Genomic DNA, 55,261 nt, shown 5'->3' with positions numbered 1-55,261 from the left:
TCTTCTGCGAGATGAATTTGACGGTCTCTTCCGACAGCCCCTTGGGGGCCTTGTCGGACTCGATCAGGGTCTCAAACCCATAACGATACTGATCGACGTCGATGCGCTTCACGCGCTCGACCGTCTCTTGCACGGCTGGCATTCTATCCTCCGCTCGTGGTTTCAAGGACCACGGTGGATCAAACTCGGACGAGTATTACGATGTTTTTTGGCAGAAAGCACGGGCTTAGAACCGTTCAAGCCGTGTTTCGTCGCTTAATGTCTAAGTAGGGTATTACCGAGCTTTCGCCAAGCCTCTAACGCCCTGTTGATGTCATCCGGTTCCGTGGACCAGCCCAGACTGAGACGCACCGCTCCCTGGGCCACCATCGGGTCAAAGCCCATGGCCGAAAGAACGTGCGACGGCTGGACCTTGCCCGAGGAACAGGCGGAGCCGGAGGAGACGGCAATGCCTTCGAGGTCGAAACCGATTACGGCGGTTTCGGCCTTGAGGCCCGGCGCCGTGAACAAAACGGTATTCGGCAACCGCTTCACCCCCTCTGAGAAGATCGTCGCGCCCGCGATCCCCCGAATGCCATTTTCGAAGTGATTTCTGAGGGTTGCCATCCACTCCACATCTTCCGGCAGAGCCTGAAGCGCAACCCTCACAGCCGCGCCAAAGCCGGCAATGCCGGCGACATTCTCGGTCCCGGCGCGGCGGCTCTGCTCCTGTCCCCCGCCCCGCAACACCGGCTCCAGTCCGGCGATCCCCTCGGCCACGACCAATGCGCCGACGCCTTTGGGGCCGCCGATCTTGTGCGCAGAAAAGGTCGCAAGGTCGGCGCCTACAGCCTTGATGTCGAACGGGATTTTGCCCAGCGCCTGGATCGCATCGACATGCAGCAGGCCGCCGGCCTCGTGAACAATCGTTGCCGCCTCGGCGACCGGTTGGAGCGCGCCGGTCTCATTGTTGGCGGCCATGATCGAAACCAGCGCCGGCGGACCGTCCTTGAGCTGGGCCCTTAGATGCTCGAGGTCGACCACCCCGGAGCGCGTGACCGGGATCAGACCGATCGCGGCGCCCGGGAACCGGCCTCCCGCCAGCACCGAGGCGTGCTCAACCGCCGAAACCAGCAGCCGTTCGACAGGTCGGCCGGACGGCCCCCGCAGCCCCGGCGACAGCGCCAGCGCATTGGCCTCGGTTCCGGCCGAGGTGAAGACGACGTTCCGGGCCACCGCACCGACTGCCAAGGCAACCTCGGCGCGGGCCTCCTCGACCAATCGCCGCGCCTCCCGCCCCTCGGCATGGACCGACGACGGATTGCCGATCAGGTCAAACGCCGCAACCATCGCCGCCCGCGCCTCGGGGCGCAGCGGCGTGGTCGCGTTCCAGTCGAGATAGACACGGGTCGGCATTTTGCCCTCTTAGCACCTTTTGCCGTCCGGCCAATCGGAGGGACGTGCGCATCAGGCCGGCTGATGCTGCTCCATCCTGGCAATCGTCCGCGGCACCGCGCGCAATCCGAACAGCGGCCGCAGCCAGGCGATGCGCCGGACGATTTCATAGGTCGCCACGCAAGTGAGCGCGGTCCCGATGATGACGATGGAGGCCTCGCTCCCGGCCGAAAGACCGCTGTCGCGCAGTTGATGCGCGATCACGATGATCCCTGTCTGATGCACGATGTAGTACGGGAAGATCGCGTCGGTGAGATAGCGACGCACCGGGCTGTCGGCCGTGAAGGTGCGCCGCGCAAAGCCGAGCACGGCGGCGATCGCGAGCCACTGGTAGCAACCATAGGCCGAGGCTGCGAACGACTTCAGCGCAGACGACGGCGCAAATAGACCGGCGCGAACCAGGATGAAGGCAGAGAAGCAGGCGGCCGCAGCCAGCATTGCCATCCAGCGCTGACGTTCGACCTCGCGCCAGATCCCCTCCTGCTTCGCCAGCAGGAAACCGATCAGGAAGGCCGTCGCGTGGTCCGCATGGTTGTACCAGTCGCCGAACAGCGCATGCGTCGATGGGAAAGCCGGAAACAGCACCAGGCGCCAGGCCGCAAACAGCAGGCAGGGCACGATCAGCAGCCGGGGCCCGGCGAGCACGCCAGCCAGCCTCCGGCCAAGCCAGTCGGCGCCGGCAGGCCATATCGCGAGCACGCCGATCAAGGCCATCGTGTAGACCCAGAGATAGACCACGAACCAGAGATGGTTCCAGGTCGGCAGCACGATGCAGGGATTCGGACAGAACTGCGCGCCGAAGGCAAAGTAGTGCCTGGCATAGAAATCCAGAAAGCCCGCGGGATAGCCGAGGCTTTCCACGATCTGGAGATAGGACTGCGGCGGCACGATCACGAGCATGCCGAAGATCAGCGGGATCAGCAGGCGTGCCGACCGCGCACCCGCGAGCGAGGCCGGGGTCGACTTGTCGAGCATGAAGCGGGTTGCGACCCCCGACACCAGGAACAGCAGCGACAGCCGCCAGGGGTTGAGGAACAGCATCACGGGTTCCAGCCAGGTCAGCCGGTGCGCGCTCTTGATGTGAAATCCCCAGGACACGTAGAGCATGCCGACGTGGTAGAAGATCAAGAGTCCGAAGGCTAAAATCCGCACCCAGTCCAGATCGAAACGCCTTTCCGAGCTTTGGAATTGCTGTGGTGTTGTCATGGTTTTCTGCTCCTTGAGGGGACGACGAACGCGGTTTTCGGGCCAGGTTGACAGTGAAAATGGCTGACACCGAAAATGCTCCGCCGGCGGCGCACGTCGAGCCGGTTTGGGATCAGAATCGGACGCGAGGGGACGAGCTGCCTGCGGCTGGGACGAGTCGCGGGCCTTCTGGGATCAGCGGCGGCGACCGGATGATGTTCGCTGCGATTGCGGCCGTCTCGCTCGCGATCGGAATCGTCAACGCGTTCTCGGGCGCTCAGGACGCCGCCTGGCGCGGCGACAGTTACGACATCGGTCGGCGGCTGTTCTGGGAGATGTCGAGCATCGCCGTCATCCTGCTGCTGCTGCCGATCCCAGTGCTGGCGGTCCGCCGCATGCGCCGGATGTCCGGCCTCGCCGCGCGGGTCGGAATCGGGACCATCGCCCTGCTCGGCTTCTCCGCCCTTCACATCGCCGGGATGGTCTGGGTGCGGAAGCTCGCGCTTTGGCTCGCCGGAGGCGCCTACGATTTCCGTTTCTCACTCGCGACGGTCCTTTATGAATTCCGCAAGGACGCCGTGGCCGTTGTCCTGATCGCCGGCACGATCTGGCTGCTCGAAAGCCGGCGTGAGCTGAAGACCGCCGCAGCCGCTCCCGCGGCGCCCGGCCCGCTGCCGCCGTCTCCCGACATGATCTGGCTGCGCGACGGCACCAGCCGCATTCGTGTGGTGCCGCGCGACATCCTCTGGGTCGCGTCCGCCGGCAACTACATCGAATACAGCCTCGCGGACGGCACCCAGCACCTGATCCGGGGTACGCTCGCAGCGGCGGAAAGCGAGCTGGCGCGCTTTTCCATCGTTCGCGTTCACCGGACCAGGCTTGCCAATCTCGACCGGGTGAGCGGCGTGGATCTCAGAGCTTCCGGGGATTTCGAGCTCGCCTTCGACAACGGGCAGACGCTCGGAGGCAGCCGGCGTTACCGGCCGGCGGTCGCCGCGCTCGGAAGCCGAACCGCCCCGGCGGGAATCGCCTCCGCCGATGCGACGTCCGTTCATAAACACTCGTGATTCCAATTGGTTGGTCGGGGCCTCGGCAGAACAGCCGGCTCTCACCGGCGCCCAGCTGTGGCGCGGCAGCCTCCCCATCCCCAGCGTCCGGCCGGACATGACGCCGCGATGACTGGCTAAGCTGTTGAGCCGATTGAGAGATGTCGAAGATGCTTGCTTTTTGACCCTTGCCTCGTGTTAGAAGCGCGCGTCAGTTCACCTGCGCGCCACTCGCGCATCATCCGAGGGCGCGCCTCTCCACCCTTCATCCGTGCTCTCGCCGGCGGCAACGCTGGGTGAGCCTCAATCGGACGATTGCGCAGGGATCACCTCCAAGGGACTCAATCAGAGATCATCCATGCCTGAAGTTATTTTCACCGGCCCTGCCGGCCGCCTCGAGGGTCGCTATCACCCGGCCAAGCAGAAGAACGCGCCGATCGCGATGATCCTGCATCCGCATCCGCAGTTCCACGGCACGATGAATCATCAGATCGTGTACCAGTGCTACTACGCCTTCGCGCATCGCGGTTTTTCGGTGCTGCGCTTCAACTTCCGCGGCGTCGGCCGCAGCCAGGGCTCATTCGACCATGGCACCGGCGAGTTGTCGGACGCGGCAGCCGCGCTCGACTGGGCACAGACCATCAATCCCGAAGCGCGCGCCTGCTGGGTCGCCGGCTTCTCGTTCGGCGCCTGGATCGGCATGCAGCTCTTGATGCGCCGTCCTGAGGTCGAGGGCTTCATCTCGATCGCGCCGCCGGCCAATCTCTACGACTTCTCGTTCCTCGCGCCCTGCCCGTCGTCGGGCCTGATCGTGCATGGCGAGAAGGACGCGGTGGTGCCGCCCAAGGACGTCAACACGCTGGTCGAGAAGCTGAAGACGCAGAAGGGCATCGTGATCGACCAGCAGATCATCCCCGGCGCCAACCACTTCTTCGACGCCAAGCTCGAGCCGCTGATGGAAACCATCACGGCGTATCTGGACATGCGTCTGGCGAACGTTCGCTGAGGCATTGGTCTTGTAGCCCGGATGGAGCGTAGCGAAATCCGGGAAACCTCTCGCTGCAGAGACACCGTCCCGGATTGCGCGGAGCCTGTCATCGGGCGGCGCCTTGCGCCGACCCGTTGGCTCCATCCGGGCTACGGCACTGAATTCGCCCGCTCAAGCCAGCTTCAGCGCCACGATCCCCGTCAAGACGAGCGCGATACCCGCAAGCTTCATCGCGCTCAAGGTCTCGCCGAACAGCACGACGCCCATCACGAAGGTGCCGGCAGCCCCAATGCCGGTCCACACCGAATAGGCGACGCCGACCTCGAGCACCTTCAAGGCGCGCCCGAGCAGGACAACGAAGGCCGCGAGCAGCACGAGCGACGCAATGCTCCAGCCCACGCGCGTGTAGCCTTCCGCGTATTTCATCGAGATCGCCCAGCCGACATCGAGCGCGCCGGCGGCCACCAGAATCAGCCAGGCCATGGATTGCGACATCAGCGTTCGCTCAGGCCGCGAGCTTGAGCAAATGCGCGTCGTGACGCACGAGGAAGGCGCGCAGCAACTGCGGATAGTCCGCGCCGACGGCCGTGCGGACGCTCGGGCGCTTGGCGAGCTCGGCACGCCATGCACGGACCTTTGGCACATCCGTGAAAATGCCGTGCGCGGTCAATTCGTCGAACAGATCGAAGTAACGGAAGATCGGTGCGAACACCGCATCGACCAGGCTGAACGCCTCGCCTGCGAAATACGGGCCCGCGCCGAGCGCCGCTTCCACGCGCGCGAATTTCGCGACGAGCGCCTGGCGCTTGCTCTCGAACGTCGCCGGATCCGTCGTCGTCTCGAGGCCCCAGAGATCACCCAGGATCGCCGAGCCGAACTCCATCCAGGCGCGGTGCTCGGCACGCTTCAAGGCATCCGCCGGGTGCAGCTTTGCGCCGCCTTGCGTCTCCTCGATGTACTCGCAGATCACGTTGCTCTCGAACAGCACGACCTCGCCCTTGTCAGTGGTCACCACCAGCACCGGCACCTTGCCGAGCGGAGAGAGCTTCAGAAACCAGTCGGGCTTGCTCGCGAGATCGATGTCGATCCGCTCGAACGGCACACCCTTCTCCTTCAGCGCGATCACCGCGCGCTGCACGTAGGGACAAAGCTTGTGGCTGATCAGTTTCAGTGAAGCGGTCATGGCTGGGATCCCGACGGTTATATGCAATTGCATCCAATCTAGATGCATCTGCATGTACCTGTCAAGATCGAGTCGCGACCACGTCCCTCACACCTGACGGACGAGCGGTCACCCGCCCTGCTTTTCGGTGACAGTGCCCGCCTGCGCCACCGCGCGTTTGGCCTTACTCCGTCGCAATGCCGGGCGTATTGGCAATCAAATCCATAGCCTGGTCATGAATGTCTTGATTGGTCCGTGGCCACAGTCCCTCACCCGCTTTTCGCGAGTTCGGGAAGATGATGTACTGGATCTTTCCCTTCGGCAATCCGGCGCCGGTCCGGGGGTTCGGACTCTGACCGCCAAGCGCAACGAACAGCGCAATCGATCCTTCCCCCAGTCGCGCCGCACTGCCTCCTCCGGCATCGCCGACAATGAATGTCGAGGTCACGCCAGTTGGCACGTGCGTTGCGAAACCGACATCACCAGCCCTCGCAACATGAGGAAGCCTCTCAAATCCCGTCGGAATGACAACATAAGGAAATCGGGTCGCATCGACATACGTCGCTGGATCAGTCCGAGCCCCGCTCGGCGCCCGCAAAGAAGTCATCGCGACGAAATAGCCCTCGTACTCGCCGCTCGGCTGGATGTACGCGCGGGCTGGATGGTCGGGATCCGGCACGAGAACATCCCGCCACCAGTTGGTGTGTGGATAACCGGCATTTGCCAGCGCATCCAAACCGATATCATCAGGATGGTAGGCGTTTGGCGCGCCATCGGCGTCTACCGCTGCATGATTGGTTTCGTAGGCGTAAGCCAGATTATTCGCTTGCCGCAAAATTCGTGTTCCGCGAAATGTCTCCGCCGGTGCAAAGTCGAGCTTCATTGGCCCCTCCCCCGAATTCGGTCAACGACGCGCAGTGGTGAAGCTTGCGAAAATCTCTTCTCTCTTTACTCTACCCCTGATTGTTAATTATTCAAGATGGTCAAAAATCAAATTGGAGGCCGAGATGGAATACACCTACAGGCTTTCTTACGGCGACGTCGGCGCGGACATTCGTCGCTTGCAGGAATTCCTCACTTCCAAGGGAGCTTCGCTCAGCCCGGACGGTCACTTTGGCCCGAAGACGCGCGATGCGGTGACCGCCTGGCAACATGATCACGGCCTCAATAAGACAGGTGCTGTCGACAAGGTCACCCGTGAATCGCTTGGAATTGGCGGCTTCGTCGTACGTGGGCTGCCTTCAGCCTCGGCGCAAACGGGCACCAACTGGCCGGCAAAGCCGGCATCGCCGCCACAGCCAAGTCCAAAGCTAACCGCGAGCTTGTTCGGCAGCTTCGACTTTGTGCACTCGCCGACCCCGGACAACCCGGAACGCATCGAAATTCGGAACAATTGGGTTGAAGACAACATCGTAACGCTCAAGATCCCTGAACTCGACAACTGTCTCTTCGCCGACGGCAACACTTACACCGTGCAACCCGTCGGGCGCATTCGATGCCACAGGCTGGCTGCACCCAAATTCGCGCAATTGTTCGCCCAATGGCGTGAAGCCGGCCTCATCGACCGCGTCATCACCTGCGCGGGAGCTTTCAGTCCTCGGTTGATCCGGGGTTCGACCACCGCAAGTCGAGCCAATCTGTCGAACCATGCATGGGGTACTGCGCTAGATATCAACGACGAGCAGAACCCTCGCAAACATATTCCGGTTGCGCTTGACGCGCGCGGCTGCGTGCGTGAGTTGGTCGGCATCGCAAACTCGCTCGGATTCTTCTGGGGCGGTCATTTCAAACCCTTCGATGGAATGCACTTCGAGCTCGCCGAACTCTAGGCCGAACACGCAGGACGCCTGGAGACCGGTCCGCAGGGCGCCGCTCCCCGAAGAAGAGGTCGTGTGTCTGCGGCGTGGCGGGCGCCGCGTCCCGTCGGGCAAAACACCCGGAACCCGTCAATCCCTCCCAGTGAAAATATATCGCTTTTCCGAATTTCGGATTTATGGCATACAGCCGCAATCCCGGCCCTGCCAGAGGGGCGCTTCGCGATCGTCACGAGATGCGGGCCGGGGTGCGGTGGACGCGGTAGCGCCGGCGCGGATGTGTGGCGACAGGGCGGGCAACCGTGAGTCTCACGCAGCGTGCATACGACACGGCGCGGTAACAGCGGTTTGGTCGATGGTCCGGGGCGGGCACACGCAAGCCCCGGATGCTGAGGCCAGGCCGTCCGCGGACGGAGAAGTCGTGTGGTCCCGACGCCCGCGGTTCTGGCGTCAAGCCTCGCGGTGATGCGGCGACCCGACCGGGTGCGCGCATCGATCAGCCGCAAGGCGACGGGGGCAATAGTGCAACGCTCCCCGAGGAGAGCACGAAGGACACCGTTAAAACCATCCGCGCAGGGAAGGCCGGGCGACCGGCATCACCTGTAGTCCACCCCGTGTGCGTTTTCATTGCACGCGGACCGCGGGTGCCGCCGGCGCCCGGCCTTCCCTGCGCCCTCTGGTCTTTCAGGGGCGCGAACGAACAGCAAAGCTCGGGCGAAAGAAGCCGCGGGAATGCGAAGTCGCGTCTGCGAGGAAGAGAGCTGATTGAGCGCAGGCCGTGCCCCATACGCTCGCAATGACGGCGAGAGAGAACGGCTCAATCTCCTCTCGTGCCCCGGACGCAGCGCAGCGCCCCGCGATGCGAAGCATCGTCGGGAGCGATGCGCTGCAGAGCCGGGGCCCATGCATCGACACGGCACGTGGCTGCTGGGTCCCGGCTCTGCGCTGCAGCGCTATAGAAGCGCTGCAGCGCGTCCGGGACACGGGCCGCTCGTCTTGCGGCACAACGGCCTACAAAGGAAAAGGCCCGGTCGCGATCGCGGCCGGGCCTTCGTGGTGAGATTTGATCGTGCGCGCTTTACGCCGCGGTCGAAGCCTTCTGCGCGGCCTTCGCGGCAGCGGCTTCGGCCTCGTCCTTGCGGATCTCCGACAGGCGCTTCTGCACTTCCGCCGAGAAGATGTACTGCGCCGGGCGCTGCTTGCTCATGTCGATCTCGGGCGCCATCGGGCCCGTGGTCCTGATGCCGCGCAGCGACACCCACATCGCCTTGAGCGGGTTGTTGAGGGCTGCGGTCGCAGCCGTCGGCTCGTAGCCGCAATGGGCCATGCAGTCGGCGCACTTCTCGTAACGGCCGGTGCCGTAGGAATCCCAGTCGGTGGTCTCCATCAGCTCCTTGAAGGTTTTTGCGTAGCCTTCACCGAGCAGATAGCAGGGCTTCTGCCAGCCGAAGATGTTGCGCGCGGGCATGCCCCAGGGCGTGCACTCGTATTCCTGGTTGCCGGCGAGGAAGTCCAGGAACAGGCCGGAATGCATGAAGTTCCACTTCTTGCCCTTGCCCATCGCGAAGACGTCGCGGAACAGCTTCTTGGTCTTGGTGCGGTTGAGGAAGTGCTCCTGGTCCGGCGCGCGCTCATAGGCGTAGCCGGGCGACATGGAGACGCCGACGCCGAGCTCGACGGTGAGGTCGAGGAATTTTGCGATCTCCTCGGCCGGATGGCCGTCGAAGATGGTGGCGTTGACGTTGACCGTGAAGCCGCGCGCCTTGGCCGCCTTGATCGCGGACACCGCGCGGTCGAACACGCCCTTCTGCGACACGGCCTTGTCGTGGTGGTCACGCAGGCCGTCGAGATGGACGGAGAAGAACAGGTAAGGGGAGGGCTCGAAAAGGTCGAGCTTCTTCTCGAGCAGCAGCGCGTTGGTGCAGAGCGAGACGAACTTCTTGCGCGCGACGAGGCCGCGCACGATCTCGCCGATCTCCTTGTGGATCAGCGGCTCGCCGCCGGGAATCGCGACCATCGGCGCGCCGCACTCGTCGGCCGCGTCCCAGCACTCCTGCGCGGTCATGCGGCGGTTGAGGATCGCGTCCGGATAATCGATCTTGCCGCAGCCGACGCAGGCGAGGTTGCAGCGGAACAGCGGCTCCAGCATCAGCACGAGCGGATAGCGTTTGCGGCCAAGCAGTTTCTGCTTGAGCAAATAGCCGCCGATACGCATTTCCTTGAAGAAGGGGATAGCCATTACAAAGTTTCTTTCTGGGCTTTGAATTCAGGTGGGTCAGCTCGCAGCCAATTGGGCCGGAAGCCGGAATTCGATGTTTTCCTCACGGCCCGGCAGTACCTGGACCTTGACCGGTCCGATCCGCCGCATCGCTTCGATCACGTCATCCACGAGTACCTCAGGCGCCGAAGCGCCGGCCGTAACACCGACCGTCCTCGCACTCTTCAACCACTCCGGATTGAGCTCGCTGCCGTCGGCAATCAAATAACTCGCGACGCCGGCCTCGGTGCCGATTTCGCGAAGCCGGTTCGAATTCGAGCTGTTGGCAGCGCCCACCACCAAGATCACGTCGACCAGCTTGCTCAAGTCCCTTACCGCAGATTGGCGGTTCTGTGTCGCATAGCAGATATCCCGGATATCCGGGCCTTGAATATCTGTAAAGCGGGCCTTGAGGGCAGCGATGATGTCCTTGGTGTCGTCGACCGACAGGGTGGTCTGGGTGATGTAGGCCACTGGCTGATCCGCGGGCAGGCTCAGGGCCTTAACCTCTTGAACGCTTTGGACAAGCAGCACGGGGCCGGGAACCTGGCCCATCGTGCCCTCGACCTCGGGGTGCCCGGCATGGCCGATCAGGATCAGCGTGCGGCCCGTGCCGACGTAGCGCTTCCCCTGATTGTGAACTTTCGTGACCAGGGGGCAGGTGGCATTGAGCACCGGAAGGTCGCGCGCAGCGGCCTCTTCCTCGACGCTGCGGGCGACGCCATGGGCGCTGAACACCGTGACCGCCCTCGGTGGAACCTCGGACAGTTCCTCGACGAAGATGGCACCTTTGGTTTTCAGGCTCTCGACGACGTATTTGTTGTGCACGATCTCGTGGCGCACGTAGACGGGCGGGCCGTACTTCTCCAGCGCCCGTTCCACGATCTCGATCGCACGCACCACGCCCGCGCAGAAGCCGCGCGGTTGCGCCAGATAAACTTCCATGGGACGCCCATCACGCAAGTTGCACCATTCCGCTTTTCAGTCCCCGGCGGCACCCGATACTGACCAATGAGTTGCAATATCCGCACCATTGGTTCGCGAGCGCGGTAGCCACCCACCCCCGTGGGGCTCCGGCGCATGGAGGCGCAATTCTTTGTGTCAAAAAATCGGCAGCAAGGAAAGGTCGAATGAAACCGCCAGGTCCCGACACGATTGATCTTTGGGTATTATAGTAGGGTGGCAGGCGCTAGCAAGATGGGCAACACGGGTGCTCAGTCTTTCGTCACTTTCCCGCCTCAACTCCCCGGCTATACCCGACCGCCCCGCATGATTTTGCCCGGCCTCCCGCCGTTTACTTCGAACCTTGTTCCGGGAGAGCCACCCAAAACAGCAATAGGTTTCGCCCGGGAACTCCGATAAACAGCGGGCGTTTCCGGCAAGCTGTTAACCGCAGAAAGAAAAGAAGTGCTGCAAAGCGTCGTCGTTGCCATCGTCAGGGCCTGCACCCGGTTTGCCTCCCTCGTCGTCGTTCTCGGGCTCCTGCTGGCGGTGGGCGCGGGCTATTACGCGTCCCGGCACTTTGCCATCAACACCGACATCAATTCGCTGATTTCTCAAAACCTTGACTGGCGCAAGCGCGACCAGCAGTTCGACAAGGCGTTCGACCAAAATGAGCTCATTCTTGCCGTGGTCGAAGCACGAACGCCCGAGATGGCGAGCGCAGCGTCGGACGCGCTCTATGCCAAGCTGAAAGGCGACAAGACCAACTTCCAGTCGATGCAGCAGCTCGGCAGCGGCGAGTTCTTCGAAAAGAACGGCCTGTTGTTCCTGCCGACCGAAGAGGTCGGCAAGATCACCGGCCAGTTCGAATCCGCCGCGCCCCTGATCGAGATCATGGCCGGCGATCCCTCGATTCGCGGCCTCACGGGCGCGCTGGAGACCGGACTTGCGGGCGTCAAGCGCGGCCAGGTCAAGCTCGACAGCACCGAGCGGCCCTTCAACCTGATCGCGCAGACGGTCGAGACAGTGCTCAACAAGGGCGATGCGAGCTTCTCCTGGCGCGAACTCGTCAGCGACGAGCCGCTCAAGGATTCGGACAAGCGCGCCTTCATCGAGTTCAAGCCGATCCTCGACTACAACGCGCTCGAGCCCGGCAAGGATGCCACCGACGCGATCCGGAAAGCGGCAGCCGACCTGGACTTCCCGACCAAGTACCAGGCGCGGGTGCGGTTGACCGGCCCGATTCCGATCGCCAACGAGGAATACGCCACCGTCCAGGAAGGTGCCGTCGTCAATGGTGTTGGCACGGTTCTCGTCGTGCTGCTCATCCTGTGGCTCGCGCTGCATTCGTCGAAGATCATCTTCGCCGTGTTCGTCAACCTCTTCGTCGGCCTCGCGCTGACGACCGCGGCCGGCCTGATGATGGTCGGGTCGTTCAATCTGCTGTCGATCGCGTTTGCGGTGCTGTTCGTCGGCCTCGGCGTCGATTTCGGCATCCAGTACAGCGTCCGCTACCGCTCCGAGCGCTTCAAGCACGACGACCTCACGGGCGCGCTGGTGCTGGCGGCCAAGCGCTCGGCGGTGCCGCTGTCGCTGGCGGCAATGGCGACGGCTGCCGGTTTCCTCTGCTTCATGCCGACCGATTACAAAGGCATCGCGGAGCTCGGCCAGATCGCAGGCGTCGGCATGCTGGTGGCGTTCATCTCGTCGATCACCGTTCTGCCGGCCATGCTGAAGCTCTTGAACCCGCCCGGCGAGAAGGAGCCGGTCGGCTATGCCTTCCTGGCGCCGCTCGATCACTTCCTGGAGCAGCACCGCGTGCTGGTCGTGGGCGGCACGCTGCTGCTCGCGCTCGCCGGGCTGCCGCTGCTCTATTTCATGAAGTTCGACTTCAACCCCATGAACCTGCGCAATCCGAAGGCCGAATCGATCGCGACCTTCCTCGACCTGCGCAAGGACCCCAACACCGGCGCCAATGCCATCAACGTGATGGTCACGTCCGAGGAGCAGGCAAGGCAGGTCGAGGCGAAGCTGGAGAAGGTGCCCGAGGTGCTCAGGGTGATGTCGCTCGACAGCTTCGTGCCGCAGGACCAGCCGCCGAAGCTGAAGCTGCTCGCGCAGGGCGCCAAGGTGCTCAATCCCGCGCTCAACCCCGATCAGATCGACGCGGCGCCGTCGGATCAGGAAAACGTCGAGTCGCTGAAATCCTCGGTCGACAATCTGCGCCGCACCGCAGGCGACGCGAAGGGCCCGGGCGCGGTCGCCTCGCGCCGTCTGGCCGACGCGCTCGAAAAGCTCGCCAATGGCGACGAGGCCACGCGCAACAAGGCGCAGGACGTGTTCGTCACGCCGATGAAGATCGTGTTCGACCAGCTCAGGAATGCGATGCAGGCCGAGCCGGTCACCCTGAAGTCATTGCCGCCCGACCTCGTCAGCGCCTGGAAGAGCAAGGACGGCATCATCCGCGTCGAGGCGCTGCCCAAGGGCGATCCCAACGACAACGACACGCTGCGCAAATTTGCGGCTGCGGTGCTCGTCGCCGAGCCAACCGCCATCGGCGGGCCGGTCTCGATCCTGAAATCCGGCGACACCGTGGTGCGGGCATTCATCCACGCCGGCATCTACGCGTTGCTGGTGATCGGCCTGCTGCTGTGGATCACGCTACGCCGCTTCGTCGACGTGCTGATGACGCTGGTGCCGCTCCTGGTTGCGGGCGCGGTGACGCTCGAGATCTGCGTGCTGATCGGCCTGCCGCTCAACTTCGCCAACATCGTCGCGTTTCCGCTGCTGCTCGGCGTCGGCGTCGCCTTCAAGATCTATTATGTCGTGGCCTGGCGCTCCGGCAGGACAAACCTGCTGCAGACCAGCCTGACGCGCGCGATCTTCTTCAGCGCGCTGACGACCGCGACCGCGTTCGGCAGCCTGTGGCTGTCGAGCCATCCCGGCACGTCCAGCATGGGCAAGCTGCTTGCCCTCTCGCTGGTGACGACGCTCGCGGCCGTGCTGCTGTTCCAGCCGGCCCTAATGGGCAAACCCCGCAATCTCAGGGAGTAGACAGATGTCGCCGACCGGGTCGGCGGCGCCCTTCTGACCGGGCTTGGCGGCGGCCGGGGCCGGGGCCTTCGGGGCTGCGGGCGCAGGCGCGGCGGCAACCGTCGTGCCTGTGGCTTTCGGCGCCGCGGCGGTGGGCTTCGGCGCGCCCTTGGCCATGGCGTTGGCGGTGCTCAAGGGGATCGGCGGGCCAACCCGGGTCCAGGTCTCGCCACCGCAGAGGAAGCCCATCACGCAGCCCTTGATTTCGAGCTGATCTGTGCCCGTTGGCGTGATGGTCGCGCTGTAGATCTGGCCGTCCTGGGCGTTGTAGACCTGTCCTTCCCACTGATCGGCACCGGGCTTCTTCTTCATGTCGATCAGTGTCACCATGCCCAGCGTGGGCCTGTTCTTTTTCGAGACATCCGGATTGTTCTCGTCGCGCCCGCCGGGCTTCTTTTCCCAGGCAACGGCGCCCCACATGCTGCCATTGCATTGCGCGACGCGGATGTTGGCGACGCCGTCGGCCACCCGCCAGTCGCCGGTGGGATCGGCGGCAAGCGCCGGCGTCAGGCAGGTGTAACCGCCAGCCAGTATTAGTCCGGTGTAAAGGGCTAAACGCATGATAGTTCCTCGGCAGTGCAACATGGTTTAAAGCTGTGCTTGCGAAGATGGTCCGAAAAAGGGCAAAAGGCCGCACAGACCGTTTTCAGTAACGGTCCCTTTTCAGTTGACGAGACGACCCTCAACCGAAGTATGTAACGGATGCACAGCCCAAATCCAGACATGTCTCAGCTATTCGCGGACCGTCAGGCCCAGCGCAGCACCCTGCATAATCGGTATCTGAACGAGCAGTTCGTTCGGGTCCTCAAGACCATCGGCTACGATGTCGGCTTCCAGAAGGGGCAGGGGCAGTATCTCTACGATCGCGACGGCGCGCGCTATCTCGACCTGTTGTCCGGCTTCGGCGTATTTGCGATCGGCCGCAATCATCCTGTCATGCGCGAGGCGCTCAAGAGCGTGCTCGATGCCGACCTGCCCAATCTCGTCCAGTTCGACGTCTCGGTGCTCGCCGGCGTGCTTGCCGAGCGGCTGCTGAAATACGTGCCCTATCTCGACAAGGCGTTCTTCGCCAATTCCGGCGCCGAATGCGTCGAAGCCGCGATCAAGTTCGCGCGTGGCGCGACGGGGCGTCCCGGCATCGTCTATTGCGCCCACGGCTATCACGGCCTGACCTATGGCGCGCTGTCGCTGACCGGCGATTCGAATTTCCGCACCGGCTTCGAGCCGCTGCTGCCGGGCTGCACCTCGATCCCGTTCAACGATCTGGCCGCGCTGGAAAAGGCGCTGGCCTCGCGCGAGGTCGCGGCCTTCGTGGTCGAGCCGATCCAGGGCAAGGGCGTCAACATGCCCACCGACGAGTTCCTGCCCGGCGCGGCCGCGCTCTGCAAGAAATACGGCACGCTGTTCGTCGCCGACGAGATCCAGACCGGCATGGGCCGCACCGGCCGCTTCCTCGCGGTCGAGCACTGGAACGTCGAGCCCGACATGGTGCTGCTGTCGAAGTCGCTGTCCGGCGGCCACGTGCCGGTCGGCGCGGTGCTGACGCGCAAGGCCATCTTCGACAAGATCTTCAATCAGATGGACCGCGCCGTGGTGCACGGTTCGACCTTCTCGAAGAACGACCTCGCCATGGCCGCGGGCATCGCCACGCTCGACGTCATGGAGTCCGAGAAGCTGATCGAGTCCGCCGCCAAGCGCGGCGCCGAGCTGCGCCTCGCGCTGACGCGCATGGTGCCCGGCTACGAGCTGCTCAAGGAAGTCCGCGGCAAGGGCCTGATGATCGGCATCGAGTTCGGCCCGCCGAAATCGCTGCGCCTGCGCGCCTCCTGGAACGTGCTGGAGACCGCCAACAAGGGCCTGTTCTGCCAGCTCATCACCGTGCCGCTGTTCAAGGATCACAAGATCCTGACGCAGGTCGCCGGCCACGGCAGCCACACCATCAAGCTGCTGCCGCCGCTCACCATCACGGAAGAAGACTGCACCTGGATCGAGAAGGCGTTCGACGACGTCATCGCCGGCAGCCACAAGGTCCCGGGCGCGATCTGGTCGCTCGGCAAGACGCTGGTGGACAACGCGGTGAGAAGGTCGGCGTAAACAATGCCGCAGCCCGGATGAAGCACAGCAAAATCCAGGCTTCCAGGCTGGCAGCATGTCGATACCAAGCAAGTTGCGCGATCTGCTAATTTCTGCCGCCCTCTCGTCGATCGTGGTGACGACTTCCAGTGCTGCGCCGTCCGACGATAGCGGTGTCACCATTTTCTCCGACCTCTGCTATCATGCGGAAGCGGGTGATCTTCTGGGGGCGCGCGTCATTCTGCTTCGCCTCAAGGGAGGAGATTACGTTGTCTATCAGATTGCCCGGGGAGAGCTTGCCGAACCCCAGATCGTATCGGCAACAGTCGGCCCGAAGAACGCAGAAATCTCCTTCAAGATTGCGCAGCCTGATGAGGCTGGCGCGACGTTCAGGGGAAAGATGACGGCTGAAGCGTTGACAGGCAGTTTCGATAACAAGAACTGGACAAACCGAAAAGGCGAGCAGATCTTTCGCCTGCCAAGGATCGTCGGTCGCCAGCAGTCTTATCCAGCCTGCAGCTAGTCTAGCTGCAGGGCCCGATTCACGAAGCAAACTCCGGGATCGGCAAGACAAGCGAGACCGCTCCCGATTGCGCAGCGCTCCATCCGGGCGACGCGTCATCGGCTCAGTGAGCAAAGACCGTATTGAACATCGGTAAGACGTCGCCGTTCTTTTCAACCGCGAGAATGGCGCGGCGTTGCGTTGCATAGACCATCGGAATGTCCATCCAGGCCCTGCTTCGGACGAGAAGCGAGTTGTTGGAAGCGTCCTTCGGCAAAGCCGACAAGCCGATCAGGAAATGCGTGTCGTCGACCTTGACCGATAGTGCCGCCAGGGGCGCGCCCCTGGCTTGCTCGCTGGCCTTCATCAGAAGGCCCATGACTTGTTTGATATTGCCAGTCGCCAGACCCGGCGCGACATCGATCTGCACCGTGTGGGTGGCGGGCAATGCGGAGTCGAAATTGCGCCGGATGACTAGCGTCAATCGCAGGTTTCGCGAGGGTATCTCGACGGAGCCGCGTATCGTGACGTCGCCTGATGGAGCGGAGGCATCGGTCGTCGGTTCTATCCGCCAAATGATCCGTCCCTCTGCACGATTGCCTCTGGGATTGCTCAGGTCCTCCTCGTAGAGGACGGCTCGCATCGTGGTGGCGAGCCCGTCGCGGGCTGCTGCCGGCCCGGGAGCGGCAATCGTCCAGACGAGGGCTGCGGCAAGAAATAGAGAGCGCATCATAGCGCTGGATTAACAGCGCTCCCCTTTTGCCGCAATCAAAAGTTGTGATGGCCGCTCACCGGCAAATGCAGGCTTCCCCCCCCAACATTCGCCTTCATCACCGCCTCGAACTTGTCGATGAACTCGGTGAGCTCGTCGTGCCACGAGCCGACTGATCTCGTGCCGACGCCGCCGAGAGGGACTGCGCTGGCCGTTCAGGAATGCACGCTGTACCGCCAGAGCTCGAGCATGTTCAGCACAGTCAGTCCGGCGAAGCCCGCGAGTACGGCGAGGCCGGCGAACCAGACCCACTGTTTGCGGTCCTTCAACGCCAGCAGGGTAGCGCACGCGGCAGCGAACATCGACGGCAGGCTAGCGCAGAAGATCATCAACACAATCATTCTTGTTCTCCTCGACCGCACCAATCTGCCGCAAGGTTGTCGGGAGAACCGTGAGACGCGTCACGATCGGGGGATCAGCCCGCGGGCGTGGCGCAGACTTGCTACCCCTCCGCATTCGCCTTCATCGCCGTCTCGAACTTGTCGACGAACTCGGCGAGCTCGTCGCCGCCGATGTCGCTGACGGCCCAGAAGTTCAGGCCGCGCTCGCCCCAGCGGCGGCAGTTGAAGCCCTGCATGGTCTGCGTTTTCGGTGGTCGATGCTCGGTGCTCGATGTCTGGGCCACGAACAGATTGATCACGTGCTGCCGGCGCTTGTAGACGACCGCGCCGATGGCGCGGGCGTCGATATAGTCGAGCCGGCCGCCGACCAGCGTAAAACCTTGTGCGGTGAGGTCGATCACGGGCGGGGCGACGTCGAGCTTGCCGTTGAACCAGGGCTTGACCGTGTGCTGGTCGGTCGAGAGCACGTCGATGAGGTGTCCGGCCTGCAGCGAGCGCAGATGGGCGGAGACGACCTCGGAGAGGATGCGCTGCTGGTCGTCCTGGCGCAGCACCAATGCGACGATGCCTGTGGCGGCGAGCGCGGAGACCGCCGAGCCCATCGCAAAGCCGCGCAGCACGGAGCGGCGGCTGGGCGGGGTCTGTGCCTTCGGCAGTGAGGCCTCGATCTTGTTGCGCAGGCTGGCGGGTGCGGCGTAACGCAGATTGGTGTCGGCGAGCACGCGCTGCATCTGGCGCTGCGCCGCGAATTCCGCGGCGCAGTCCGCGCAGTCGGCGATATGGGCTTCGACCTCGCGCGCATGGCCGGCGTCGAGCTCGCCGTCGAGCAGCGCGTGAAGCATGATCCTTGCTTCGTCGCAGGTCATCTGGAGTGCTCCTCTTCCGCCGTCCAGGCCGCGCGCAGCATGGCGCGGGCACGGGCGAGGCGGGACATCACGGTGCCGACGGGGGCGCCGACGGCCTCGGCGATTTCACGATAGGACAAATTGTTGATCTCGCGCAGCACGAAGGTTTCCTTGAACGGCTCGGCGAGCGCGTCGATCAGCTTGCGGATGGCGCCGGCGTCGCGGCTGCGCAGCACTTCCGCCTCCGGGCTCGCCTCGCTCTCCTGCCAGATCGGCGTCTGGTCGGCGGCGCCGGGGGTGTCCTCGATCGCGCTGGGTCTCGCCGCGCGCCTTGCATATTCGGCGTTGCAGACGTTGCGCAGGATCGCGAACAGCCAGGGCTTCATGGCCGGGCCGCGATAGCTGTCAAAGTGCTTCAGCGCGCGCAGATAGCATTCCTGCACCGCGTCTTCCGCATCGGACGCGTCGCGCAGCAAGTAGCGCGCGAGCGTGTAGACGTCGTCGAGATAGGGCAGAGCCGCTTCGCGAAAACGCCGCGCCTTGTCTGGATCGTCGCTTGTCGCTGGCATCGCCGCTCGCTTTGCCGTTTCGCCTGATGTCGCTGGAGACGCAGGAGCCCGGCCGGCGTGGGACCACCGGCCGGGCAGGACGTTGATGCCTTGGTTGGAGACGTTACTCAACCTTGATCATCCCCGTCATGTGCGGGTGCAACGAACAAAAATATTTGTAGTCGCCCGCATTGGTGAAGGTGAACGAGAACTTGTCGTCGGTGTCCAGGGTCTTGGACCTGAACTTGCCGGCCGACACCACGGTGTGCGGGATGTCGTCGCGGTTGGTCCAGGTCACGGTCGTCCCGACCTTGATCTTGAGTTCGGCCGGCTGGAAGACGAAATTGTCGATATGCACCTCCATGTCGTCGGCGCGGGCCGTCGTTGCGGGCAGCAGAATGGCCGCGGCCAAGGCAAGTCCGAGATCGAGACCGAAGTCGCGGCGGTTGAGGGTCTTCATTGTCGGCTTCCACCTTAACCCTGGAGCGGCGTGTCGATGATCGCGAGCCGCTGCTCGTTCTGCTTGAAGTTGATGCTGGCAACGCCGAGCATGCCGCGGAGCTTGGTGTCCTCGACCTTCATCGGTCCGGGTGAAGGCGCGGCTCCGGGCGCCGGCTGCGGGAACGCGGTGGAGCGCGCGGTGTGGAAGGTGACGTTGCCCTCGACCTTCTGCATGACCTGGTGGATGTGTCCGTTCAGCACTGTGACCGAGCCGAAGCCCTTCACCTGCTCCAGCGCACGGCCGCCGTCCTCGGTGCCCCAGCCCCATTCGGGATAGACGGTCCAGAGCGGAATGTGCGCGAACAGCACGATCGGCGTCGATTTCGACTTGCCACGCAGGTCGTCCTCCAGCCAGGCGAGCTGCTCGGCGCCGAGATTGCCGAGTCCGCCGGCCTTGAGGTCGACGACATTGACGAGGCCGATGAAGTGCACTCCGCCGGCATCGAACGAGTACCAGCCGTGGCCCTTGGTGCCGCGGCCGTAGCGCTCGCGATAGAGCTTCACCTCCTCGTCGATGAAGTCATGCTCGCCGGGCACGTAGTGCACGTCGAGCTTGGTTTGCGAGATGATGCGCTCGGCATTGTCGAACTCGGCGGCCTTCGACAGATGCGTGATGTCGCCGGTGTGGATCATGAACGACGGCTTGGCCGGCATCGCATTGATCTTGCCCACGGCCTCCTCCAGCGTACCGAGCGCGTTGGGATTGGCCGGCTTGTCGAAGCCGACATGGCTGTCGCTGATCTGGAGGAATGTCATGCCGGGCGCCGCGGCGGTCGCAGCCGCAGCGGAATCGATAATGCCGAGCGAGCGCGGCACGCCGCCCGTGACGGTCCAGAGCACCCCGGTGCCGGCCCAGGTCATGCATTCCAGCACCTTGCGGCGGCTGACGCCGTCGCCGCCGTGATCGTGTCCGCTCATCGCGCATCTCCGCTTCGCCCGGAATTGGGCTTCGGGGAGGTGATTGGGGGAGGAGGGGACTTATTCCCGGATGAGATGACGATTTCGTGAGGAGGTCTCGTGTCCCGGACGCGCTGCAATGCGTGGCATTGCTGCGCAGAGCCGGGATCCAGAAGGCCACGCGGGTACGCGGTGAGATGGGCCCCGGCTCAGCAGCGCATCACTGCGTGCTGCGCTGCGTCCGGGGCACGAGACTTACTTTGCGAATTCCAGTGTGGCCTGCACCACCCGCGCCGGCACTTCCTGCGCCACGCAATGCCCGGCACCTTCGAAAACCATCGTGCTGACGTGCGGAATCAGGGAAGTGGCGCGCGCGGCCATCACCTTGTAGACCAGCCACGACTTCGCGGCGGTGGTGACGCGCACGGGACAATCGATCTCGGCAAGTGAGGCAAATGGATTGCCGCGGGCATCGCCAACATAGACCTGCGTCATCGCCTCGTAGATGGGACGCAGCATCGCAGACTCGGTCTCAGGCGTGCAGCAGAGCCGGACCCGGCCGTCTTCGAGCGACACGAAGCCGTGGCGCACATAGGCCCACAGCGACGTTTCGGTCCAATCCGCAAATACAGGCGCCGCGCGGTAGCGTTCGAAGACGACGTCCAGGCTGTCGAACTCCGCCTGACGGCGCAGCGCGCCTTGCACACGGGACAGGGAGTCGTCGTCCAATCCGCCGGCGCGCGCCGCGCGAGGGTCCATGATGGTCGGCTCCATCACGAACAGCCGCGTGAAAAGCCCGGGCAGGAGCTTTGCCGCAAGCAGAAGATCGGTCGCGCCCGCGCTATGGCCGATGCCATAAATGTCGCGCAAACCGAGAGCGTCCATCACCCGGCAGACGTCATCGGCATAATCCAGGAAGTGATAGGTGCTCGGCTTGTGGCTTGCGCCGTGGCCGCGGCGGTCGAACGCATAGACCGTATATGTCGATGCCAGCTCGCACGCGACCTCGCTCCAGACATCGGCGACGAAGCCGGTGCCATGCACGAGCAGGGCAGGCGGCCTGCCGCTCTCGCCCCATTGCAGCATGGCGATCTCTGCGCCGGCGCGGCCGATTGAAAAGCGGTGTGGATTGATCATGGTGGCGGGACGCTACTTCGCATCCTCCAAGATCATCGTGGCGCCCTTCTCGGCGATCATCGCGGTCGGCGTATTGGTGTTGCCGGAGGTGATGGTCGGCATGATCGAGGCGTCGACGATGCGCAGGCCGTCGAGGCCGTAGAAGCGCAGGCGCTCGTCGACGACCGCCATGGGATCGCTCACCGCACCCATCTTCGCGGTGCCGACGGGATGGAAGATGGTGGTGCCGATGTCGCCGGCGGCTTTCGCCAGCGAGGCATCGTCATCGCCGACGGTGGGGCCGGGCAGGTATTCGCTCGGGTGATATTTGGCGAGCGCTTTCTGCTGCATCAGGCGACGGGTGGTGCGGATGGCGTCCGCGCCGACCTGACGGTCGTCGTCGGTGGAGAGGTAGTTCGGCGCGATGATCGGCTTCTCGTCAGGCGCCGCCGAACGCAGCCGCACGGTGCCGCGCGAGGTCGGCTGCAGATTGCAGGCGCTGACGGTGATGGCGGGAAAACGGTGCAGGGGATCGCCGAACTTGTCGAGCGACAGCGGCTGAACGTGGAACTGGATGTTCGCTCGCGCGCGGGTCGCGTCCGAGCGCGTGAAGATGCCGAGCTGCGACGGCGCCATGGTCAGCGGACCGCGGCGGCGGAAGGCGTAGTCGAGGCCCATCAGGCCACGGCGGAACAGATTGTAATAGGTCTCGTTCAGCGTGCGCACGCCCTCGACCTTGTAGATCGCGCGTTGCTGCAGGTGGTCCTGAAGATTGCGCCCCACGCCGGGCTTGTCCATGACGATGTCGATGCCAAGTGGCGACAGCCAATCCGTCGGGCCGATGCCGGAGCGATGCAGCACCTGCACCGACCCGATCGAGCCGGCCGAAAGCACCACCTCGCGCTTGGCGCGCGCCTCGATGACCTCGCCGTTCTGGACGAAGCGCACGCCGACGGCGCGGCCCTGCTCGATGACGAGACGGTCGACCAGCACGTGCTTCTCGAGCCGGAGGTTGGGGCGATTCAATGCCGGCTTGAGGAAGCCGCGCGCCGAGGACCAGCGCCGCCCTCGCTTCTGATTGACGTGGAAATAGCTGGTGCCTTCGTTGTCGCCGGTATTGAAATCGGGGATGCGCTTGATGCCCATTTCCTCGGCGGCATCGCCAACGGCATCGAGAACGTCCCACGACAGCCGCGGCGCTTCGATGCGCCAGCCGCCGCCGGCGCCGTGATGCTCGCTGGCGCCGAGGAAGTGATCCTCGAGCCGCTTGAACAGCGGCAGCACGTCATCGTAGCCCCAGCCGGTCATGCCGAGCTGGCGCCAATGGTCGTAATCGGCGGCCTGTCCGCGCATCGAGATCATGGCGTTGATCGCCGAGCAGCCGCCGATCACCTTGCCTCTGGGGTAGGCGAGCGAACGGCCGTTCAGGCCCGGCTCGGCCTCGGTCTTGAACATCCAGTCCGAGCGCGGATTGCCGATCGCGAAGAGATAGCCGACGGGAATGTGGAACCAGATCCAGTTGTCGTCGCCGCCGGCTTCGAGGACGAGGACGCGGTTCCTGGGCTCGGCCGAGAGCCGGTTGGCGAGAATGCAGCCGGCCGTGCCGGCCCCGACGACAATGTAGTCAAACTCACCTTCGAGCCGCCTTGGCATTCTGCTTCCACCCGGATGGTCACTTAGCGTTCCGCCCTAATAGGCAGACGCGGCGGATCGGGACAAGCCCGGCCATGCCGGGCGGGCAGGGCTAGACCCCGATGTCAGGCAGTTGGGTGGACTGACGCTTGCATGGTAGACAGTCCTGTATTCCCAACTAATCTCGAGACCCTCCATGCCCATCGTGAACCGTGTCGCCGACCTCCAACCCGATATTCAGGCCTGGCGCCGGGACATCCATCAGCATCCCGAGCTGCTCTATGACGTTCATCGCACTGCAGCATTCGTGGCGGACCGGCTGCGCGAGTTCGGCTGCGACGAGGTCGTGACCGGCCTTGGTCAGACCGGCGTGGTCGGCGTGATCAAGGGCAGCAAGCCGGCCGGCGAGGGCCTCAAGGTGATCGGGATGCGTGCCGACATGGACGCGCTGCCGGTCGAGGAGCAGACCAACCTGCCTTACGCCTCCAAGACCCCGGGCAAGATGCACGCCTGCGGCCATGACGGGCACACCGCGATGCTGCTGGGAGCAGCCCGCTACCTCGCCGAGACCCGCAACTTCGCCGGCGATGCGATCGTGATCTTCCAGCCGGCCGAGGAGGGCGGCGCCGGCGGCGAGGCCATGGTCAAGGACGGCCTGATGGAGCGCTTCGGCATCGAGCAGGTCTACGGCATGCACAACGGCCCGGGCATCCCGATCGGCTCGTTCGCGATCCGGCCGGGCCCGATCATGGCAGCGACCGACGAGGTCGACATCATGATCGAGGGCCTCGGCGGCCACGCCGCACGTCCGCACAAATGCATCGATTCCGTGCTGGTTGGTGCGCAGGTGATCACGGCGCTGCAATCGATCGTCGCGCGCAGCGTCGATCCCCTGGAATCGGCCGTGATCTCGATCTGCGAATTCCACGCCGGCAATGCCCGCAACGTCATTCCGCAGACCGCGACGCTGCGGGGCACCATCCGCACGCTCTCGCCGGAGGTGCGCAAGCTGGTCGAGAAGCGCGTGCACGAGGTGGTCGCGGGCGTCGCGCAGATCACCGGCGCCAAGATCGACCTGCACTACAAGCGCAACTATCCGGTCGTGAACAACCATGCCGCGGAGACCGAGGTGGCGCGCCGTATCGCCAAGCAGGTCGCGGGCGAAGCCAATGTGCACGAGATGCCGCCGCTGATGGGCGGCGAGGATTTCGCCTACATGCTGGAAGCGCGCCCCGGCGCCTTCATCTTCTGCGGCAACGGCGACAGCGCCGGCCTGCATCACCCCGCCTACAATTTCAACGACGAGGCGATCGTCTACGGCACGTCCTACTGGGTGAAGCTCGTCGAAGAATCGCTCGCGGCATCGTAAGGCCGAAGTCGACGCTCAGATGAAGAGGGCCCGTGCATTGCACGGGCCCTCTGTCTTGGGTGATGCGCTCGGATTCAGAAGATCCGCGAGAAGATCACGTAGAGCGTGGCCGACAGCATGATCGCGCAGGGCAGCGTCAGCACCCAGGCCATCAGCAGGTTGCGGATGGTGGACCATTGCAGGCCCGAGCCGTTGGCGGCCATGGTGCCGGCGACGCCTGACGACAGCACGTGGGTGGTGGAGACCGGCAGGCCGAACACGTCGGCGGCACCGATCGTGGCGGCAGCGACCAGCTCGGCGGACGCTCCTTGCGCGTAGGTGAGGTGGCTCTTGCCGATCTTCTCGCCGACGGTGACGACGATGCGCTTCCAGCCGATCATGGTGCCGAGACCGAGCGCGATGGCGACCGCGATCTTCACCCAGTTCGGGATGAACTTGGTGGCGGCATCGAGCGAACCCTTGTAGGCGTTCAGGGTCGCGATCTCCTCCTTGTTGAGATCGTTCTCCTTGTCCTTCATCAGGAAGCGGATCGCTTCCGAGGTCATGTACATGTCGTTGCGGGTGTTGCCGACGGCCTCGGCCGGGACCTTGTTCAAGGTGCCGTATTTGGCGACCTGATCACCGACGTCCTTCACCAGCACGGCGAGCGAGGGATAGGTGCCCTCGTTGATCTGATGCAGTGCGATGTACTGCGTCACCGCGGGGCGGGGATCGCCAATGATGCTGTGGCCCGCGCCCTTCGCCGCGATCACCCTGGAAGCGGCATCCGAGGTCTTCTGGAACTGGGCGACCTGGGATTCCGGCAGCGCACGGTTGAGCGCGTAAGCCGTCGGCACGGTGCCGATCAGGATCAGCATGATCAGGCCCATGCCCTTCTGGCCGTCATTGGAGCCGTGCGCGAAGCTGACGCCGGTGCAGGTTGCGATCAAGAGACCGCGGATCCAGAGCGGCGGCGCCTTGTTGCCTTCGGGCGCTGCGTAGAGTGCGGGGTTACGCACGATGAACTTGAGCACGAGCAGCAGCACGGCGGCGCAGATGAAGCCGAACAGCGGTGACAGCAGCAGCGCGTAGCCGATCTCGGTGGCCTTGCTCCAGTCCACGCCCGAGGTGCCGTCGCGGCCGCGCATGACGGCGTTGGCGACGCCGACGCCGATGATCGAGCCGATCAGCGTGTGCGAGGAGGAGGCGGGCAGGCCGAAGAACCAGGTGCCGAGATTCCACAGGATCGCGGCGATCAGCAGCGCGAACACCATGGCAAAACCGGCGCTGGAGCCGACCTGGAGGATCAGCTCGACCGGCAGCAGCGAGACGATGCCGAAGGCGACCGCGCCGGAGGACAAGAGCACGCCCAGGAAGTTGAAGAAGCCCGACCACATCACCGCGACTTCGGCCGGCAGCGAATGGGTGTAGATCACGGTCGCCACCGCATTGGCGGTGTCGTGGAAGCCGTTGACGAACTCGAAGCCGAGCGCGATCAGCAGCGCGACGAACAGCAGGATGTAGGGCAGGTAGGTCGTCACGCGCGTGCCGGTGGCGTTGACGTCGACGTAGATGCTGTAGGCGACGAACAGCAGACCCGCGGCGAGGATGCCGAAGAACAGGATCATCGTCAGCGGATTGAAGCCCTTGTCGAGATTTGGCCGCGAGGCCGGCTGGACGGGCGCGGGATCGGCTACCGCGCGGTCGAATGCAACATCGGTCATGTCTGGACGCCCCTTAACTTTCCTGAGGGGCCATTGTCCGCGATGGATTTGAAGGCCGGATGACAAGCGGCGATTGAAAGCCGTTTTCTCAACACTCTTCAGGCGGCGCGCGCGGTTTTCTTCTGCAGGCCTGCCGCGATCTTCAGATCTTCGACAAAGCGCCGATATTCCAGTGCCTTGGCTTCCGGATCGGGCAGCCGCAGCAGATAGGATGGATGCACAGTCACCAGCGCCTTGCGTCCGTCGGGAAGGTCGATGAGCCGGCCGCGGGTCTTGCCGACCGGGGTGATCTTGCCGAACACGCTCTGCGCGGCCGTGGCCCCCATCGCGACGATGAGATCGGGCCGGATCGCCGCAACCTCCCGCTCATACCATTGTCGGCACGCCCGGATCTCCGGCGTGTTCGGTTTCTGGTGCAGGCGGATCTTTCCGCGCGGCACGAATTTGAAGTGCTTCACGGCGTTGGTGACATAGACCTTCTTGCGGTCGACGCCGGCCTCCTCCAGCGCGCGGTCGAGCATCTGGCCGGCCGGGCCGACGAAGGGATGGCCGGCGAGGTCTTCCTTGTCGCCGGGCTGCTCGCCGACCAGCATGATGTTCGCATTCCCAGGGCCCTCGCCGAACACGGTTTGGGTCGCGTCCTTGTAGAGCGGGCAGGCGCGGCAATGGGCGGCCTCCTCGCGGAGCGCTTCGAGATCGTTGGCGGCAGTCTTGCGTGGCATCGGGGCCTCCGGCCGCTTCTGAGGCTTGTGCGGATCGGTTGCGGCATTGGCGATCATAGCACCGGTCATGCGCTCGGCGTCCTCGATCAAGGGCTTAATGATCGAAGCCTCGGGCAGGTTCCTCCAGTATTTCTTCGGCATCTCCGCCTGCATCGCCTTCACCTTGAGCCGGGCCGGATTGAAGATGCTGGCGTAATAGCGCCGCCAGGTTTCCTCCAGCCGGTCTTCGCCTGGCGCTTCGCTCTTGCCGACACCCGGCGTGAACGAGAGTTCGTGGCCGTCCCAATGCGCACAGAGGTCCGGCGTCAGGATCGACCAGGGCATGTCGGCAAATCGCTTGGCGAAGAACGGGGCTGCGAGCTCGACGATGTGATGCTCCGGCTCGAACCAGGCGACGTAATGCGCCGCGCGTTCCCGGCCGATCTCGCGGAAGCGGACGAAGGCATGCATCTTGTGCTCGTCGCGATGAACCGCTCGTGCCATTGCCGTGACCTGCGCGACATCGGCATCGGTCGCGACCTCGATGAGGTCGTGATTGTCCTTCAGTCTGAACAGCAGGCGATACAGGATCGCAAAGCGCTCGGAATCGCGATGCAGGATCGCGGCCTGGGCCAGTTCGACGAACTTGCCCGATACGTTGAAGGTGCCTTCGTTCACTTCGAGGATCGGAGACGGCGGTTGCGGTGCGAACAGCTCGGCATCGCGGCCTTGCACGGTCCAGGTGACATCGGCGGGCTGCACATGATGCAGCACGAGGCTGCGTGCCGCTTTACGCCAGCCGTCGAAATCGGTTTCGGTGTCGAGGGTGATGTACTGCATCAGAAGCCAAACCCCAATTGTGTTGCCTTCGGTTTGAAACGTTCGATCAGCCCGGCCGCATCGAGGCGATGCGGTGAGGGGCGGTGATCGCTGAGGACGATGAACGGCAGCGCCTTGTGCTTGGGCACGTGCAGCCGCGCCAGATCGGAGAGGCGGATCGTGGTGGTGCGCCGCGTTGCGATGATGCGCTCGACCGCCTTGGTGCCGAAGCCCGGCACGCGCAGCAATTCCTCGCGGCTGGCGCGGTTGACGTCGAGCGGGAAGCGGTCACGGTGGCGCAGCGCCCAGGCGAGCTTTGGGTCGATGTCCAGCGGCAGCATGGCGCTGTCGTCGACGATCTCGCCGACATCGAAGCCGTAGAACCGCATCAGCCAGTCGGCCTGGTAGAGCCGGTGCTCGCGCAGCAGCGGCGGCTGCACCAGGGGCAAGGCGCGGCTGGCGTCCGGGATCGGGCTGAAGGCGGAGTAATAGACGCGCCGCAGCTTGTATGAGCCGTAGAGATTGGAGCTGGTGTGGAGAATGGTGTGATCGGAGGCCGCGTCGGCGCCGACGATCATCTGGGTGCTTTGGCCGGCCGGCGCGAAACGCTGAGGCTTTGCTTTCGTTTTTGTTGCGCGGTTCTCCTCGGCTTCGTCCAGCTTCAGCCGCAGCCGGCCCATGGTGCGGCGGATCGCGCGGACGTCCTTGTCCGGCGCGAATTGCTGCAGGCTCGTCTCCTGCGGCATCTCGATGTTGATGGAGAGGCGGTCGGCATATTTGCCGGCCTCCGCGATCAGCGCGTCGTCGGCCTCGGGAATGGTCTTGAGGTGGATGTAGCCGCGGAAGTGATACGCCTCGCGCAAGGTTCGCGCGACGCTGACGACCTGCTCCATGGTGTAGTCGGGGCTGCGGATGATGCCGGAGGAGAGAAACAAGCCTTCGATGTAATTGCGCCGGTAGAAGTCGAGCGTCAGCTTGACCACTTCGTCGATGGTGAAGCGGGCGCGCGGCACATTGGAGGAGGCGCGGTTGACGCAATAGAGGCAATCGTAATTGCAGGCGTTGGTCAGCAGCACCTTGAGCAGCGAGATGCAGCGTCCGTCCGGCGCGTAGGAATGGCAGATGCCCATGCCGGGGGCGGTCGAGCCCATGCCCTTGCCGTCGCTGGAATCCCGCTTCTCGGTGCCGCTGGAGGCGCAGGACGCGTCGTACTTGGCGGCGTCGGCCAGGATCGCCAGCTTGCGTTGCACGTCCATGGTTGAATCCCTTTGATTCCGCTGATGAATCCGACAGCGCGCCAATTCGATTGACTCTTCTGGCGGCGTTAGCTTTATATTAGAACATATCATGAACAAATGAGCCAGCCGCAGGTTCTTATTTTTAGGACCCTCGGCAATCACCTCTGAAGGAGCGGCGTATATGAGCGGCGCACGTATGAGCGCGCTTGCGACCTTGCGTGGCCAGATCGAGCGCATCGAGACGGCGGGAGCCGTGCATCTGCACGAGCGCGTCGCGCTCGGCCACGGCGAGATCGACGGCGTGCTGAAGGGCGGACTTGCGCGCGCGGCGATCCACGAGGTGTTTTGCGAGGGCCGGCAGGGCACGGCCGCCACGGGGTTCGTCATGGGGCTCGCAGGGCGCATCTCGGCGCAGCGGCCCCTGCTGTGGGTGCGGCAGGATTTTTCGGAACTGGAAACCGGCGCGCTGTCGATGAGCGGGCTCGCCGAGCTCGGCCTCGATCCGCGCCGCGTGGTGATGGTGCGCGCCGCCGATGTCGAGAGCGCGCTGCGCACCTCGGCCGATGCGCTCGCCTGCGATGCGCTGGGCGCCGTGGTGCTCGAGCTCTGGGGCGATGTCAGGCAGTTCGATCTCGTGGCGAGCCGCAAGCTGACGCTGGCTGCGCAAGGCTCCGGCGTCACCGGCCTGATGCTGCGCATGGCCGCGCAGCCGCTGCCCTCGACTGCGGAGACGCGATGGATACTGCGCGCGGCGCATTCGCCGCCGGGGTCCGTGTGGAGCGCCTGGGGCACGCCGCGCTTCGATGCCGAGCTCTTGCGTAATCGTCATGGCCTCTGCGGCCGGTGGATCATGGAATGGAATTGTGATGAGTGCCAGTTCAGTGAACCGTCGACGTATTCTCAGCCTGTGGCTGCCACGCCTGCCGATCGACCGGATCCAGCGGTTCTTTGGGAACGTCGGACTGCATAAAAACAACGAGCCCAGCATCGTCGTCATCAAGGACAACAATGCGCTGGTGATCCATGCCCTGGACGAGACCGCCGAGCGCCTCGGTCTGTATATCGGCCAGCCCCTGGCCAATGCGCGGGCGATGTGTCCGGATTTGCGTGTGTTCGATGCGGATGTCGCGGCCGATGCCAAGACGCTCAGCGACATCGCCGACTGGTGCGACCGCTTCACGCCGCTGGTGGCGCTCGATCCGCCGCACGGGTTGTTCCTCGACATCACCGGCTGCGCGCATCTGTTCGGCGGCGAAGCCGCGCTGCTCAAGACGCTGGTTCGTGCGCTTGCCCGCCAGGGCTTTGCCGTGGGGGCGGCGATCGCCGGCACCTCGGTCTGTGCCCGCACGCTGACGCGGCAGGCCACGGGCAGCATTGTTCCCGATGGCGGCGAGGCGGCGGCGATCGACCGGTTTCCGGTGTCCGCGCTCGGTGCGGACGAGGCCATCACCACCGGCCTGCGCCGCGCCGGCCTGAAGACGATCGGCGACGTCGCCGCGCGCACGCCGAGCGAGATCACGGCGCGGTTCGGCGCGCGGTTCTCCACGCTGCTCGCGCATGCGCTGGGGCAGGGCGATGCGCCGATCAGCCCGCGAAAACCGCTGCCCGATTACATCGTGGAAAAGCGTTTTGCCGAGCCGATCGCGACCGACACCATGATTGCGATGACGCTGTCGCGGCTCGCCGACACGCTGATCGCGTCGATGGAGAAGCAGGGAAAAGGCGCGCGGCGGCTGGAAGCGGCGTTCTTCCGCACCGACGGCGCGGTGCGTGCGATCATGGTCGAGACCGGACGTCCCGTGACGCGTAGCGCGGTGATCGACCGCCTGTTCAGCGAGCGGCTCGATGCGCTCGCCGATCCCCTCGATCCCGGCTTCGGCTTCGACATGGTGCGCCTGTCGGCGAGCCGCACCGAGATCGTGGTGCAGGAGCAGCGCGATCTCGACGCCCATGTCCATGACAATGACGAGCTTGCCGCGCTGATCGACCGCATCGCCGCGCGCATCGGGGGCAAGCGCGTGATCGTGCACCTGCCCGAGGATACTCATATCCCGGAGCAGGCGGCGCAGGCCGCGCCCGCGCAGCATCATCTCGCCGCCGCCATGCAGGCCGAATGGCCCGCACGTGTCGAGAGCGAGCCGCCGCTGCGTCCTTTAAGGCTGTTCGACAAGCCGGAGCCGGTCACCGTGCCGTTCGCGACCGTGCCTGACGGCCCGCCCCATCAATTCACCTGGCGTCGTGCAAAACATGCGGTCGTGCGGGTGGAAGGGCCCGAGCGCATCGCCATGGAATGGTGGCGGCAGGACGGCAAGCAACTGACGCGGGACTATTTCCGCATCGAGGATGCCGAGGGCCTGCGCTTCTGGATCTTTCGCGACGGTCTCTACGAGGGCGAGGTGTTCGACGCCGACGGCAAGCCCGCGCCGCCCAACTGGTATGTGCACGGTCTCTTCGCATGAATACGCTTAGCTATGCCGAGATCGGCATCACCACCAACTTCTCCTTCCTGCGCGGCGGCTCGGATCCCCGCGCCTATGTGCATCAGGCGAGCAAGCTCGGCATTCCCGCGATCGGTATTGCCGATCACAACACGCTCGCCGGCGTGGTGCGGGCCTGGAATGAGCTCGACAATGACAAGGTGGTACACAAGCCGAAACTCCTGATCGGCGCCCGCATCGTCTTCGTCGACGGCACGCCCGATATTTTTGTGTACCCGCGTGATCGCGCCGCTTATGGCCGGCTGTGCCAGCTTCTCACCCGGGGCAAGCGCGGCGACGACATCACGCGGATCGAGAAGGGCGAGTGTCATCTCGGGTTTGCCGATCTTCTCGAATTCTCGGAAGGCCAGCTTCTGATCCTGACGCTGCCGCATCGTTTCGATCCCGTGCAGGCGCTCGATATCCTTGCCAAGCTCAGGACCAGCGGCGCTGAGGGTGTATGGCTGGCGGCGAGCCTGATCTATCGTGGCGACGACCGGCGACGCCTGGCACAGCTGGATGATCTCGCCGCCAAGGCAAAAGTGCCGCTGCTTGCGACCAACGAAGTGCTTTATCACGATCCCGGCCGCCGTCCGCTTCAGGATGTGCTGACCTGCATCCGCGAAAAGACCACGATCGAAGCGGTCGGACGTAAGCTGGAGGCAAATGCCGAACGCTTCCTGAAGACGCCAAGGGAGATGGCGCGGCTGTTCCGCGATTTTCCTGAGGCAATCGCGGAGACCATGCGTTTTGCGGACAGGATCGACTTCACGCTCGATCAGCTCAAATACCAATATCCTGATGAGCCGGTGCCGCCGGGCAAGACCGCGCAGGGGCATCTGGAGGATCTGACCTGGGCGGGCGTCGACAAATATTTCGGCGGCGAGATCGACGACAAGCTGCGTGCGACGCTCAACAAGGAGCTCGCGCTGATCGCCGAGTTGAAATACGCGCATTACTTCCTCACCGTGCACGACATCGTGCACTACGCGCGCAGCCAGAACATCCTGTGTCAGGGCCGCGGCTCGGCGGCGAATTCGGCCGTGTGCTACGTGCTCGGCATCACCTCGGTCGATCCGACCAAGGTCGACCTGCTGTTCGAGCGCTTCATCTCCAAGGAGCGGCTGGAGCCACCCGACATCGACGTCGATTTCGAGCATTCGCGGCGCGAGGAGGTGATGCAATATGTCTACCGCCGCTACGGCCGCCACCGTGCCGCGATCATCGCCACCGTCATCCACTACCGTCCGCGCAGCGCCATTCGCGACGTCGGCAAGGCGTTGGGCCTGACCGAGGACGTCACCGCCGCGCTCGCCGACACCGTGTGGGGCAGCTGGGGCAAGGGCCTCAACGACATGCAGGTCAGGCAGGCCGGGCTCGATCCGCAAAATCCCATGATCAACCTCGCGGTCGAGCTTGCGACCGAGCTGATCGAATTCCCGCGCCATCTGTCCCAGCATGTCGGCGGCTACGTGCTGACCCAGGACAGGCTCGACACCTATGTCCCCATCGGCAATGCCGCGATGGACGACCGCACCTTCATCGAATGGGACAAGGACGACGTCGATGCGCTGAGCATGATGAAGGTCGACGTGCTCGCCCTGGGCATGCTGACCTGCATCAGGAAATGTTTCGATCTGATCGATCAGCACAAGGGTAAGCGCTACGTGCTGGCGGATATCAAGGGGGAGGATGACGACGAAGTCTATCAAATGCTGCAACGAGGCGAGTCGCTCGGCGTGTTCCAGGTCGAGAGCCGCGCCCAGATGAACATGCTGCCGCGCCTGAAGCCGCGAACCTTCTACGATCTCGTCATCGAGGTCGCGATCGTGCGGCCGGGGCCGATCCAGGGCGACATGGTGCATCCTTACTTGAGGCGACGAAACGGTCTGGAGAAGGTGACCTATCCCTCGCCATCCCCCGACCATGGCCCTGCGGACGAGCTCTACAAGGTGCTGCACAAGACCAAGGGCGTGCCCCTGTTTCAGGAGCAGGCGATGCGCATCGCGATCGAGGCGGCGAAGTTCACCTCCGAGGAAGCCAACGGCTTGCGCCGTTCGATGGCGACCTTCCGCAATGTCGGCACCATCGGCCAATACGAGGAGAAGCTGATCGGCAACATGGTGGCGCGCGGCTACGATGCCAACTTCGCCAGGAGCTGCTTTGACCAGATCAAGGGTTTTGGCTCCTACGGTTTTCCGGAGAGTCATGCCGCGAGCTTTGCGCAGCTCGTCTACATCTCGTCATGGCTGAAATATCATCACCCCGACGCGTTCTGCTGTGGTCTGTTGAACTCGCAGCCGATGGGCTTTTACGCCCCGGCACAGATCGTCGGCGATGCCCGCAAGAACGGTGTCGAGGTGCGTGACATCGACGTGTCCTACAGCTTTGCGCAGAACACGCTGGAGGAGGGGAGAGGCAGATACTGCGCCGTGCGCCTCGGCTTCCGCCAGATCGACGGTTTTCATTGGCTTGACGAGGATGAAGAGCAGTTGAAACGCTCTCAGTCGTCATTCCGGGGCGCGCAAAGCGCGAACCCGGAATCCATCGGGCCGCATACGCCTGGCGGAATGGATTCTCAGATGCGCAATTGCGCATCAGAGCTCGACGCTGACGCATCGTCCCGGAATGACAAGAAGGAAGACTGGGCCGACCGTATCATCGCCGCCCGCGACCGCCGTCCTTTCACCTCGCTGGAGGATTTCGCCCGCGATACCGGCCTGCCAAAACGCGCGCTGATCCTGCTCGCGGATGCCGACGCGTTCCGCTCGCTCGGGCTCGACCGCCGCGAGGCGCTGTGGCAGGTGCGGCGGTTGCCCGACGACGTGCCGCTGCCGCTGTTCGAGGCGGCGACCGCGCGCGAGCAGCCGGACGAGCATGCAAAGCCGCTGCCCGAGATGCCGCTCCCCGAGCAGGTGGTCGCGGATTACCAGACCATCCGGCTGTCGCTGAAGGGCCATCCCATGGAATTTCTGCGCGAGATGTTGTCGCGCGAGCGGATCGTCGCCTGCAAGGAGATCAGCCACGAGAACGAGCGGCGCCGCGTCCGCTGCGCCGGCGTGGTGCTGGTGCGGCAGCGGCCGGGCAGCGCCAGCGGCGTCGTGTTCATGACCTTGGAGGACGAGACCGGCATCGCCAATGTCGTGGTGTGGCCCAAGGTCATGGAGCAGTATCGCAAGGAGGTGATGGGCGCGCGCCTCATCGAGGTCCAGGGCTATATCCAGAGCAGCCCCGAGAAGGTGACGCATCTCATCGCCCAGCGCATGATCGACCGCTCGCACGATCTGGTCGGCCTCGCCAACGACGCGCTGAGCCGCAAGCATCCGGTGCCGCTTGAGACCGGGGGCGAACTCAACGACGATCGCCGCGATCTCCCCGATATGCCCGCGCAGAAAATCCGCCACCCCCGCAACGTCCGCATCCTGCCGCCGTCGCGGGATTTTCATTGAAGCGTGGTGCGGGATTCGTCCACACCGTAATGGCGCGTCATACTCTCAGTCGTCATGCCCGGGCTTGTTCCGGGCATCCACGTCCTTCAGCGCGCGCGGCACCTCGTGGATGGCCGGGTCAAGCCCGGCCATGACGGAGGAGAGAACGATGCAAGCCGCGTTCTTCTCAGAAATTCACCCGGTTCGAGATCGCGCCGTCGACGACGAGATTCGATCCCGTGGTGAAGCCCGACACCGGGCTCGCCAGAAACACCGCCGCGCTCGCGATCTCCTGTGGCGTTGCCATGCGTCCGGTCGGATTGCGCTTCATCGCGTCGTTGTAGCGGTCGGGCATGTTCTTCTCGATCATCTCCCAGACGCCGCCCTTGAAATAGACGGTGCCGGGCGACACGACATTCACGCGGATCTTCTTCCTGGCATATTGCCGCGCCAGTCCCTTGGCCATGTGGATCAGCGCGGCCTTGATCGGACCGTAGGAGCTGGCCGTGTCGGCCTGCGCCGCCGAGATCGACGAGATGATGACGAAGGCGGCGTCGCCGTTTCCAGCGCCGCTCGCTTCGAGGAACGGCCGCGCCGCGTCGAAGGCATGCACGGCGCCGAGAACGTCGAGCTGGAAATTCTGCTGCCACGATGCAGGATCGTGGCCCTGGGCCATCGCGCCGGCATTGGAGAACAGCAGGTCGACGCCGCCAAGCTCCTTGGCGGTACCCTCGATCCAGGTCTTCAGTGCCGCGCCGTCGGTGACGTCGACTGCGCCGCCGGTCGCCTTGATGCCGCTCGCCTTCAGTTCAGCGACGGTGGTCGCAACCTGATCGGCATTGCGGGCGCACACCGCGACATTGGCGCCTTCGCCGGCGAGCGTTGCCGCGATCGCCCGCCCGATACCGCGCGTGCCGCCGAGCACGATGGCGTTCTTTCCTTTGAGACCGAGATCCATTGTTGGTTTTCCTTGTTGTTGGTGGCAGCGAGTGTAGTTGTTTCGAGAGGAATTCAGAAGCCTCCACATCGTCATTGCGAGCCACCGGGTCCGCGCAAAGCGCGGCCCGATGACAGGCTCCGCGAAGCAATCCAGAAATGCATCTGCGGAAACAGTCTGGATTGCTTCGTCGCAAGAGCTTCTCGCAATGACGTGGAGAGAGACGGTGTCCTCACTCCGGCGCAGCCCCCACCGGCGGGCCGCCGGGCGGGCGGTGCAGGAAGGTCAGCGAGGCATAGGCACCGGCCCAGGAGCCGATCGCGGCGAAGGCGACGTAGACGGCGTTTTCGGTGTAGCTGATCACCGCGTAGGATGAGAGCAGGTACCAGACCGCGCTCCAGTTCGCCGCCGGGATACGCTTGCGCGCGATGACGGCCGAGGTGAACATGACGTAGACGGCGTCGGTCGCGGCCGTTGCGATGAACACGGCACCGGCGATGAGGGGATCAATGGCGGCCATTGCATTCCTTTCTGCGATCATGACATGGTTGAGAAAAGTACAGCAAATGACGAGGGAGAGAAGCGGTCATGCAAAGCCCCTCCGACATTCTCGAGAACATCTGGACGTCCGCCGGCGGCGATCCGGCTGCGCTCGAACGCGCGCGGCTGACCGGCGAGGAGCCGCAGCTTCCGTCCTCGTTCCGTGTCGCCGTCGCCGGACAAACGACCATCGCTGCCGCGGGCCTCGCTGCCGCCGAGATCTGGCGGCTGCGCAGCGGGCAGGTGCAGGACGTCTCCGTCGACATGCGCCATGCCGTCGCCGAGTGCCGCTCCGAACGCTATTTGCGTCTCGACGACAAGCCTCCGCCGCCGGCCTGGGACGCCATCGCCGGTGTCTACAGGACCGGCGATGGCCGCTTCGTCCGCTGTCATACCAACTTCCCGCATCATCGCGACGCCGTCTGCAGCGTGCTGGCCTGCGAGCCCGAGCGCGAGAAGGTGCAGGCGGCACTGATGCAATGGAAGGGCGAGGCGTTCGAAACTGCGGCTTATGCCGCGGGCGGCGTTGTCGCCCTGATGCGCTCTTACGACGAATGGTCGGCGCTGCCGCAGGCGCACGCGCTCGCGCAATTGCCGCTGATCTCGATCGAGAAGATCGGCGAGGCCGCGCCGAAACCGTGGCCGCAAAGATACGCGAAGGACGATCGTCCGCTTGCAGGTCTTCGCGTGCTCGATCTTTCCCGCGTCATCGCAGGTCCCGTCGCCGGCCGCACGCTTGCTGCGCACGGCGCGGATGTGATGCTGGTGTCGGGTCCGGAGCTGCCCGCCATTGACTGGCTCACCATCGACACCGGCCGCGGCAAGCTCACCAGCTTCATCGAGCTGAAGAGTGAGACGGGCAGGGCGCAATTGCGCGAACTGTTGAAAGACGCCGACATCCTCTCGCAAGGCTATCGCCCGCGCGCTCTCGCAGCGCTCGGCTTTTCACCGGAGGATGCCGCGAGCTTCAATCCCGGCATCGTTTACGTCACGCTGTCGGCATATGGCCATGCCGGCCCCTGGGCCGAGCGGCGCGGCTTCGATTCCCTCGTGCAGACCACGACCGGATTCAATCACGCCGAGGGGCGCGCTGCCGGCCTCGATGGTCCCAAGGAATTGCCAGCGCAGATGCTCGACCATGCCACCGGCTATCTGATGGCGTTCGGCGCGATGATGGCCCGGATGCGCCAGGCCCGCGAAGGCGGCAGCTGGCACGTGCGCGTGTCACTGGCGCAGACCGGGCGCTGGCTGTGGAATCTCGGCCGGCTGGACGGCGGACTGAATATCCCGGATCTTACGGGCGAAGCCGTACATGCTGCGTTCATCGAGAGCATGCCATCTGGATTCGGCATGTTGAAGGCGGTGCGTCATGCGGCGCTGCTGTCGGCGACACCGGCGCAATGGTCGCGTCCGGCGATGCCGCTCGGCAGTCATCCGGCACAGTGGCCGGCGCGAAGCTGACGTGAAGCTGACGCGTCGCAAAATTTTAACGCAAACCGAAAGCCGATCGGCACTTTTTAGGTTGTTTGAAATCCCAATTCGGCACTATTAGCGCAACCGATAAGGCAGGGACCTGCCGAGATCGTCGCAGACACGACCGGGCTCCATGGTAATTGAAAATACCAAGCGATTGCAGGTGTTTACAAAACAACGGGTGATCACATCCGTAGTTCTACTAGCTCTTGCCGGCGCCGGTGCCTACGGCTTCCTCTCTTTGGGGCCCAAGGAAAAGAAGCACTCCGAGATCTCCAGCCAGTCGCGCAGGAATGCGCAGAACTTCACACCGACCGCATCCGAATGGGCGACGCTGACGATCGAGCCGGTCAAGGCCAAGGCCTTCCGTGCCGAATACGTCACCGAAGGCAAGGTCGCCGTCGACGAAGACCGTTCGACCCCGGTGTTCTCTCCCTATGCGGGCCGCGTCACCAAGCTGCTGGCCAAGCCGGGCGAGACGCTGAAGCAAGGTCAACCGCTGTTCACAATCGAGGCCGCCGACACCGTGCAGGCCCAGAACGATTTCATCGCGGCGATGACCGCGCAGAACAAGGCGAAGTCGGCGATCGATCTGGCCGATATCCAGTTCAAGCGCGCCAAGGATCTTTACGAAGGCCACGCCATTCCGCTGAAGGATTACCAGCAGGCGGAAGCCACCCAGGTCCAGGCGCAGAACGACATGCGTTCTTCGGGGACCGCGTTGGAAGCCGCGCGCAACAAGCTGCGCATCCTCGGCTTCACCGACGAGACCATCAAGGCGTTCCAGGACCAGGGCATCATCAATCGGGAGATCACGATCTACTCGCCGATCTCCGGCACGGTCGTGCAGCGCAAGATCGGCCCCGGCCAGTATGTGAGCGCCGGCGCCAGCGATCCGGTGTTCGTAATTGGCGACCTCTCCACCGTCTGGCTCACCGCCTTCGTGCGCGAGAGCGACGCGGCCGCGGTGTGCATCGGCCAGGACATCACCGTCAACGTGATGGCGCTGCCGGGCCGGCCGTTGACGGCCAAGATCAACTACGTCGCCGCTGCGATCGATCCCGCCACCCGCCGCCTGCTGGTCCGCGCCACCATCGACAACAAGGACGGCCTGCTCAAGCCGGAAATGTTTGCCAACGTCACGATCTACTCGGCCGGCGACCGCGCCGCGCCGGCCGTGCCGAAACAAGCTTTGATCTATGAGGCCGACAAGGTCCGCATCTGGGTTGCGCGCGACGACAAGTCGGTCGAGCTGCGCGAGATCAAGATCGGCCTCATCAACGGTAACCTCGTCGAGGTCACCAGCAATCTCCGACCCGGCGAGCAGATCGTCGTCAAGGGCAGCCTGTTCATCGACCGCGCGGCGTCCGGTAGCTGATCGACGACCCAATAAACTCAAGACAAACTGAAGCTTGAATGGATCGTCTCGTCGCCCTTGCCGTCAACCGGCGCTTTCTGATGGTTGGGATGTTCGTCGCCGTGCTGATTGGCGGCGTGATCGCATTCAACCAGCTCAACATCGAAGCCTATCCCGACCCGACCCCGCCGATGGTCGACATCGTGACGCAGTCGCCGGGGCTGTCGGCGGAGGAGATCGAGCGCTACATCACGATCCCGATCGAGACCCAGGTCGCGGGCCTGAAGAACATCACGACCATCCGCACCATCTCGCTCTACGGTCTGTCCGACGTCAAAATCCAGTTCTCGTTCGCCTACACCTATGACGAGGCGCTGCAGCAGGTGTTGAACCGCCTGGCGCAGCTGGCGCCGCTGCCGGGCAACGTGCAGCCGCAGATCTCGCCGCTCAGCCCGATCGGCGAGATCTTCCGCTACCGTCTCGTCGGTCCGCCGAACTACAGCGTGCTCGATCTCAAGACCATCCAGGACTGGATTCTGCAGCGCCGCTTCCGCGCCGTGCCCGGGGTGATCGACGTCACCGGCTGGGGCGGCAAGAGCAAGACCTACGAGATCCAGGTCGATTTCAACAAGCTCGTCGCCAACGGCCTGACGCTGCCGCAACTGCTACAGGCGGTCGGAAATGCGAACGTCAATGTCGGCGGCAACACCGTCAATATCGGCCAGCAATCGGCCGTGGTCCGCGGCGTCGGTCTGATCCGCTCCATCGACGATGTCGCCAACACCATGGTCTCGCAGACCAATGGAAATCCGGTGCTGGTCAAGGACGTCGCCACCGTCACCGTCGGCCAGAAGCCGCGCCTCGGCATCGCCGGCATCGACGATGCCGACGACATCGTGCAGGGCATCGTGCTGATGCGCCGCGGCGAGCAGAGCTCGCCAACCATCAAGCGCGTCCACCAGCTCGTCCAGACCATCAACAACTCCAGCATCCTGCCGCCCGGCGTGCGCATCGAGCGCATCTACGACCGCGGCGACCTGATCGCGCTCACCACCCACACCGTGCTGCACAACATGGTGGTCGGCATTCTCCTCATCGTGCTGTTGCAGTGGATATTCCTCGGCGACCTCCGCAGCGCGCTGATCGTCGGTGCCACCATTCCGTTCGCGCTGTTCTTCGCCGTCATCATCCTGGTGCTGCGCGGGGAATCGGCCAATCTGCTGTCGGTGGGGGCGATCGATTTCGGCCTGATCGTCGATGCCACCGTCATCATGGTGGAGGCGATCTTCCGCCGCCTGACGCAGACGACGCCGATGTCGGAATCCGAGCACATGTCCAACGAGACGCTGTTCGGCATGAAGAGCCACGCCATCCTCAGCGCGGCCGCCGACGTCTCGCGCTCGATCTTCTTCGCCGCGGCGATCATCATCGCCGCCTTCCTGCCGCTGTTCACGCTGTCCGGCGTCGAGGGCAACATCTTCGGGCCGATGGCCCGCACCTATGCCTATGCGCTCGCCGGCGGGCTGCTTGCGACGTTCACGGTCACGCCGGCATTGTCCGCGATCATCCTGCCCGCGCATGTCGAGGAAACCGAGACCAGGGTCATGCGGATCCTGCATCGCCTGTACTCGCCTCTGCTGCAATGGGCGGTCGCCAATCGCGCCATCGTGCTCGGCGGCGCGGTCGGGCTCGTGCTGATGACGGTGGCGCTCGCCCGGCTGCTCGGCCTCGAATTCCTGCCGAAGCTGGAGGAGGGCAATCTCTGGATTCGCGCCACGCTGCCGCCGACCATCTCGCTTCAGGAGGGCAACAGCTACGTCAACGAGATGCGCAAGCTGATCCGCGCCCGACCCGAGGTCGAGTCCGTCGTATCGCAGCACGGCCGTCCCGACGACGGCACCGACGCCGCCGGCTTCTTCAACGCCGAGTTCTTCGCGCCGCTGAAGCCGATCAGCCAATGGCCCGGGACCCGCGACAAGGAAGAGCTGACCGCGCAACTGCTCAAGCAGCTCGACGACCGCTTCCCCGGCGTCGAGTTCAACTTCTCGCAATATCTTCAGGACAACGTCTCCGAAGCCGTCTCCGGCGTGAAGGGCGAGAACTCGATCAAGCTGTTCGGCAGCGACCTTCAGGCGCTGACCGACACCGCCAACAAGATCAAGCAGGTGCTGTCGACAGTTCAGGGCGTCACCGACCTTGCGGTGTTCACCTCGCTCGGGCAGCCGACGGTCCAGATCGACATCAATCGCGCCAAGGCCGCGCGCTATGGCCTCGCGCCCGGCGACATCAACGCCACCATCAAGGTCGCGATCGGCGGCGATACGGCCGGCGATCTCTACGAGCCCGGTTCCGACCGTCACTTCCCGATCATCGTTCGTCTCGCGCCGGAATATCGCCGCAGCGCCGAGGCGATCCAGAATTTGCGCATCGGCGCACCCGGGCCGAACGGCACCGTCACGCAGATTCCCCTCAGCGAGGTCGCCACCATCAGCCTCGTCTCGGGCGCGGCCTACATCTATCGCGAGCAGCAGGAACGCTACCTGCCGATCAAGTTTTCGGTGCGTGAGCGCGACCTCGGCAGCGCGATCCGCGAGGCCCAGGACAAGATCGCCGAGCAGGTGCAGCTGCCGCCCGGCTCGCACATGGAATGGGTCGGCGAGTTCGGCAATCTCCAGGACGCGATCCGCCGCCTGTCGATCGTGGTGCCGATTTCGCTGGCGCTGATCGGCGTGCTGCTCTGGTTCAATTTCGGCTCGATGGCCGACACGTTGCTCGCGATGAGCGTGATCCCGATGGCGATCTTTGGCGGCGTGCTCGGCCTTCTGATCTCAGGCACGGCGTTCAGCGTCTCCGCGGCGATCGGCTTCATCGCGCTGTTCGGCATCGCGGTGATGGATGGCATCATCATCCTGTCGCAGTTCAACCAGCTGATCGAAGAGGGCATGGACCGCATGAGCGCGGTGGTGCGCACCGGCGAGCTGCAGCTTCGTCCGGTGCTGATGACCTGCGTCGTCGCCGGCGTCGGCCTTCTGCCGGCGGCGCTGTCGGAGGGCATCGGCTCGCAGGTGCAGAAGCCGCTCGCCGTCGTCGTCGTCACCGGCATGATGCTGGCGCCGGTCGTGATCCTCGTGACCTTGCCGGTCCTGATCTCGTTCTTCTCGCGCCGCGCGCGCTGACGTCAAAAGCCGTAAAGTCGCGCCGGGTTGTCGACCAGAATCTTCTTGCGCACGGCGGCATCGGGTGCCCACACCGGCAACTGGTTGAGGAGACGCCCGTCGTCGATCTGATAGAGCGGCGCGATGTCGGTGGCCTTGCGTCCTTCGACGCGACTGGAATCCGGATGCGGCCAGTCGGTACCCCAGACGATGCGGTCCGCATTGGCCGCGATCAGCGCCTGCGCGTAGGGCACCATGTCCTGATAATCGGGCGCGAGCTTCGACGAGCGGTAGGCGCCCGAGATCTTCACATAGGCCTTGCCGGATCTGACGAGCGCGACAAGGTCGGCAAATCCCGGCTGCTCCAGCCCGAGCGAAGCCTCGAGGCCACCGAAATGGTCGAACACGACCGGCACCGGCGCGGCAGACACGAGATCCTTGATCGCCGAGATCATGGCGAGCGTGGTGTAGAGCTGCACGTGCCAGCCGCGCGCCTTCATGCGCTCGACGGCTGCGGTGAAGCGGGGCCGGCCGACATTGGGGTCATTGACGCCCCCGGTCGCGAGATTGAGACGGATGCCGCGGAAGCCGTCCTGCTGCATCGTGTCGAGCTGGGCCTCGGAGGTCTTGTCGTCGATCACGGCCACGCCGCGCGCGGTCGCGCCGCGTGCCTTCATGCCGAACAGGGTGGAGGAGTTGTCGGTGCCGTAGACGCTCGGGGTGACGATCACCACGCGTTCGATATGAAGCGCCTTGTGGAGTGCAGCCATTTCCTCCGGGGAGGCCAGCTCGGGCGTGTAGACGCGCCCGGCGAAGAACGGAAACTTTTCGGGATCGCCATGGATGTGGGTATGGCAGTCGCAGGCATGCGGCGGAACGTCGAAATTGATCGGCGTCGCGGGCTGCGCCGCGCGCGCGTGGGCTCTGTTGGTCATGGCTACTCCGGCGGCGAGGGAGGCAAGCAGAAGACAGCGTCGGTTGAGCACGGTTTCTCTCCCTGATTTTTTTTGGTCGCACGGCACGGTATCACATCGGCCCGCCAGCCGCCGCAGCGCTTCGCTGCATGGCTGCTCGACAAGCACCGCAAGCGGGCGTGGGCCGTCGATGCGCCGGCTCGATGATCTGAAGCTATTGTCCCGACGGCGTGCGCAGGCCGTGCCAGGCGTCGCGGACCTGGTGGTAGTGCACCTCGGGCAGGTAATCCGGCGTGTTCAGGTTCAGCGTCTTGACGTCGAGATGGCCGATGGCGCTGAGCAGCGTGTAGGAGGCGATGACGCGGTCGCGTTGCGCACCGATCAGGCGGGCCTTGGCCTGGATCAAATCGGCCTGCGAGTTCAAAACGTCGACTGTCGTGCGCTGCCCGCCGGCGGCCTCGCGTTGCACGCCCTGCAGTGCGACGGTCGCCGCCTTCACCTCGGACTCCGAGGCCGAGACCGCGACCTTGGCGCCTTCATTGGCGACCCAGGCGCTGACCGCCGCAGTGCGTGCTTGGTTGCGCACCTGGTCGAGCACGAGACGGCTCTGCGCGGTGATCTCCTTGGCCTGCCGGGTCTGCGCGGCGGCCTGGCCGCCGTCATAGATCGGCGCGGTGACGTTGGCGACGATGGAAGCCTGGTCCTCGGCGAAGGTGCCGAGCGTCGGGTCGTTGTTGCGACTCTTGCTGGCGCTGCCCTGGATGGTGGCACTCGGCAGCAGCGCGCCTTCGGCGACGCGGATATTGGTGGAGGCGACGTCGACGTCGAAGCCTGCCGCCATCACGGCTGGGTGCTGGCGGATCGCCATTGTCAGCACATCCTCGCGGCTCTTCGGCAGATAACGATCGACCACTTCGGCGGCCCGAAGCTGCGATGGCGCATTGCCGATCACCTGTGCGTATATCGCCTGGCTGACCGCGAGCGCGACCTCGGCGGCGTTGAGGTCGGCAAGTCCGCGGTTGAGACGGGCCTCGGCCTGGGCGCTGTCGGTCGGCGTGACATCACCGGCGTTGAGGCGGCGCTGGGTGACCGAGAGCGTTTCGCGCAGGAAGGCGACGTTGGAGCGCTGCGCCTCGACCAGCGACTGGTTGGCGAGCACGTTGGTGTAGGCGGTTACCGCGTCGAGCAAGACGCCCTGGCCGACATTGCGCAGCGCCTCGCGGCCCGACTGCACCTGGAGCTCGGCGGCGCGCACGTTATTGGCGGTGCGGAAGCCGTTGAACAGGGTCTGCGTCACGGTGACGCCGATGACCCATGGCTTCAGATTGGCGGTCTGGATCGTGTTGTTGGGCAACAGATTGCGCACCGATTGCAAGCCGGCGCTGAGGCTTGCCACGAGTTGCGGTCGGTAACCGGCGAGGGCCTGCGGCACGTTCTCGTCCGTGGCGCGTTGCCGCGCACGTTCGGCATTGAGCTGTGGATTGGTCTGGTAGGCCTTGGCGAGCGCCTCCGGCAGGGCTTCGGCCCGCGCAGCGGCGGGCAGGGCGCAACAGAGCGCCAGCGTGGTCCATGTCGCAAGCACAGGACCCACGCCCGATCGATGCCGCGTCATCACGCGACCAGCTCTGGCGGTACGCCCAATCATGTAATCCTGCTTAACCCCGGCTGTCCGCCCCCGCCGACGGGGCCTCTTAACTGTTTAACCAGCCGAGGTCCCGCAGGCAAACTGCCGCGGGGGAAACCCCCATGAAATCCGTGCTTGTTGCAGCTTCGTCACAGGGATTTTGCGGGAACGCGGCCGAGCCTTACACCAGCCTGACCGTCCGCCCGCGTCAGCGGTTCTTGTTCACCGGCTTGCGCTTCTCGATGAACGCCGCCATGCCCTCGGAGCGGTCCTCCAGCGCGAAGGTCGCGTGGAACAGGTTGCGCTCGACGCTCATGCCCTCGGCGAGCGTGGTCTCGAAGGCGCGGTTCACCGCTTCCTTGGCCATCGCGACCGCAGGGCGCGACATCGACGCGATCTTCTCGGCCGCCGCCATCACTTCGTCCATCAGCTTGTCGGCGGGCACGATGCGGCTGACGAGGCCTGAACGTTCGGCTTCCGCAGCATCCATCATGCGGCCGGTGAGGCACAAATCCATCGCCTTGGACTTGCCGATCGCGCGCGTCAGGCGCTGGGTACCGCCGATGCCGGGAATGGTGCCGAGCGTGATCTCGGGCTGGCCGAACTTGGCGGTGTCGGCGGCGATGATGAAATCGCACATCATGGCGAGCTCGCAGCCGCCGCCGAGCGCATAACCGGCGACCGCCGCGATCGTCGGCTTGCGGCAGCGCGCGAGGCGGTCGCCGCCGATCGCGGCAAAATCCTCGGAGAACATGTCGATGAAGCCCTTCGGCTGCATCTCCTTGATGTCGGCGCCGGCGGCAAAGGCCTTCTCGCTGCCGGTCACGACGATGCAGCCGATGGCGTCATCGGCCTCGAGATCCTCGACCGCCGCGGCGATCTCGCGGAAGACGCCGAAGGAGAGCGCGTTGAGCATCTTCGGCCGGTTCAGCTTGATGATACCGACCGCACCGGTGCTTTCGACGATGATGTGTTCGAACGTGCTCATGCTTCACCCGCGCTTTTGATTGGGCGGGCAATGTGCCCGCTGGCGCGAATGCCTTCAAGAGGGGCCGGGGACGCAGGACGCGCCGGCCGCGCGTCCTGGCCGAACGGGCAATCAGGCCATGAACATGCGTGCGGCGGACGCCAGCGTCAGCAGCGTGCCGACGCCGATGAAGATCTTGCCGATCAGGGAGCTCTGGTCCCAGGCCGAGCTCTGCTGGCTGCTCGCCATGACCGGTGCGGGCCGGGGCTGGGCCTCGGTTGCGGCAAGGAGCGTCTTCTGCGCCGGTGGGCTGTCCTGTTGCAGGGCGCGATCGATGTCGCTGAGCTGATCGGCTGCGACGACCTGGCTCTCGGCGTTCGGGGCGTTGGTATTGTCGGCGGCCGCCTGGACGTTGTCGTTGGCGCGATCCGTCATCGCGGAGGCCGCAGCCGCGGTCGGCGTATCGGTGGCGGCGAGCTGCGCGTTGGCGTTGGCGACCGCCGGCGGCATCTGCCTCGACACCGGCACGTCATTGTCGGCCTTGTTGTCGGCCGTCTTGCCATCAGGCTTGTTGCCATCAGATTTGGCCGCGTCGGCCTTTGCCGGGGCGTCGGTCTTGTCGCCCGACTTCTGCGCCGTCTTGCTGCTGCCGGTGCGGCGTGACTCATGGCGCCGGTGCTTGCCGGGCTTGGTCGTGTCGGCCCGCTGGCCCGCGCTGTCCGATTTGCCGGTGGTTGAGCTTGGGGCCGCCTGTGCGAGGCCTCCAAACAGCAGCAACATTCCGGCCAGAATGATCAGGGCCGCGCGCCCGCTGGCTTTCATCATGGTGATGATCTCCCCAATTCCGCCCGTCCCGGAGCGAACAGAGACCCTGGGCCGTGACGACAGCGGGGCAGAAAATGGGAATCTTCGGGCTGCACCGGGCAAAAACGGGGCAAACCGGCCCGGTACCGCCGGCCGCCGGGTGCGGTGCGAGCGGATCGGTGTTATGAGCCGTCGCAGAGGTTGACGGCCGGATCGGTCGCGAGGTCCGGCTCTGATCACGAATTTGTGATCTCGCGCCGATCCGCGTAACAAACTGAACGAACGGCCGAATTGCATGGTGAGGGGCGCGCGTGCGCGGACGTGAGGACGAATGGACCGGCCTGATGCGGTCGGCCATGGCAGGCGATGATGCGGCATATCATCGCCTGTTGAAGGCGGTCACGCCGGTGCTGCGCGCCGCGGCGAGGCGTGGTCTGGCGCGGGCCGGGCAACCCCCTGATCAGGCCGAGGATATCGTGCAGGAGATTTTGTTGGCGGTGCACTTGAAGCGGCATACCTGGGACAGCGAAGCACCCTTCGCGCCGTGGCTGTTCGCGATCGCCCGCAACAAGCTGATCGATGCGCTCAGGCGGCGCGGCAGGCGGGTCTTCGTCAACATCGACGATTTCGCCGAGACGCTGCCGGGCGAAGCGCCGCAGGAGACGGCCTCCGCGGGCGAGGTCGCAGCCCAGCTCAACACGCTGCCGCAGCGCCAGCGCGACGTGCTGCAGTCGATCGCGGTCGAGAGCGCCTCGATCAAGGACACGGCGACGAAGTTTTCGATGAGCGAAGGCGCGGTGCGGGTCGCACTGCATCGCGGACTTGCCGCGCTGACGGCCAAACTGCGGGACCACTAGTCATGGATACCGATCAACTCATCCGCTCGCTCGCAGCCGACAACGCCCACCGCGCGCCGCGCGTCGGCACCATGCTGACCACGGCGCTGCTGGTCGCCGCGCCCTTGTCGATCCTGATTTTCGCGACCTTCCTCGGCGTGCGGCCCGACGTGATGACGGCCATGCGCAACCCGTTCTTCGACATGAAGTTCGCAGTCACGCTGTCGCTCGCGATCCCCGCGATCATCGTCAGCCTGCATCTGTCACGCCCCGAGGCCTTGATGCGCGGCTGGGCCTGGCTGCTGCTGCTCCCCGTCGGGCTGCTTGCGGTTGCGATCGGGAGCGAGGCGATGATGGCGCCGGCCATGCCGATGACGATGCGGCTGGTGGGCAAGAATTCCAGGGTGTGCCTGATTGCGATCCCTGCGATGTCATTGCCGCTGCTCGCAGGCGCGCTGTTCGGCCTGCGCCATGGCGCGCCTGCGCGGCCCGCGCTGGCCGGTGCGTTCGCCGGCCTGGTGTCGGCCGGCCTTGCCGCGACGCTCTATGCCTCGCACTGCACCGACGATTCGCCCCTGTTCGTCGCGACCTGGTATACGCTCGCGGCGGCGTTCGTCGCGGCGGTGGGCGCGTTGGCCGGCTCGAAGGTCCTGAGATACTAGACGCTGCGGTCTTACGCCGCCGGCGTGGTGGTCTGCTGCATGCGGTGGAAGCGCAGCACCTGCTGCGCGGTCGATGAGCGCAGCGCCTCGTAAGTATCGCGCAGCGTCAGCATGTCGGTCTGCGAGCCGCCCGAGAGCTTCTCGCGCATGGCGATGATGGCGCGCACGCTCGGCCAGGACATGCCCGCGACCTTGGCGAGGATCATGACGCCCTCGGTGCGGCTTTCGATCATCATGGTCTCGGCGGTCTCGACCGCGACGCCGGCGAGCGCGGCAAGCCCCGCATTGGTTTCGTCGAACTTGCCTTGCTCGGCAAAGGTGGTGACCTGGAATTCGTTGAGACGGCCGTCCGCGTGCAGCGACTTCACCAGCGCCCGCGCCATCTCGGTCTGCTTCGTCATGGCGGCGGCGCGCACCCGCTGGGCCACTTCCTGGACCACGCTCGACACCTCGTCCGCGAGCTCCGGATGCGCAGCCTCGAGCTTGCGGCGCACGCTCAGGGAGGCTCTCGCGACCAGCTTCAAATAATGATGACGCGGCAGGTCCTTGCGCAGGCCGATGCAGGCGGCGAGGTCGCCGTCGCGTTCGGCGCGGGTGACGAGGTCGGACAGGCTTCCTTCTGAGAGCCGCGCGCCCGGATTGCCGACGGTCGACTGCACCACATCCTCATTGCCGCGGCTGACCAGCACGTCGGTCAGCGCTTCCGACAGAACCCGCCGCAGCGAGATCGCCTTGAGATGCGCCTGGCCCCTCGTGCGCGCGATCTCGATCAAGGTCGTCTCGTCGAGCCGTTCCGATTTCGACAGCACGGGGCCCGAGACCTCGATGACCTCGTCGAGCGCGAGCGTGCGGATGATGTTCGGAGGCGCGGCCGCGATCGGTGCGAGGCGGTCGGCGAGCAGCGCCCTGGCTGAAACCTCGATCTGCTCGATCAGGCACTGGAACACGTCGTCGAACACGCGGATATGGTCGTCGGAATAGTCCACCGCGTTGCCGACGAAGAGATCGGTGACACGGCGCAGCGTCTCGACGCGGAGCGCGACGGTGCCGTGCGACAGCGCAGCCTGCAATTCCTCGAGCAGATTCTCGGATGATCTTGCGGATTTGGATCTCATTGCCCTGTCCTGGAGCGTTCGGTCCGGCGGCGGCTGCTGCCACGTCGGGAGGAAATGGATTGGTCAGCTCGTTGCGATGCGGTTGCGCCCTTGCGCCTTGGCGGAATAGAGCGCGCGGTCGGCGCGCGCGAGAAACGTGTCGGCAGTATCGGTCTCGCGCAGCGTCACGACGCCCGCAGAAATGGTCACGCGCATGCCCGGCGAGAAGGCGCTCCAGTCGAGATCGGCGACGATGCTGCGCAAGCGTTCGAGCATGCGCAGCGCGGCGTCGCCCGACGTGTCCGGCAGCAGCAGCAGAAATTCCTCGCCGCCGTAGCGGCCGAAGCTATCGTCCGGACGGATGTTGGCGAAAATGGTGATCGCGAAGGTGCGTAGCACCTCGTCGCCGACGGGATGGCCGTGGGCGTCGTTGATGCGCTTGAACCAGTCGAGATCGATCAGCGCGATCGCGATTGGCGTCGACGTCTGCCGCGATTTTTCGATCTCGACGTCGAGAAGGCGCATGATGCAGCGGCGATTGTAGGAGCCGGTGAGTTCGTCGAGCTCGGCCAGTTCCTCGATGCGCTGATAGGCGGCCTTCAGCTCGATGCTGCGCCGGTACAGGATCTTGCGCAGAGTGGCGCCGAACAGGCCAAGGAAGGCGCACTGGCCGATCACCAGCACGAAGCACAGCATCGAGGCGGTTCGCTCCAGGCGGGTCCTGACCGGCAGTCCGATCGGCAGGTCCGAGCCCAGGAAGACGACGGCGAGCCCGCAGGTGGCAAGGCCCCAGGTGACCATCGCCTGGCTCGAGGTCATCCGCAGCGTGCCGAATGCGAAGATCAGGAACAGCACGGCGATGAACGCGACCCCGATCGTCGGCACGGCGAGCAGGAACACCAGTTGCAGCGCCATATGCGCCGAGATCTGGAAAACGGTGAGGTAGTGATCCTCAAAGCGGTCACCGAAGCCGGCTTCCGACAGCACGGTAAACGTGCCGATGATCAGCAGGCCGCCAAACCAGAACAGCGATGGAACGGCCGTCGAGACCACGCCGCCATAGGCGTAGAGCAGCAGGACGGAGGCGCCCAGCGAATAGCTCGCCACCTGGCCGATATACATCTGGCGGCGCTGCCGGGCCCGGCGCGCCAGGACTTCGGGGGCGGCCGTCTCGGGCGCCAGCACGAGATCCGCGACCTCAGCGGCATTCCTCTCGGGAAAGGACGTCGCGGCCGTGTTCATGGTCCCGCCAGTGGTGGTGTCAGCGCAAAAATCTACGTGGCAAGCCTTTAGGTTTGGTATCCTTTGAAACCGAATCCGAACTGTGCAGCGCGGAACAAGGTGAAGGGCCCGCGGGAGAAATTTGCCGGCGGACCGGGCACCAGTCTGCGATGCGATCGAGCCTAATTCGGACTTGGCGAGACATATGTCGTGCAGGGCTGCTATGGAACCGGACGAGGTTGGGCCGCCTGTACCGGACAGGCATGCCGCAGGGAAGAATTGCAGTACTATGTTACCGATCTGGATGATGGCGGCTGACCGCCGCGGGTGTGCCAATAAAAGCGCGCGTATGTGGGGTGGATCACACAGACGCCCGTATGACTGCGGTAAGCTGAACAATTTTGCCCCCCCTGTCGAACCGTCCGCCGTGCCGACCCGACCAACTTTGCGAGACGGGCATTGAGCGTGACACAGGCGGCTTCGGACGAGGTCCTCATCGCCAGGATCGCTCAAGGTGACCGGCTCGCCATGCAGGTGCTGTACGGGCGGCACCATGTCAGGGTGTATCGCTTCGGGCTGAGGCTCGTGCGGGACGAGCAGGCGGCGGAAGACCTCATCAGCGAGGTGTTTCTGGACGTCTGGCGTCAAGCCGGCAAGTTCGAGGGCCGATCCGCTGTTTCCACCTGGCTGCTGGCAATCACCCGGTTCAAGGCCCTGTCGGCGCTCCGGCGCAGGAAGGATTTTGAACTGGACGAAGACGCCGCCAACGCGATCGAGGATACGTCCGACGATCCGGAGACGGTGGTGCAGAAGAAGGATACCAGTGAAGCGTTGCGGGAGTGTCTGACCGGCCTCTCGCCGGACCACCGGGAAATCGTCGATCTCGTCTACTACCACGAGAAGTCCGTGGAAGAGGTGGCTGAGATCGTCGGCATTCCGGAGAACACTGTGAAGACGCGCTTGTTCTATGCGCGCAAGAAACTGGCCGAACTGCTGAAGGCAGCCGGCGTTGAGCGAGGCTGGCCATGATGGCTTTGAGCAAGAAGATGCTGGAGCAAGAGCCCAGTGAAATTGAACTCCTGCTGCCGTGGCACGCGGCCGGCACCCTGAACGCGCGCGATGCGCGCCGGGTCGAGGAAGCGCTGGCGCGCGATCCGGCTCTGGCGAAGCAATATGCCGCGATCCGCGGCGAGTACGAAGAGACCATCCATCTGAACGAGAGCCTGGGCGCTCCGTCGGCGCGCGCGATGCAGAAGCTGTTCGCCGCGATCGACGCCGAGCCGGCGCGGGCGAGCGGTTCGCTGCCGCTGTCGGCGCGCATCGCGACCTTCTTCGCGAGCCTGTCGCCGCGCGCGCTGGCCTGGTCGGCCAGCCTTGGCGCCGTCGCGCTGGTGCTGCAGGCCGGCATCATCGGCGCCGTGCTGATGAAGAAGCAGCCCGCGACCTTCCAGACCGCCTCGCTCTCGACCAGTGCGCCGATCACGCGCGAACTCGGGTCAACCGCCGCACCGGCGCGCGCACTGGTGCGTTTCACGCCCGAGGCGCGCGTCGCCGACATCACCGCGCTGCTCGACAGCTATCAGGCCTCGATCATCGGAGATGCCAAGGGCGGCATGTTCCGCCTCCAGTTCGACAGGGCCTTGAGCCAGGACGAGCTTGCCTCGCTGCTCGGCAAGATGCAGCGCGAGAAGTTCGTCAACCTCGCCGTCGCGGCGCCCTAGGCGCGCCGCTGAGCCGATGACGGGCAAGTCCAAGAGCAGGTTGCGCGCCGGGGCCCACGTTTCGTCGGTCGGCGCCGCGCTTCTGATCGCCACCTGTCTCGGCGTCGAGATCGCGCATGCGCAGGCGATCATGCGCACGCCCACGATCAGCTTGCCCTCGCGAACGCCGACCATCTCGTCGAACATCACCCCGCGCGTCAGTCCCAACGTCGCCGCGCGCGTGGTCAGCGTCGATCGAGGCCCGCGCACCATCGCGGCCATCCCCCACACCACGACCTCGCGCATCCGGCCGACGACGGTGCTGCCCTATGCGCGCTACTCGCCGAACCTGTATCCGGCCTGCACCGCGCCCTATCGCGCTGCCGACGGCGAATGCCTGGCGCAGCCGAATGCCGGCGGCGAAGGCACCGGGAAATCGGGCAAAAAGAGCGCGGGCAAGGGCCGCGGCAGCAATACGCCGGCCGCGATGAATTCGACCAGCTTCGCCAACGAATTCGTCGCCGAGATCGACGGTGCGCTGTCGCCGGCCGAGGCCGACGAGCTGGCGCGCCGGCACGGCTTGACGCGCATTTCCTCGGAAAATTTCCCGCTGATCGGTGCCACGTTCGGCCTGTTCCGGATCACCGACGGCCGGCCCACCGAGACGGTGCGGCGGGAATTCGCGGCCGACGGCAGCGTGCGCTCGGTCCAGCCGAACTTCCGCTATCTGCTTCAGGACCAGAAATCGACGACCCTCAGCGAGGGCGATCCCGCGCAATACGCGCTGGCCAAGCTTCGCCTGCCGCAGGCCCATACGCTGGCGCACGGCGCCAACGTCACGGTGGCCGTGATCGACTCCGGCATCGACGCCGGACATCCCGAGCTTGCCAATTCCGTCGCGGACAATTTCGATGCGCTCGGTAGCGCCGAGGGGCCGCACATCCACGGCACCGGCATCGCCGGCGCGATCGTGGCGCATTCCCGGCTGATGGGCAGCGCGCCCGAGGCCCGCATCATCGCGATCCGTGCCTTCGGCGGCGCCAATGGCGGCGCCGAGAGCTCGTCCTACATCATCCTGCGCTCGCTGAATTATGCCGCCGAGCACGGTGCGCAGATCGTCAATATGAGCTTTGCCGGCCCGAAGGACGCGGTCATCGAGCGGGCCATCGCGGCGACCGCCGCGCGAGGTCTCGTGCTGATTGCCGCTGCCGGCAATGCCGGCGCGAAATCGCCGCCGCTCTACCCGGCCGCCAATCCGAACGTGATCGCGGTCAGCGCGACCGACCAGCAGGACCGGTTGTTCAGCGCGTCCAACCGCGGCAATTACATCGCCATCGCCGCGCCCGGCGTCGACATCTTCCTGCCGGCGCCGGACGGCAAGTACCAGATGACGTCGGGAACCTCGTTCTCGGCCGCCTATGTCTCCGGCGTCGCGGCGTTGCTGCTCGAGCGCAACTATGCCTTGAAGCCGGAAGCGCTGCGCACGACGCTGACGAAGACCGCGCGCGACCTCGGCTCGCCCGGGCGCGACGAACTCTTCGGCGACGGCCAGACCGATGCATTTGCCGCGGTCATGGCTATTCCCGCCGACAGCACGACGCCGGTTGCGGCTGCGTCCGGTACAACAAAACGTGAAGATGCCGCGAAGCGTCGCGATGAGCCCAATAGCCGCGCGATCGAACAACCCTCGCTGTCGAGTGCGGACGATAAATCCGCGGTTTCTCAGACGGATAGGCCGGCGACGCGATAGCGGCTGGGTCGAAGACGCGCGGGAGATCGAAGCTCAAAAAAGCGAACCCCGCGTTGAACGTTCAGCTGGCTGCCACGACCAAATTATGTGGGAGCGGTTATCCCTCCCCATCAGTCATATCAGGCGCGAGCGCCCATCCACCCCAAGCGCCCATATGGCTCGACCCGTCCGGTTGTCCCCCCGGACGGGTCTTTTCTTTTCAGAGCGTTTTCGAGCGAAGTGGATTCCTGTCTGCCGGAAGACAACGCGTCGAAACGAGGGGCCAGAGCTTCGGTTGTGATTCACTCGGACCCGCAGCTCTGGGCGTCGGATTCTTTGAAACTTCGCGTGCGCTCAGCTTTCGGTTGAAAGGTCGCGTCGACGTCCACGGCCATCGTTCGGGCAACACGCCGCACGTCCGCTATGCTTGTGCGAAGCTTGACTCGAAAACACAGTAAATCTCCGCACGACTACGGTGTTTGGCGATGTGCGCCGTGTCGTTGCTGGACAAGTCAAAACTTTTCCACAAAATATTCATGTCACGTCTAAATTGATTCGTGTGCGTTGCGTCCCCGCGTCCGTATTTTCTCCTGACGGGCTGGTTTATGACACTTCGCCAAGAATCTGACTGCACGTCTGTTCGTGCCGTGGCTGTTGGTCGCGACGTTGCGGCGCGCTGGTGCGCTCTCGCCGAGCAGCGGCTGCAGCACCTCTCCGAAATGTTCGAGACCGGCCGCTGGCGGCGTTATCATTCAGAGATCGCATTCCTCGAGAACATCCAGGAGGCCAAGCGCGCCGTCCAGACCTGGCGTGCGCTCGCAACCGGCGCTGACGTTGCCGAGGCGGCTGCAAGCGTGACGCCCGCCTTCGGCTGGTCGCCGGCGGCCATGCCCCGCGTGTTTCCGCGTGAGCCGCAGGTGCAGACCGTGCAGCCGAAGGCCGTCCACATCGCCCCCGAGACCGCCGTGCCGGTCAGGCTCGATCCGAAGCCGGGCGTTCTCGCCGAGATCACCGAAGCCCCGATCGCGCCGCTTGCCGCGCCCGCAGCGGTGGCGTCGTTCACCGCGCCTGCCGGGATGCCGCCGCTCAAGGCTCCCGCCACGAAGGCCGCCCCGCTCACCGCACCCGCCGTGAGGTCGCCGCTCGCGCCTGCGGCCACGGCGCCGTTCACCGCGCCGGAAGTGAGGCCGCCCCTCGCGGCGCCTGCCGCGAAGCCGCCGAAGGCCGCGCCTGCTGCGATGGCAGCGCTCCTGCCGCAATTCGCCCCGCCGGCCGAGGAAATCGTCGCGGCCCCGGAGCGCGTCGTCGAATTCACCTTCAGCCTCGACGGCCTGGAAGCCAAGTACCCGCTGCTCAGGAACGCGT

The 55,261-nt window shown here is 64.8% G+C and carries 46 protein-coding genes; 19 read left to right on the top strand and 27 right to left on the bottom strand.

Annotated elements, in window-relative coordinates; all coding sequences use genetic code 11:
- Positions 1-255 precede the first annotated feature (255 nt).
- Both TSA1_RS34840 and TSA1_RS34835 read right to left on the bottom strand, forming a co-directional pair.
- Positions 256-1,395, bottom strand: a complete 1,140-nt coding sequence (locus tag TSA1_RS34840; RefSeq protein ID WP_100180263.1) for a cysteine desulfurase family protein — start codon at positions 1,393-1,395, stop codon at positions 256-258.
- 51 nt (positions 1,396-1,446) lie between these two features.
- Positions 1,447-2,640 (bottom strand): acyltransferase family protein, encoded by a 1,194-nt coding sequence (locus TSA1_RS34835; RefSeq protein ID WP_100180262.1) that lies wholly within the window; start codon positions 2,638-2,640, stop codon positions 1,447-1,449.
- Positions 2,641-2,831: 191 nt separating this feature from the next.
- Between TSA1_RS34835 and TSA1_RS34830 the strand changes: the two genes are divergently transcribed.
- Both TSA1_RS34830 and TSA1_RS34825 read left to right on the top strand, forming a co-directional pair.
- The gene (locus tag TSA1_RS34830; protein ID WP_245448491.1) at positions 2,832-3,686 is read left to right on the top strand and encodes a LytTR family DNA-binding domain-containing protein; all 855 of its coding nucleotides are present in this window, start codon (positions 2,832-2,834) and stop codon (positions 3,684-3,686) included.
- A gap of 337 nt (positions 3,687-4,023) precedes the next feature.
- Positions 4,024-4,671 (top strand): alpha/beta hydrolase, encoded by a 648-nt coding sequence (locus tag TSA1_RS34825; RefSeq protein ID WP_024337874.1) that lies wholly within the window; start codon positions 4,024-4,026, stop codon positions 4,669-4,671.
- Between the two features lie 153 nt (positions 4,672-4,824).
- Here the strand turns inward: TSA1_RS34825 and TSA1_RS34820 are convergent, their stop codons facing one another.
- The 3 genes from TSA1_RS34820 to TSA1_RS34810 all read right to left on the bottom strand — a co-directional run bounded on the left by TSA1_RS34820 (position 4,825) and on the right by TSA1_RS34810 (position 6,698).
- On the bottom strand, positions 4,825-5,148 hold the full coding sequence (locus TSA1_RS34820) for a DMT family transporter (protein ID WP_100180260.1): 324 nt from the start codon (positions 5,146-5,148) through the stop codon (positions 4,825-4,827).
- Between the two features lie 10 nt (positions 5,149-5,158).
- Complete coding sequence (locus TSA1_RS34815; RefSeq protein WP_100180259.1) at positions 5,159-5,836, bottom strand: glutathione S-transferase family protein; 678 nt, start codon at positions 5,834-5,836, stop codon at positions 5,159-5,161.
- A 163-nt stretch (positions 5,837-5,999) separates the two neighbouring features.
- The gene (locus TSA1_RS34810) at positions 6,000-6,698 is read right to left on the bottom strand and encodes a glycoside hydrolase family 75 protein (RefSeq protein WP_100180258.1); all 699 of its coding nucleotides are present in this window, start codon (positions 6,696-6,698) and stop codon (positions 6,000-6,002) included.
- A 124-nt stretch (positions 6,699-6,822) separates the two neighbouring features.
- Between TSA1_RS34810 and TSA1_RS34805 the strand changes: the two genes are divergently transcribed.
- Positions 6,823-7,644, top strand: a complete 822-nt coding sequence (locus TSA1_RS34805; protein WP_142253291.1) for a M15 family metallopeptidase — start codon at positions 6,823-6,825, stop codon at positions 7,642-7,644.
- Positions 7,645-8,707: 1,063 nt separating this feature from the next.
- Here the strand turns inward: TSA1_RS34805 and hpnH are convergent.
- Positions 8,708-9,868: an adenosyl-hopene transferase HpnH gene (gene hpnH, locus TSA1_RS34800; RefSeq protein ID WP_100180256.1), complete on the bottom strand. Its 1,161-nt coding sequence runs from the start codon at positions 9,866-9,868 to the stop codon at positions 8,708-8,710.
- A 36-nt stretch (positions 9,869-9,904) separates the two neighbouring features.
- Positions 9,905-10,831 carry a 4-hydroxy-3-methylbut-2-enyl diphosphate reductase gene (gene ispH, locus TSA1_RS34795; protein ID WP_100180255.1) on the bottom strand — a complete coding sequence of 309 codons (927 nt, stop codon included), beginning with the start codon at positions 10,829-10,831 and terminating at the stop codon, positions 9,905-9,907.
- 462 nt (positions 10,832-11,293) lie between these two features.
- On the opposite strand from ispH, the gene hpnN reads away from it, so the two are divergent.
- Positions 11,294-13,882: a hopanoid transporter HpnN gene (hpnN, locus tag TSA1_RS34790; RefSeq protein WP_100180254.1), complete on the top strand. Its 2,589-nt coding sequence runs from the start codon at positions 11,294-11,296 to the stop codon at positions 13,880-13,882.
- On the opposite strand, the gene TSA1_RS34785 is transcribed toward hpnN, so the two are convergent.
- On the bottom strand, positions 13,850-14,482 hold the full coding sequence (locus TSA1_RS34785; protein ID WP_174719208.1) for a DUF2147 domain-containing protein: 633 nt from the start codon (positions 14,480-14,482) through the stop codon (positions 13,850-13,852). The two genes, hpnN and TSA1_RS34785, sit on opposite strands and share 33 nt — an antisense overlap.
- Positions 14,483-14,623: 141 nt before the next feature.
- Between TSA1_RS34785 and hpnO the strand changes: the two genes are divergently transcribed.
- Together hpnO and TSA1_RS34775 are read left to right on the top strand one after the other, a co-directional pair.
- Complete coding sequence (gene hpnO / locus TSA1_RS34780; protein WP_100180252.1) at positions 14,624-16,015, top strand: aminobacteriohopanetriol synthase HpnO; 1,392 nt, start codon at positions 14,624-14,626, stop codon at positions 16,013-16,015.
- 55 nt (positions 16,016-16,070) lie between these two features.
- Complete coding sequence (locus TSA1_RS34775) at positions 16,071-16,517, top strand: hypothetical protein (protein ID WP_100180251.1); 447 nt, start codon at positions 16,071-16,073, stop codon at positions 16,515-16,517.
- A 103-nt stretch (positions 16,518-16,620) separates the two neighbouring features.
- Here TSA1_RS34775 and TSA1_RS34770 read toward each other — a convergent pair whose 3' ends face one another.
- The 8 genes from TSA1_RS34770 to TSA1_RS34735 form a co-directional block, all read right to left on the bottom strand.
- Positions 16,621-17,229 carry a hypothetical protein gene (locus tag TSA1_RS34770; protein WP_100180250.1) on the bottom strand — a complete coding sequence of 203 codons (609 nt, stop codon included), beginning with the start codon at positions 17,227-17,229 and terminating at the stop codon, positions 16,621-16,623.
- 194 nt (positions 17,230-17,423) lie between these two features.
- On the bottom strand, positions 17,424-17,609 hold the full coding sequence (locus TSA1_RS34765; protein ID WP_100180249.1) for a hypothetical protein: 186 nt from the start codon (positions 17,607-17,609) through the stop codon (positions 17,424-17,426).
- Positions 17,610-17,710: 101 nt separating this feature from the next.
- Positions 17,711-18,475: an anti-sigma factor family protein gene (locus tag TSA1_RS34760; RefSeq protein ID WP_100180248.1), complete on the bottom strand. Its 765-nt coding sequence runs from the start codon at positions 18,473-18,475 to the stop codon at positions 17,711-17,713.
- Positions 18,472-19,023, bottom strand: coding sequence for a sigma-70 family RNA polymerase sigma factor (locus TSA1_RS34755; RefSeq protein WP_100180247.1), 552 nt, complete (start codon positions 19,021-19,023; stop codon positions 18,472-18,474). The genes TSA1_RS34760 and TSA1_RS34755 overlap by 4 nt, the downstream gene beginning before the upstream one ends.
- Positions 19,024-19,126: 103 nt before the next feature.
- On the bottom strand, positions 19,127-19,462 hold the full coding sequence (locus tag TSA1_RS34750; RefSeq protein WP_100180246.1) for a cupredoxin domain-containing protein: 336 nt from the start codon (positions 19,460-19,462) through the stop codon (positions 19,127-19,129).
- A gap of 14 nt (positions 19,463-19,476) precedes the next feature.
- The gene (locus tag TSA1_RS34745; RefSeq protein WP_100180245.1) at positions 19,477-20,421 is read right to left on the bottom strand and encodes a metallophosphoesterase family protein; all 945 of its coding nucleotides are present in this window, start codon (positions 20,419-20,421) and stop codon (positions 19,477-19,479) included.
- A gap of 234 nt (positions 20,422-20,655) precedes the next feature.
- Positions 20,656-21,537, bottom strand: a complete 882-nt coding sequence (locus TSA1_RS34740) for an alpha/beta fold hydrolase (RefSeq protein ID WP_100180244.1) — start codon at positions 21,535-21,537, stop codon at positions 20,656-20,658.
- A 12-nt stretch (positions 21,538-21,549) separates the two neighbouring features.
- Positions 21,550-23,169, bottom strand: a complete 1,620-nt coding sequence (locus TSA1_RS34735; RefSeq protein WP_100180243.1) for a GMC family oxidoreductase — start codon at positions 23,167-23,169, stop codon at positions 21,550-21,552.
- A gap of 175 nt (positions 23,170-23,344) precedes the next feature.
- Here TSA1_RS34735 and TSA1_RS34730 point away from each other — a divergent pair, with 175 nt between their 5' ends.
- Positions 23,345-24,517 carry a M20 aminoacylase family protein gene (locus TSA1_RS34730; protein ID WP_100180242.1) on the top strand — a complete coding sequence of 391 codons (1,173 nt, stop codon included), beginning with the start codon at positions 23,345-23,347 and terminating at the stop codon, positions 24,515-24,517.
- A gap of 74 nt (positions 24,518-24,591) precedes the next feature.
- Here the strand turns inward: TSA1_RS34730 and TSA1_RS34725 are convergent, their stop codons facing one another.
- The 3 genes from TSA1_RS34725 to TSA1_RS34715 all read right to left on the bottom strand — a co-directional run bounded on the left by TSA1_RS34725 (position 24,592) and on the right by TSA1_RS34715 (position 28,996).
- On the bottom strand, positions 24,592-26,220 hold the full coding sequence (locus TSA1_RS34725) for an inorganic phosphate transporter (RefSeq protein ID WP_100180241.1): 1,629 nt from the start codon (positions 26,218-26,220) through the stop codon (positions 24,592-24,594).
- A gap of 98 nt (positions 26,221-26,318) precedes the next feature.
- Complete coding sequence (locus TSA1_RS34720) at positions 26,319-27,761, bottom strand: UdgX family uracil-DNA binding protein (RefSeq protein ID WP_100180240.1); 1,443 nt, start codon at positions 27,759-27,761, stop codon at positions 26,319-26,321.
- Complete coding sequence (locus TSA1_RS34715) at positions 27,761-28,996, bottom strand: putative DNA modification/repair radical SAM protein (protein ID WP_100180239.1); 1,236 nt, start codon at positions 28,994-28,996, stop codon at positions 27,761-27,763. The genes TSA1_RS34720 and TSA1_RS34715 overlap by 1 nt, the downstream gene beginning before the upstream one ends.
- Before the next feature lie 163 nt (positions 28,997-29,159).
- Between TSA1_RS34715 and TSA1_RS34710 the strand changes: the two genes are divergently transcribed.
- From TSA1_RS34710 to TSA1_RS34700, 3 genes are read left to right on the top strand one after another with little or no spacing between them, the layout of a single operon-like run.
- Entirely contained in the window at positions 29,160-29,948 is a 789-nt protein-coding gene (locus tag TSA1_RS34710) for an ImuA family protein (RefSeq protein WP_100180238.1), read from the top strand.
- Entirely contained in the window at positions 29,845-31,437 is a 1,593-nt protein-coding gene (locus TSA1_RS34705; protein WP_174719207.1) for a Y-family DNA polymerase, read from the top strand. Before TSA1_RS34710 ends, TSA1_RS34705 begins: the two co-directional genes overlap by 104 nt.
- Positions 31,434-34,904, top strand: a complete 3,471-nt coding sequence (locus tag TSA1_RS34700; protein ID WP_100180237.1) for an error-prone DNA polymerase — start codon at positions 31,434-31,436, stop codon at positions 34,902-34,904. The genes TSA1_RS34705 and TSA1_RS34700 overlap by 4 nt, the downstream gene beginning before the upstream one ends.
- A gap of 166 nt (positions 34,905-35,070) precedes the next feature.
- Here TSA1_RS34700 and TSA1_RS34695 read toward each other — a convergent pair whose 3' ends face one another.
- A complete protein-coding gene (locus TSA1_RS34695) occupies positions 35,071-35,841 on the bottom strand; it encodes an SDR family NAD(P)-dependent oxidoreductase (protein ID WP_100180236.1) in 771 nt (256 codons plus the stop codon).
- Between the two features lie 211 nt (positions 35,842-36,052).
- Positions 36,053-36,340, bottom strand: a complete 288-nt coding sequence (locus TSA1_RS34690; protein ID WP_100180235.1) for a hypothetical protein — start codon at positions 36,338-36,340, stop codon at positions 36,053-36,055.
- 68 nt (positions 36,341-36,408) lie between these two features.
- Between TSA1_RS34690 and TSA1_RS34685 the strand changes: the two genes are divergently transcribed.
- The 3 genes from TSA1_RS34685 (at position 36,409) to TSA1_RS34675 (ending at position 42,366) form a co-directional block, all read left to right on the top strand.
- Complete coding sequence (locus tag TSA1_RS34685; RefSeq protein WP_100180234.1) at positions 36,409-37,821, top strand: CoA transferase; 1,413 nt, start codon at positions 36,409-36,411, stop codon at positions 37,819-37,821.
- Between the two features lie 145 nt (positions 37,822-37,966).
- The gene (locus tag TSA1_RS34680) at positions 37,967-39,211 is read left to right on the top strand and encodes an efflux RND transporter periplasmic adaptor subunit (protein WP_100180233.1); all 1,245 of its coding nucleotides are present in this window, start codon (positions 37,967-37,969) and stop codon (positions 39,209-39,211) included.
- A 38-nt stretch (positions 39,212-39,249) separates the two neighbouring features.
- Positions 39,250-42,366 carry an efflux RND transporter permease subunit gene (locus TSA1_RS34675; protein ID WP_100180232.1) on the top strand — a complete coding sequence of 1,039 codons (3,117 nt, stop codon included), beginning with the start codon at positions 39,250-39,252 and terminating at the stop codon, positions 42,364-42,366.
- Between the two features lie 2 nt (positions 42,367-42,368).
- Here the strand turns inward: TSA1_RS34675 and TSA1_RS34670 are convergent, their stop codons facing one another.
- The 4 genes from TSA1_RS34670 to TSA1_RS34655 all read right to left on the bottom strand — a co-directional run bounded on the left by TSA1_RS34670 (position 42,369) and on the right by TSA1_RS34655 (position 46,675).
- Positions 42,369-43,331: an amidohydrolase family protein gene (locus TSA1_RS34670; protein ID WP_100180231.1), complete on the bottom strand. Its 963-nt coding sequence runs from the start codon at positions 43,329-43,331 to the stop codon at positions 42,369-42,371.
- A 142-nt stretch (positions 43,332-43,473) separates the two neighbouring features.
- Entirely contained in the window at positions 43,474-44,871 is a 1,398-nt protein-coding gene (locus tag TSA1_RS34665; protein ID WP_174719363.1) for a TolC family outer membrane protein, read from the bottom strand.
- A 220-nt stretch (positions 44,872-45,091) separates the two neighbouring features.
- Positions 45,092-45,871: an enoyl-CoA hydratase gene (locus TSA1_RS34660; RefSeq protein WP_100180229.1), complete on the bottom strand. Its 780-nt coding sequence runs from the start codon at positions 45,869-45,871 to the stop codon at positions 45,092-45,094.
- A 111-nt stretch (positions 45,872-45,982) separates the two neighbouring features.
- Positions 45,983-46,675: a hypothetical protein gene (locus TSA1_RS34655; protein ID WP_100180228.1), complete on the bottom strand. Its 693-nt coding sequence runs from the start codon at positions 46,673-46,675 to the stop codon at positions 45,983-45,985.
- A gap of 290 nt (positions 46,676-46,965) precedes the next feature.
- On the opposite strand from TSA1_RS34655, the gene TSA1_RS34650 reads away from it, so the two are divergent.
- Positions 46,966-47,511, top strand: coding sequence for a sigma-70 family RNA polymerase sigma factor (locus TSA1_RS34650; RefSeq protein ID WP_100180227.1), 546 nt, complete (start codon positions 46,966-46,968; stop codon positions 47,509-47,511).
- A gap of 2 nt (positions 47,512-47,513) precedes the next feature.
- Entirely contained in the window at positions 47,514-48,152 is a 639-nt protein-coding gene (locus TSA1_RS34645) for an NrsF family protein (RefSeq protein ID WP_100180226.1), read from the top strand.
- A gap of 11 nt (positions 48,153-48,163) precedes the next feature.
- On the opposite strand, the gene TSA1_RS34640 is transcribed toward TSA1_RS34645, so the two are convergent.
- Both TSA1_RS34640 and TSA1_RS34635 read right to left on the bottom strand, forming a co-directional pair.
- Entirely contained in the window at positions 48,164-49,267 is a 1,104-nt protein-coding gene (locus tag TSA1_RS34640; protein ID WP_100180225.1) for a DUF2336 domain-containing protein, read from the bottom strand.
- A 63-nt stretch (positions 49,268-49,330) separates the two neighbouring features.
- Complete coding sequence (locus tag TSA1_RS34635; RefSeq protein ID WP_100180224.1) at positions 49,331-50,488, bottom strand: GGDEF domain-containing protein; 1,158 nt, start codon at positions 50,486-50,488, stop codon at positions 49,331-49,333.
- A gap of 438 nt (positions 50,489-50,926) precedes the next feature.
- Here TSA1_RS34635 and TSA1_RS34630 point away from each other — a divergent pair, with 438 nt between their 5' ends.
- The 4 genes from TSA1_RS34630 to TSA1_RS34615 form a co-directional block, all read left to right on the top strand.
- A complete protein-coding gene (locus tag TSA1_RS34630) occupies positions 50,927-51,496 on the top strand; it encodes a sigma-70 family RNA polymerase sigma factor (RefSeq protein WP_174719206.1) in 570 nt (189 codons plus the stop codon).
- On the top strand, positions 51,493-52,188 hold the full coding sequence (locus TSA1_RS34625) for a hypothetical protein (RefSeq protein WP_100180222.1): 696 nt from the start codon (positions 51,493-51,495) through the stop codon (positions 52,186-52,188). Before TSA1_RS34630 ends, TSA1_RS34625 begins: the two co-directional genes overlap by 4 nt.
- Positions 52,189-52,204: 16 nt before the next feature.
- Entirely contained in the window at positions 52,205-53,917 is a 1,713-nt protein-coding gene (locus tag TSA1_RS34620) for a S8 family serine peptidase (RefSeq protein ID WP_100180221.1), read from the top strand.
- A 626-nt stretch (positions 53,918-54,543) separates the two neighbouring features.
- A partial coding sequence (locus tag TSA1_RS34615; protein ID WP_174719362.1) for a TIGR03809 family protein occupies positions 54,544-55,261 on the top strand: 718 nt, incomplete at its 3' end.

The organism is Bradyrhizobium nitroreducens (assembly GCF_002776695.1).
Lineage (GTDB): Bacteria > Pseudomonadota > Alphaproteobacteria > Rhizobiales > Xanthobacteraceae > Bradyrhizobium > Bradyrhizobium nitroreducens.
The sequence above is the reverse complement of the archived record's forward strand: the minus strand, read 5'-3'. Positions and strand labels throughout refer to the sequence as shown.

Excerpts from the sequence above, each read along its gene's own strand:
- TSA1_RS34840 (WP_100180263.1), bottom strand. The coding sequence starts at position 1,395 with ATGCCGACCCGTGTCTATCTCGACTGGAACGCGACCACGCCGCTGCGC.
- TSA1_RS34835 (WP_100180262.1), bottom strand. The coding sequence starts at position 2,640 with ATGACAACACCACAGCAATTCCAAAGCTCGGAAAGGCGTTTCGATCTG.
- TSA1_RS34830 (WP_245448491.1), top strand. The coding sequence starts at position 2,832 with ATGATGTTCGCTGCGATTGCGGCCGTCTCGCTCGCGATCGGAATCGTC.
- TSA1_RS34825 (WP_024337874.1), top strand. The coding sequence starts at position 4,024 with ATGCCTGAAGTTATTTTCACCGGCCCTGCCGGCCGCCTCGAGGGTCGC.
- TSA1_RS34820 (WP_100180260.1), bottom strand. The coding sequence starts at position 5,148 with ATGTCGCAATCCATGGCCTGGCTGATTCTGGTGGCCGCCGGCGCGCTC.
- TSA1_RS34815 (WP_100180259.1), bottom strand. The coding sequence starts at position 5,836 with ATGACCGCTTCACTGAAACTGATCAGCCACAAGCTTTGTCCCTACGTG.
- TSA1_RS34810 (WP_100180258.1), bottom strand. The coding sequence starts at position 6,698 with ATGAAGCTCGACTTTGCACCGGCGGAGACATTTCGCGGAACACGAATT.
- TSA1_RS34805 (WP_142253291.1), top strand. The coding sequence starts at position 6,823 with ATGGAATACACCTACAGGCTTTCTTACGGCGACGTCGGCGCGGACATT.
- hpnH (WP_100180256.1), bottom strand. The coding sequence starts at position 9,868 with ATGGCTATCCCCTTCTTCAAGGAAATGCGTATCGGCGGCTATTTGCTC.
- ispH (WP_100180255.1), bottom strand. The coding sequence starts at position 10,831 with ATGGAAGTTTATCTGGCGCAACCGCGCGGCTTCTGCGCGGGCGTGGTG.
- TSA1_RS34785 (WP_174719208.1), bottom strand. The coding sequence starts at position 14,482 with ATGCGTTTAGCCCTTTACACCGGACTAATACTGGCTGGCGGTTACACC.
- hpnO (WP_100180252.1), top strand. The coding sequence starts at position 14,624 with ATGCACAGCCCAAATCCAGACATGTCTCAGCTATTCGCGGACCGTCAG.
- TSA1_RS34775 (WP_100180251.1), top strand. The coding sequence starts at position 16,071 with ATGTCGATACCAAGCAAGTTGCGCGATCTGCTAATTTCTGCCGCCCTC.
- TSA1_RS34770 (WP_100180250.1), bottom strand. The coding sequence starts at position 17,229 with ATGATGCGCTCTCTATTTCTTGCCGCAGCCCTCGTCTGGACGATTGCC.
- TSA1_RS34765 (WP_100180249.1), bottom strand. The coding sequence starts at position 17,609 with ATGATTGTGTTGATGATCTTCTGCGCTAGCCTGCCGTCGATGTTCGCT.
- TSA1_RS34760 (WP_100180248.1), bottom strand. The coding sequence starts at position 18,475 with ATGACCTGCGACGAAGCAAGGATCATGCTTCACGCGCTGCTCGACGGC.
- TSA1_RS34755 (WP_100180247.1), bottom strand. The coding sequence starts at position 19,023 with ATGCCAGCGACAAGCGACGATCCAGACAAGGCGCGGCGTTTTCGCGAA.
- TSA1_RS34750 (WP_100180246.1), bottom strand. The coding sequence starts at position 19,462 with ATGAAGACCCTCAACCGCCGCGACTTCGGTCTCGATCTCGGACTTGCC.
- TSA1_RS34745 (WP_100180245.1), bottom strand. The coding sequence starts at position 20,421 with ATGAGCGGACACGATCACGGCGGCGACGGCGTCAGCCGCCGCAAGGTG.
- TSA1_RS34740 (WP_100180244.1), bottom strand. The coding sequence starts at position 21,537 with ATGATCAATCCACACCGCTTTTCAATCGGCCGCGCCGGCGCAGAGATC.
- TSA1_RS34735 (WP_100180243.1), bottom strand. The coding sequence starts at position 23,169 with ATGCCAAGGCGGCTCGAAGGTGAGTTTGACTACATTGTCGTCGGGGCC.
- TSA1_RS34730 (WP_100180242.1), top strand. The coding sequence starts at position 23,345 with ATGCCCATCGTGAACCGTGTCGCCGACCTCCAACCCGATATTCAGGCC.
- TSA1_RS34725 (WP_100180241.1), bottom strand. The coding sequence starts at position 26,220 with ATGACCGATGTTGCATTCGACCGCGCGGTAGCCGATCCCGCGCCCGTC.
- TSA1_RS34720 (WP_100180240.1), bottom strand. The coding sequence starts at position 27,761 with ATGCAGTACATCACCCTCGACACCGAAACCGATTTCGACGGCTGGCGT.
- TSA1_RS34715 (WP_100180239.1), bottom strand. The coding sequence starts at position 28,996 with ATGGACGTGCAACGCAAGCTGGCGATCCTGGCCGACGCCGCCAAGTAC.
- TSA1_RS34710 (WP_100180238.1), top strand. The coding sequence starts at position 29,160 with ATGAGCGGCGCACGTATGAGCGCGCTTGCGACCTTGCGTGGCCAGATC.
- TSA1_RS34705 (WP_174719207.1), top strand. The coding sequence starts at position 29,845 with ATGAGTGCCAGTTCAGTGAACCGTCGACGTATTCTCAGCCTGTGGCTG.
- TSA1_RS34700 (WP_100180237.1), top strand. The coding sequence starts at position 31,434 with ATGAATACGCTTAGCTATGCCGAGATCGGCATCACCACCAACTTCTCC.
- TSA1_RS34695 (WP_100180236.1), bottom strand. The coding sequence starts at position 35,841 with ATGGATCTCGGTCTCAAAGGAAAGAACGCCATCGTGCTCGGCGGCACG.
- TSA1_RS34690 (WP_100180235.1), bottom strand. The coding sequence starts at position 36,340 with ATGGCCGCCATTGATCCCCTCATCGCCGGTGCCGTGTTCATCGCAACG.
- TSA1_RS34685 (WP_100180234.1), top strand. The coding sequence starts at position 36,409 with ATGCAAAGCCCCTCCGACATTCTCGAGAACATCTGGACGTCCGCCGGC.
- TSA1_RS34680 (WP_100180233.1), top strand. The coding sequence starts at position 37,967 with ATGGTAATTGAAAATACCAAGCGATTGCAGGTGTTTACAAAACAACGG.
- TSA1_RS34675 (WP_100180232.1), top strand. The coding sequence starts at position 39,250 with ATGGATCGTCTCGTCGCCCTTGCCGTCAACCGGCGCTTTCTGATGGTT.
- TSA1_RS34665 (WP_174719363.1), bottom strand. The coding sequence starts at position 44,871 with ATGACGCGGCATCGATCGGGCGTGGGTCCTGTGCTTGCGACATGGACC.
- TSA1_RS34660 (WP_100180229.1), bottom strand. The coding sequence starts at position 45,871 with ATGAGCACGTTCGAACACATCATCGTCGAAAGCACCGGTGCGGTCGGT.
- TSA1_RS34655 (WP_100180228.1), bottom strand. The coding sequence starts at position 46,675 with ATGATGAAAGCCAGCGGGCGCGCGGCCCTGATCATTCTGGCCGGAATG.
- TSA1_RS34645 (WP_100180226.1), top strand. The coding sequence starts at position 47,514 with ATGGATACCGATCAACTCATCCGCTCGCTCGCAGCCGACAACGCCCAC.
- TSA1_RS34640 (WP_100180225.1), bottom strand. The coding sequence starts at position 49,267 with ATGAGATCCAAATCCGCAAGATCATCCGAGAATCTGCTCGAGGAATTG.
- TSA1_RS34635 (WP_100180224.1), bottom strand. The coding sequence starts at position 50,488 with ATGAACACGGCCGCGACGTCCTTTCCCGAGAGGAATGCCGCTGAGGTC.
- TSA1_RS34625 (WP_100180222.1), top strand. The coding sequence starts at position 51,493 with ATGATGGCTTTGAGCAAGAAGATGCTGGAGCAAGAGCCCAGTGAAATT.
- TSA1_RS34620 (WP_100180221.1), top strand. The coding sequence starts at position 52,205 with ATGACGGGCAAGTCCAAGAGCAGGTTGCGCGCCGGGGCCCACGTTTCG.